This is a genomic window from Microbispora sp. H13382 (assembly GCF_014161445.1).
Taxonomy (GTDB): Bacteria; Actinomycetota; Actinomycetes; order Streptosporangiales; family Streptosporangiaceae; genus Microbispora.
On record NZ_JABBXA010000025.1, the window covers coordinates 1 to 57,138 of the forward strand.

The following is a 57,138-nucleotide window of genomic DNA, read 5'->3' on the forward strand; positions in this document are numbered from 1 at the left end:
GGTGGCGGCGCTGCAGTGAGCAGTCGCGGGTGGAGACGACCACGACGTTGCCGTGGGTGTCGGCCAGGCACTGGGTTTCCACGTGCCGGGGCCGGTCCAGGTAGCGCTCGACGAAGCATTCGCCGCGGCCGAAGGCGGTGACGGCCTCGCGGACGGCGGACTCGTACAGGTCGGGGATCTCTTCCAGGGTGCGGGCCACTTTCAGGCCGCGGCCGCCGCCGCCGAAGGCGGCTTTGATCGCGATGGGCAGGCCGTGCTGCTGCGCGAAGGCGACGACCTCCTGCACGCCGGAGACGGGGTCGGGGGTGCCGGCGACCAGGGGGGCGCCCACGCGCTGGGCGATGTGGCGGGCCTGAACCTTGTCGCCCAGGGCGGTGATGGCCGCGGGTGGCGGGCCGATCCAGATCAGCCCGGCGTCCAGCACCGCTTGGGCGAAGCCGGCGTTCTCGGCGAGGAAGCCGTAGCCGGGGTGGACGGCGTCCGCGCCGGTGCGCTTCGCCACCGCGAGGATCTTGTCGATGTCGAGGTAGGTCTCGGCCGGGCTCTGCCCGCCGAGCGCGTGGGCCTCGTCGGCCACCCGCACGTGCAGCGCGTCCAGGTCCTGGTCGGCGTAGACCGCCACACTGGCGAGGCCGGCGTCCCCGCACGCCCGGGCGATCCGTACGGCGATCTCACCGCGGTTGGCGATCAGGACCTTCCGGATGGTTGTGCTCACAGACGTCCTCCACGACTCCATCTCGACTCCCGCCACCCCTGCGGGCCTGTCGCGAGCGGGCGGCGCATCGCGTGCCGCCGCGCCAGAACGCACCAGCCGGAGGATGCCGACGGTGCGGCCGGGCCGGTCTGCCGCGCCGCGAGCAGCGCCACGGCCAGCGCGGCCAGTTCCTCGGGCGACGGGGCGCCCTGTATCACTTGAAACCCTGGTATGACCTGGAACCCGTTCACAGCGGGATGTTCCCGTGCTTCTTGGGCGGCAGGGCGGCCCGTTTGCCGCGCAGCATCCGCAACGCGCGCACGACCTCACGCCGGGTCTCGCGGGGCGCGATCACCGCGTCGACGTAGCCGCGTTCGGCCGCCAGGTATGGCGTGGCGAGGGTGTCCTCGTACTCACGCACCAGCTCGGCCCGCAGTGCGTCGGGGTCGTCGGCCTCGGCCAGCGTCCTGCGGTGCAGGATGTTCACCGCGCCCTGGGCGCCCATGACGGCGATCTGCGCGGTGGGCCAGGCGAGGTTGACGTCCGCGCCGAGGTGCTTGGATCCCATGACGTCGTAGGCCCCGCCGTACGCCTTGCGGGTGATGACCGTGACCAGCGGCACGGTCGCCTCGGCGTAGGCGTACAGCAGCTTGGCGCCGCGCCGGATGATGCCGTTCCACTCCTGGTCGGTGCCGGGCAGGAAGCCCGGCACGTCCACCAGCGTCAGCACCGGGATGCCGAACGCGTCGCAGGTGCGCACGAACCGGGCGGCCTTCTCGGAGGCGGCGATGTCGAGCGTGCCGGCGAAGCTCATCGGCTGGTTGGCGACGACGCCCACGGAACGCCCCTCGATGCGGCCGAAGCCGACCAGGATGTTCGGCGCGAACAGCGCCTGCACCTCCAGGAACTCGCCGTCGTCCAGCAGGGCGGCGATGACCTCGTGCATGTCGTACGGCTGGTTCGGCGAATCGGGGATCAGCGTGTCGAGGGCCCGGTCCCCCTCGTCGATCTCCAGATCCGCCTCGAACCCGGTGAACGGCGGGTCGTCGAGGTTGTTGCCCGGCAGGTACGACAGCAGCGCGCGGACGTAGTCCAGCGCGTCGTCCTCGTCCTCGGCGAGGTAGTGGGCGTTGCCGCTGCGGCTGTTGTGCACGCGGGCGCCGCCCAGCTCCTCGAAGGTCACGTCCTCACCGGTCACCGTCTTGATGACGTCCGGCCCGGTGACGAACATGTGGGACGTCTCGTCCACCATGATCGTGAAGTCGGTCAGGGCCGGCGAGTAGACGTGCCCGCCCGCGCAGGCCCCCATGATCAGGGAGATCTGCGGGATGACGCCCGAGGCGTGCACGTTGCGGCGGAAGATCTCGCCGTACAGGCCGAGCGAGACGACGCCCTCCTGGATGCGCGCGCCCGCGCCCTCGTTGATGCCGACGATCGGTGCCCCGATCTTCACCGCCAGGTCCATGACCTTGCAGATCTTCTCGCCGTATACCTCACCCAGGCTCCCGCCGAACACGGAGAAGTCCTGTGAGAAGACGCAGACCGGGCGGCCGCCGACCGTCCCATGGCCGGTGACCACGCCGTCGCCGGGCACGCGGGTGCGTTCCATGCCGAACGACGTGCTGCGATGCACGGCCAGGGCATCCAGCTCGACGAACGACCCGGGGTCGAGCAGCCGCTCGATCCGCTCGCGGGCCGTGAGTCTGCCCTTGGCGTGCTGCTTGGCGGCCGCCCGTTTCTCGGCGGCGCGGACCGCCTCGTCCAGACGCTCTTCGAGCCGGCTGAGGCTGGCCGCGGTGCCATGCGGTTCCATCGATCACCACATTCGGCGATAGGACTGAGTTTCACCATGACGATACTCAGTCTCGCGACCGTGGGCAAGCCCGGGGTCCGCGACAATGGCCCCATGGCCACACCGCCCATCAGCCACCGCCTCGCCGAGGCGGCGGTGGCCCTGTTCGACGAGAACGGGTACGACGAGACCACCGTCGACGACATCGCGGCCCGCGCGGGGGTGAGCCGCAGCACCTTCTTCCGCTACTACCGGTCGAAGGAGGACGCCATCTTCCCCGACCACGACACGCTGCTCGCCCAGGTGGACGCCCGCCTGCGCGCCTCGACCGCAGACACGGCGATCGTCGCGGTGTCCGACGCGGTCCGCATCGTGCTCGCGCATTACGTGGCGGACGCCGAGGTGTCGCTGCGCCGCTACCGCCTCGTCGGCCGCGTCCCCGCCCTCCGCGACCGGGAGAACGCCAGCGTCGCCCGCTACCAGCGGCTGTTCCGCGAGTTCATCGGCAAATGGCTGGCCGGGACCCCCGACGCCGACCTGCGCGCCGAGCTCATGGCCGCCTCGGTCGTCGCGGCGCACAACCAGGTCCTGCGCGGCTGGCTGCGCGCCGGCGGCACCTACGACCCCTCAGGGCTCCTCGACCACGCCCTCGGGTACGTCATCGCGACCTTCCGCCACCTCGAACGGCCGCAGGACGAGCGCGACGAGGTCGTCGTCGCCACCTTCAGCCGCTCGTCCTCCCCCCAGGCCGTCATGGAAGCCATCCAGGCCCACCTGCGGTCCCGCCCCTCCGACGAGGATCCGAGATGACGAGGAAGCGCATCTGAACACGATGTCGCGCAGGGCCCTCGTCCGCCGGTCGCCCATCCCCTCCTCCGGCCCGGGAGAATGAAGGCATGGCTGAACAGAGCATCTGGATGCAGAAGGTCGCCGCCGACCCCGATCACTCCACCTGGTTCATCGAGCGCTTCCGTTCCATGGCTCGCGCCGGTGACGATCTCGCCGGGGAAGCCCGCCTCGTGGACGCCCTGGTGCCGCGCCGCGCCCGCATCCTCGACGCCGGCTGCGGGTCCGGCCGGGTCGGTGGCGCGTTGGCCGAGGCCGGCCACGATGTCGTGGGCGTCGACGTCGACCCGGCTCTGATCGAGGCCGCCGAGCAGGATCACCCCGGGCCGCGCTGGCTCGTCGGCGACCTGGCCGAACTCGACCTTCCCGCGCGGGGCATCAGCACACCGTTCGACGCCGTCGTCTGCGCCGGGAACGTGATGACGTTCCTCGCGCCGAGCACCCGTCGTGAGGTGCTGAGACGGTTCCGTGCGCACCTCGCGCCGGACGGCCGGGCCGCGATCGGCTTCGGCGCCGGCCGCGACTACGAGTTCGGCGAGTTCCTCGCGGACGCGGCCGCCGCGGCGCTCGAACCCGACCTGCTGCTGTCCACCTGGGACCTGCGTCCGTTCAGGGACGACTCGAGCTTCCTGGTCGCCCTCCTCCGCCCCGCCTGACACGGGCCCCGTTCACGTGCGGGAGACGCCGTCGGCTAAGGCGCGAGTGTCTCCAACGCGAGAAGGTCGCGCATCGACACCATGCCGATCAGGCGCCCGTCCTGGTCCACCGGGATGTGACGGATGCCGTAATCGAGCATGCGACGGGCCACCTCGCGCGTGTCCTCGTCCAGGGTCGCGGTCTTGATGTCCGACGACGCGCACATCCCCGCGCTCAGCGCGGCAGGGTCGGCGGATGTGGCGAGCGCCCCCACGAGGTCCCGTTCCGTGATCACTCCCGTGACCCGGTCCGCCTCGAGCACGGCGAGCGCGCCGATGTTCTTCTCCGTCATCTGGCGCGCCACCTCGGGCAGCTTCGCGCTCACCGGGCAGCCGAACACCATTGGACGGTAAACGTTGGCGATACGCATGCGGCCTCCCCTCCTCACCAGCACATCCAGCCAACCACACCGCCCGGGCACGCCCGTCAGCCGCCGGTCGGCTGTTCGCCGTACTTCGTCGCGCCATGCGCGGAGGCTGCGGCCATCGTCACCTGGCGCCGAAGATGGCGGCGTAGACGCCGTTCTCCATGTCGATCCAGGCCGGGTACAGCCCCTTGGCCGTCATCTCGTCGAACCGCGCCTGATACTGGGCGGCGCTCATCCCGTGGAAGGCATACCAGCGGCCGATCTTGTCATTTCGCCAGATTGTGGTGTAGGACATTCCGCCAGGTTCGACCGCGATCACGGACGGCCGATATCCGGCGCTGACCCGTGCGTCGAAGACCCGCTGGTATTCGGATGCAGGCACAGAGGTTGTCACAGTCCAGGAGACACGCGAGGGGTTTTCCGCCCAAACTGCGACCATCCGCGGGCTTGACGACGTTCCGTACACGTTGACCGAGACGGGGATGTAACCGTCGCGTCGCGCATTGAGATTGGCCGCACTGAACTGCCCGGTGTCGATGCCGTGGCGTGCGGTTCCCCTGCCCGCCTTCTTCTCCCAGATGGCGGTGAACGTGGCGTCGGGTCCGCTGCCTGTCGCGGTCACCATGGTCGGCTGGTAGCCCATCGCCGTGAACTTGTCGAACGCTCCCTGGTAGGCGGCCTCCCCCCTGGCCGTCACGGTCAGGTGCCAGTCCGGCCCGGGCCTGTTGTCCGAGAACATGGCCCATCTCTCCTGTACGCTCTGCCGTCCGACCGTGAGAACCACCGGACGTAACCCCGAGGCCTTCGTGGGGACCCTGTCCCACACCCGTTGGACGCTCACGTCGTGATGGGCGCGGTACTTGTATGCGGCGGCGGTCTCGGCACGGGCATCCGCCGACGCCGAGGGCGAGGCCACCGAGACAGCGGCCAGGACCATCGTGACGGCCGCCGTGATCTTCCGCGACGTACGCATCGTCTCCTCCTTCGCGGGCCAGGCACTCAAGTTAGGCTCGCCGGCGGCTGGAATTGATCCGTGTCAGCACGGAGACCGATCTCAGTGCCACCGCGAGCCGGGGCGATACCAGAAGACCAGCGCGACGAGCAGGGCGATCACCAGGGCGCCGCAGGCCCAGAGGAACACCGCCGAAATGGTCTCGGCGAGACCACCCGTGCCCCGCGTGAGCGGGATGAGCATCACGGCCAGGCCGAACGAGCCGCCGATCGTGAGCGCCGTCTGCAGCACACCCGCGGTGACCCCGGCGCACTCCTTCGGCGCGGTGGTCAGCACGATCATGTTGAACGGGATGATCGCCACGCCGACGCCGAGCCCCATGACGACGAGGCCCGGGAGCACGCCGCCGGCGTAGGTGCCGCCGCCGTCGAGGCGGGTCAGCCAGGCGACCCCGGCCAGCACCACGAGCAGGCCGGCCACGGCACGCGTCTTGAGACCGATCCCGGCGATGCGCTTGGTGAGGATCTGGGTGCTGACGAGCAGCGCCAGGCCGAAGGGCAGGATGGCCAGGCCGCTCTGCAACGCGGTGAGGCGCAGCACATCCTGGAGGTACTGGACCAGGTAGATCAGGAAGCTCGTGAGCACGGCCGCGAGCAGCAGCAGGGCGAGGAAGGCGCCGGCCCGCTCGCGACCGGCGAAGACGGCCAGGGGCAGCAGCGGCTCGGCGGCCCGCCGGTCCACCAGCAGGAAAACCACCGCCAGCACGACCGCGGCGCCGAGGGCGGCCAGCGTCCAGCGGTCGCCCCAGCCCTTCTCCGCCGCGTGCACGAGGCCGTACACGGCGGCGGCGAGGGTGGCGGTGCTGAGCAGCGCGCTGCACATACCGGAAACACTGGCCAGGCCGCGCGGGCGGGACCGGGTCGCCTCGTCCCGCAGGCCGAGGGCCCGGGCGGCGACCGCGATGACGACCAGGCCGATGGGCACGTTCACCAGCAGGCTCCAGCGCCAGTCCCCCGCCCATGTGAGCACGCCGCCGAGCACCATGCCGGCGGAGGCGCCGAGCCCGGTCACCGTGGAGTAGAGACCGAAGGCCCGCTGCTGCCGCTCCCCCTGGAAGACGATCGCCAGCAGCGCCAGCCCGGTGGGACCGGCGATCGCCGCGCCCGCGCCCTGCAGGACGCGGCCGGCGAGCAGCACCTCCAGGTTAGGTGCGAGCCCGGCGACCAGGGAGGCCACCACGACCAGCCCGATCCCGGAGAGGAAGACCCTGCGGTGCCCGAGCACGTCGCCGAGGCGGCCGGCGAACAGCAGGAGGCCGCCGAAGGCGAGGAAGAAGCCGTTCGGCACCCACGATCCCCCGGCCACCGACAGGTGAAGGTCGGACTGGAGGGCCGGGAGCGCGACGTTCACGATCGTGCCGTCGAGCTGGAGCATGAACTCCGCCCCCACGATCGCCGCGAGCACGAGGGCCCGGGCGCGGCCGGCCCGTGACACGTCCGCCGAGACGTCGCCGGAGACACGTTCGGTGGTCATGGAACCTCCACGGTTCGCCGAAAGAGCCGAGAGTGAGGCGCCCTCAGGTTAGCGGGCGCATTTATACTGAGGTCATCTCAGGTTGCGTAAGGGGATTCAAGCTGAGGCATCCTCAGGATGTCAAGCGGGAGGTACCGGTGGACGGCAAGCCCTACATCGCCCAGCGCCCCAAGCGGGCCGACGGCCGGCGCAACTACGACGCGATCCTGGCCGCGGCCCGCAAGGCGTTCGAGGGCGCCGGCGCCGACGCCTCCCTGGAGGACATCGCGAGCCAGGCCGGGGTGGCGATCGGCACGCTCTACCGGCACTTCCCCACGCGGGCCTCGCTCGTGGAGGCCGCGACCCGGGACGGCCTGGAGAACCTCGTCGCCCACGCCGAACGGCTGGCCGCCGGGCCGGACCCGCTCGACGCGCTGATCACCTGGATGCGTGAGGCGGTGGTTCACTTCAGCACCTTCCGCGGCCTGGTGGGCATCCTCGCGCAGAGCATGTACGACGAGGGCACGCCCTCCCACACCATGTGCAGCGCCATGCACCGCGGCGGCGCGGACCTGCTGCGCGCCGCCCAGGCGGCCGGCAGGGTGCGGCCCGACCTGACCCCCGACGAGCTGTTCGACCTCCTCAGCGGCGCCGCCTGGGTGCGCGAACAGGCGACCCCGGACCGGGACGGCAGCGCCCGCTTCCTCGAACTGGTGCTGGAGGGCATCACCACACGGGACTGACCTTCCGCACACCCGCACCCGGCCCGCCCCGGTCGACGTCTTCGCGCCGGCTTGACGCTCTGCCGGGGGGGACGGACGTGCCATTCAGTCAGCCATGCCCCTCGCGGTGGCGCGGTCGTATCCAGGTCACCGCGCGTCCAACGCGTACACGTTGCCGTCCCAGCCGCCGACGTACACCATGCCACCGGACACCACCGGAGGGGCGCCGACCGCACCGCCGGTGCGGTAACTCCACCGCACCTTGCCGGAGGCTGCGTTCAGCGCGTACACCGAGTCGTCCCAGCTGGAGACGTACACCACACCGCCGGAGACCACCGGAGCGCTGGCCCAGCCATCGGTCCAGTAACTCCACCGCTCCTTCCCGGTGGCGGCGTCCAACGCGTACACCGAGTTGTCCCTGCTGCCGACATACACCACACCATCGGACACCACCGGAGCGCTGACCCAGCCACCGATCCAGTAACTCCACCGCACCTCCCCGGTGACGGCGTCCAACGCGTACAGCGAGTTGTCCCTGCTGCCGACGTACACCATGCCGCCGGACACCACCGGAGGGGCCTCGACCGCATCGTTGGTGCGGTAACTCCACCGCACCTTTCCAGAGGCGGCGTCGAACGCGTACACCGAGTTGTCGAAGCTGCCGGCGTATACCGTGCCGCCCGACACCACCAGAGAAGCGACCCAGCCGCCCACCCGGCGACTCCACCGCACCTCGCCGGAGGCGGCGTCCAGCGCGTACACCCGGCCGTCCTCACAGCCGACGTACACCACACCGCCCGACACCACGGGGTCGGAGAAGACGGGCGCGTCGATCCGGTGACTCCAGCGCACCTTCCCGGTGACGGCGTCCAGCGCGTACACGGAGTAGTCCCTGCTGGCGGCGGGGTTGTTCTTACTGCCGACGTACACCATGCCACCGGACACCACCGGGACAGAGAGGACGGACTCGTCGATCCGGGGGCTCCAGCGCTCCTTCCCGGTGACGGCGTCCAGCGCGTACACCCGGCCGTCGAAGCCGGCGACATACACGACGCCGCCGGACACCAGCATGGTGTCGTCGGCGGCGGGGTGGCTCCAGAGGGCCTTTCCCGTGACGGCGTCCAGCGCGTACACCCGGCCGCCACTGGCGACGTAGACGACACCGGCGGACACCACCGCGCTGGAGTGGATGCCGTTGTCCGTCGGATAACTCCAGCGGACTCTCGATGCGGGGGCTGCCACCGAGGCACCGGCCCGCTGCGGGTAGCGGGCCAGCAGGTTGTCCCGCAGCAGCGGAGCGAGGAGTCGCACCGCCAGTCGCGAGGTGGCCGTGAGCTTGACGATGACCGGACCCACGTTGACGAGCGCCGCACCGAGACCGCCCGCCGGCGAGCCTTCGGTGTACTGGAAAATCTGAGAGCTCTCGCTGGTGGGATCGAAGGTGTCCCGCTGCTTCGCCAGGGCCACCTCGTCGGCGAACAGCTTCTGCGCGTCGCCGTTCGAGGAGGCCACCCACATGATGGAAGCCGACACGGTGACGCCCTCGTCAACGGACGGAATCCAGTCGCATGCCGCGGGATTCGGGAGCGCCACATCCCCCAGAACCCGGGCATGCGGACTGGCGAAGTAGCCGTCCGCGATGACTTTCAGGTCGCCGTCGGTCAGAAGAGCGCAGGCATCCGGCCAGGCGCCCGGTTCGATGCCGCCGAGCGAAGCAGGCCCGGCGGAAGCGCCGTACGCCATCCGGTAAGCGGTGACGCGGCCGCTGCCATCGTGGTCACCGGCCGGAACATAGACGAGGGCCAGGTCGTCGGTCGTGCCCAGAAGGGCGGGCTGGGACCTGTGGGGGATGTCGAGGGGGAATCCGTTGAGGTCGCCGGTGCCTGCGTCCAGAGAGATCAGGAATACGGGACTCGGCCACCCGTCGGATAAATAGACGGACCGTCCCCTGGCTACGACGGTGGACGACTCGAAATACGAGGGCCGGGTCCAGCGGACGCGGCCGGTGACCGGATCGACGCCCCTCGCCTGCTGACGGGAGCCGGGAGTCCGTGGAACCAGAAAGGCCTTGTTGGCGGTGGTGAGGAGCCGGCCGTCCGGCGTGTAGATGGACGCGGTGCCCTCGATCCTGACGTGGACGAACCCCTCCGCGTCGATCGTCACACGATGCAGCAGGTCGGTGAGCCGTGACTCGTTCACCGGGGACGGCAGTTCGCGCGTCCACCGAGGCCGCAGGGTGGCAGGGTCCATCGACGCGAGGCGCAGCCCGCCGCCCTCGCAGTAATCGAGGAGGACCACCGACCGCTCAGCGACTGTGGCGTCCAGATCGCAGCGCCGCGGATAGGTCATGCGCGCCCTGGTCGTCCCGGTCCTGGGATCGAGAACCTGCATTTCGATGGGCTCGGACGACCGCTGGAAGACCACGATGTCCCGCCGGTTCACCAGAACGTCCGGCCCTGTGTAGGTGCCGACGTGTCCGGTCTTCGTTGGATCGTCCCCCGATATGGCGACCGTACGCTGCCACAGCGCGGCGCCGGTGGCCAGGTTGTAGCCGGACAGGACGCGGTCATCCCGGTCGGGCACCGCTCTGGACACGACGAGCGTCCCGGTGGCGATCCACATGCCGGCGATCCGGGGAAGCGTGGGATCCGGGGCGATCGTGTACCGGAGATCACCGGTCTGCGGGTTGTGGACCGCTATGGCACCCCGACGGGTCGCCACCACCAGGGCGTGATCGGACACCTTGGGGTGTGCGTGCCCCACGACGTCTTCAGGGTCCAGGTCGGCGGCCACCGACCAAACGGCCCGCCAGCCTACGGGGACCTGAAGGAGGCGCGGCGTGTCGGCCACCACGGCCAGGTACGCCAGCAGGGCCATCACCGACAGGCCCCCCAAAGCGCGCAGGGCCCGCCGGGTCAGCACCGCCTGGCCTTGGGAAACTCGGCGCAGACCGCGTCACGGGAGGCTTGCATCCAACCGCCGTTCGGGGAGGCGATATAGAAGGAGCGGTAGTCGGCGGCGCGACCGGTCAGCCGGAACGGGGCCCCGCCCGGCGTCTTGATCACCATCTGCTCGGCGCGCCCTTCCGTCACCACGGTGGCGACGAGGTCGAACTCGTAGTAGGCCTTCCGGCCGGTGATCGAGAGGCTCAATGTGACCCGCTCGTCCTGCTTCAGGTCGATCTGCTTGGTCGAGAAGTACGACGTGCGCTGCTTGTCACCCGTGGTGAAGTGGGGGTCGGGCCTGTCGAGATCGGCCGCGATCTCGATGGTGTCGGCCTCGCCGGCAGTGACGGCGATCAGATAGGCACCGTCCGATACCGGTTTCCGGGTGAGGACACGCGGCTTGATGTCGGCGACGCGGAGGCTGCTGCGGTTGCCCTCCAGGACCACGGTGACATCCATCTGTCCGACCGGGGCGGCATGATGGCGTTCCAGCAACGCGTCATGCCCCAGGTCGGCGCTCCCCAGCAGGACGGCCCGGTCCCTGGGGTCGGTCACCGTCTCCCGCAGGGCTAGGTCCTTGCTGCCGTAGTGGACTTCCACGTGGGCAACCTTCATAGCGGGAGCGCCGCCGATCCGGTCGATCGCGTCCGATCCGTGCTCATTGAACCAGGTGGTGAACATCACGCCCACCGCGGCCACGATCACGGCTCCGGCGATCCCGGCCACCCATGCCAGCACCGCCTTCCAAACTCCCCGCCCGGCCGATTCCGCCTCCGTGCCCGGCCGCGACGTGTCCGCGGCGTCCCGCGCGGTGTCCGAATTCGCGGCGGTGCGCAGCGTCTTGTCACGCTTTGCGCGGCGGCTCCTGGCCACGGGCGCCCCCACCTTGACTGAAGACCCCACTAGGGATCAACACCGTATGCCGAAACTCTTGTACAGAGACAGCGGATTCATCGAAACGAATCCGAGGATTGAAAAGCCGCCGGTTTTCGCCGTGGGCACCACCACGTATGCTCGCGAAGCCGTCGACCTCCTGGCCACTGGTTCTCCCCTGAGCGCTTCCCCGGCCTGGCGGATCCCTACTGCTTCACCTACGTCCACGGCCTGACGCCCGAGGAACTGCTGACCCGGCTCGGCGCGCGGGTCGAAGACCGCTCTCGCGTGACGCGTGACGAGCTGATCCGGTGGCAAACCCAAACTGCTGGAGGAGTCCACCTACCTGTGCGGAGTCGTTCCCGGATCGAGGTGAGCAGAACCCACCGTCCACGGCCCCCGTGGGTTGGCCGCGGACGGTGGATCACTTTCGATCACTTCTGCGTCCACGGCCTCATCGAGATCACCGTCATCGACACGGCCGAGACGTTCACCTGGGGAGGATGGACCTCACTGAGCCGGTTCAGAATCCGTCGCGCTGGTTGCGCTTGTCCCAGAATTCCCTGAAACCCAACTCCAGCAGTTTCATCGTCTGGGGAGAGCCGAGAAGCTCCTCGAGATGTTCGCTGTTCTCGACTGCCGTCTCGCACAGCGCCATCCAGGAACGCCCGAGCGCCCAGGTCACCGAGCTCGCGGTCGCCGCGTTGACGGCGCCGCCGATGATCGATCCGGCACCGGGGACGAGCTTCAGCAGGTTGCCCGCGACGGAGGCGCCCACCTGGGAGAGGATGCCGTTGAGAAACGCCGCGACCGCCCCGCTGACCGTGCTGAGCTGCGCGCCCAGGCCGTACGCCGCGGTGATCCGCGCGATCATCTGGATCTCGTTGGGCACGAGCAGAACCGAGTCGGAGAACGGGATCGGGCTGGCGCCGATCGTGGCCGCGGCGGCCACCGAGCTGCGGACTACCCGGAGGGCCTTCTCCCTCTTCCGGGACAGGTCGATCCGCTGAGCGGCGACGAGGGCCGACCGGGCGGCCTCCGGCACGACGTGAAAGGTCGCGGTCAGCAACTCGTCGAGGCCGTGCACGTACGGCAGAAGCTGGTCGGCCTGCGCGTTGGTGAGGAAGACCTGCCCGGGGGGCGAGAGCGGCAGGTGGCGGTCCTGGATGCTTCTCGCGAGCTCCAGCGTCTTGGAGTCGGGCCGGCCGCCGTTCACTAGAGGAGTCTGGGTCAGCACCAGCAGCACCGGAAGCCCGAGGCCCGCCAGATGGCGAATGATCTCCTCCTGGCCCTCCTCCAGCCGCCGGTCGGCGGCTCGGACCGCGTACCAGACGGCGTGAATGTAATCGTCCACGTTGCCCACGCGGGTTTTGGCGACCTGCTTCGCCACCTCGTCCAGGATCTGCTCCCGCGACTCGCCCGTCTCGAAGCCCCGTGAGTCGTAGACGCGGAGGATGCCGTCCGGCCTGCTGTACAGCGTCAGCTGCTTGGTCACGGCGGCGCCCACGCCCGTCTCGGCGAGATCCTCCCCGAAGATGGCGTTGACCAAGGTCGACTTGCCCACGCCCGTCTTGCCGAAGATCGCGAGATTGAATCTGCCCAACCCGGCGAGGGCGTTTTCGAACTCTTCGCTCACCCGCTCGGCGATGCTCTCGCCGGTCACCTTCGCCGGCCCGTCGAGGCCCGCGATGACCGGAGCCGGCCGCGTCCCCCGCACCGCGAAGGCGAACACGAAGCCGTCTCCCGATGCCGCGGCCGTCGCCCTGCGGAGCTCGCCGGTCACTTCCCTCACTCCGTGGATCGTGATCACCACGGGGGCCTGCGGTCCGGGCGCGGCCAGTAACCCGATGATGGGGACGGACAGGTCCTCGTCGGCGCTGGGATCGTGTTCGACGCGGATGTCCACGTGCAGCTCCGCCGTGGACACCGTCAGCGCCGGATCCGCGAACGTGCGTGTGGTGAGCAGGAAGCGCAGCAGCGGGAGGACGGCTGTGAACCTCGCGCGTGCCAGGCGAGCGCCCGGGTGACCGTAGGCGAGGAGGATCTCCTCGGTGAATTTGGCGAGGCGAGCACAGGTCTGCTCCACCGAGCGCGTCGGACCGGCCGACACCGATCGCGTCACGTTCACTTCGCCGCCCCCTTCTCCTGGTAGCTCTCGACGTACATTCCTCGGCTGCGCACCAGCCCGGCCTCGGCCAGGGTCACCTGCTCGACCGCCCCGCGGAGGTGGCCGGCCCGCAGCACGCGCTCCCCCGCGGCCGACGTCGCCGCGATCACCAGCAGGTGGCGCAGCGCCCGCCCGGACAGCCCTTCGGTGGCGTCGAGCACCCGCGACCAGCCCTCGGAGTCGCGGTCCTCCGCCTCGGCGAGCAGGTCACCGACGTCGAAGGCGACCGCCATCGCCCGGATCGCGTCGGCGAGGATGAGGGACCGGTGCTCCCTGCTCGGGAGCGGGATCTCCAGGACGAAGTCGGCGCGCTCCCGCACGGCCCGGTCGATCGCCCTGGGAATGTTCGTGGTGAACACGAGGGTGACGTTCGGGCGCTCCCGCGCGCAGCGATCCAGGGATTCCAGAAACGCGGTCACCTGGTAGAGCGCGTCCAGCGGATTGGCCTCCATGCTGATGCTGGAACGATCCGACGCGAGGGTCTCCACCTCGTCGACCAGAACGAACAGCGGCCGTCCGTGCGAGGCCAGGTCGGAGATCTTGTCGAAGGTCGCCAGCACGTTCTTCTGTCCCTCGCCCCGGACACCGCTGAACAGCGCGTGCGTGTTGATGTGGACGAAGCCGGTGGTCTCTCTCTCGATCGCGCCCCACACCGCGGGCAACCCCCTGGCGAGGCTCGTCTTCCCGCAACCGGGAGGGCCGTAGAGGAGCACGGCCCTGCGCAGGGCCAGAGCGGTGGGCGGCGCCTTCTCCAGACGCCGCAGCGTGGTCGCGTAGGAGAGCAGCGTCGTCTTGATCTCCCCGGGGACGATCACCGCGGACCAGTCGGCGATGAACTCGCCGGCCGCGTCGGGGAACCGATAGACGTCGAAGAATCTGTCACGTGCAACGGGAGGCATCGGCTACGTCTTTCTCACGGAGATACGGGTCGGGTCCCCGGCCGAGCGGAATCCGCGGCCAGGTCGCCAAGGTCGATTTCGGTCGCGTTCGCGGCGAGGCTGTTGAGCAGTCCGTCCGCGATCCGCTCGGTCAGGAACCCCCGCTGTGCCAGCTCCGGGTGATCCTGCTTGATCCGCTCCTCCGCCTGTGCGCAGAGAACGGCGAGGTCGTCGGAATCGGGAAGTTCGACAGCGTGAGCGGACTCCGAGATTCTGTACTTCACGAGCATTACCGGCTCCGAGGGGTCTTCTGCTTTCGTCCGGCGAAGGCCCGGCGCCACCGCATCGGGGCGGGGCCGCGGGATCGGCGGTCAGTACCAGACGGACATGCCGGCCGAGTTGGCCGCCGTCTCGATGACCTTTCCGACGTCGTGCTGCTTGAGGTGGTCCACGCTCTGGAGATCGGTGGGTTCCCACCCCTTCACCGGGGCCGCACCCGGACTGGTCGTGACCACCACCCGGTATCGGCATCCGGCGAGCTTCCCCGCCTGGCTGATCGCGGCCCTGACCTCCTCGATCGCCGTGTGGTAGGCCTCCTCTCCGGTCCCGGAATACGCGATGTTCAGATCGATCCGCGTCGCCACCCGCCCGGTGGCGGGGTCGAAGATCTCGAGATAGGCCGTCTCGAGATGACGCGTGGTCAGCCAGGTACGCAGGCCGGCTTCGACGGTCTCCTGATTGTTCGCGTACTCGCTGGGATCGAGTCCGCCGGCTTGGATCGCCTCGTAGAAGATCCGGTTGATTTCATTCACCAGGTAAGTACACGAACGAGCCTTCACATCCACCGATGTGCGAAGGCGAACGCCTGCCACGGACACCTGTGCGCCCCTCCGTTTCAAGGAAATGCGACACCCGGGTTTCCGGCGCCGTCGTGGGTGAGCCACGCCGGCGATCCGGGGTCTGTGCTTTTCAGCATGAATGGCAGGGCGATACGCCGCATGACCCCCGTTCGGTCATCAGCCGAACGGGGGTCATGAATGGGTCGTGGTCACGGAGCCGATTCGGGATCGGCGGCGAAGGAGCGGTACTCCTGAATCTCATGCGCCTGGATCAGGCCGTCCTCGATCGCGCGCGCCAGCAGCGCCGCCTTGCTCGGCGCCGGACGGCCGATCTTGGCGTACTTCACGCGTACCCGGTCGATGTACTGGCGCACCGTCGCCTCGGTCAGCCCCATGCGCCGGGCCACCGACGCCTTGGACATGGACTGGAACCACAGCAGCAGAGCCTCTCGCTCGCGCTCCGATAGCCGTGGCCGCTGCGGGCGGGCGTCGGACAGGAACGCCCCCGCCATCATGGGCGGGACATAGGGCCGGTCGGTCGCGACGGTCACGATCGTGTCCACGCAGTGCTGTTCGTTCTCACTCTTGGCGATGAAGGTCGAGGCTCCGGCGTCCAGCACGGCCAGGATCGTCTCCGGGTCCTCGTGCCCTGAATAGACGACGACGCGCCGGCCTTCGGCGCACAGTTCGGCGATGCGGTCGATCACCATCACACCGTGCAGTTCGAGGTCCAGCAGCAGGACGTCCGCCGTCGCGCCCGGCCCCCGCAGGACGGATTCGATGGTCGCGCCGCTGGCTATCAACTCCGCCCGGCCCAGAGGATCGCGCGACAGCCAGGTGCGGATGCCGTCCCTGGCGATCGGGTGGTCGTCCACCACCGCGACCGTCACCGGTCGGGCCAGCGGCTCTCGATCCACAGCACTTCTCCTTCCCGATGCTCGGTGACCCTGATGCCCTCGATCCGGCGTATGGGGAAGTCGTCGGCGTCGGCGACCACGCTGACCACCACTTCGCCGGCACCCCCGAACACCGTGACGCGAGCCTCGCTGCGCGCCCTGCTCAACGCCTCCAGCGGGGCCTCGGTGAGAGCGCGACGCGTATCCAGGGGGAGTTCCGGCACGGTGCCGCGGGGCAGCAGCGACACCACGACACCGCGCCGTTCGGCGTCATAGGCGCAGGCGCGCAGCGCGTGCACGAGCGGGTCGGGTACGTCGTCCGTCTCGGCGATGAGCCGGCGCAGCCACGCCGCTCCGGTCGCGCACTCGCGGCGCAGGACCGGGTCGGCGGGGTCGGCCCCGTCCGCCAGAGCGGCGAGCAACTCGGCGGCGGCCTTGCGCACCTGCGCGTACCTGCCCAGCCGGTCGGCGTGCACCTGCTCGGCGGCCTGGCGCGCCGCGTCGGCTTCCGCGCGGGCGGCGGACAACTGCGCCGCGCGCTGGGCGGCCGAGGTCAGGGCGTGCGTCGCCACGCTGTAGCCGAGCTGCAGCGTGACGCTTCCGACGAGCACCATCAGGAACCTGGCGAGCGAGATGCGGTCGAGGACCCCGTTCAGCGCCATGCCGGTCAACATGACGACTCCGTTGAGCACCAGGAAGACGATCAGCTCGTGCGGGCCGCGGCGCCACCAGAACAGCAGGACGCCGAGCCAGCCGATGGAACCCCAGGACCAGTCGCCCGGCCCGAGCACCTCGCCGGCGGGGCAGGCGGCGAGCACTATCACGTCGATGCCCAGCGCGGCACCCGCGAAGCCCCACACGGCGCCCGGCGTCCGCCTGGTGCGAAGCAGCGCGTGGGCGGCCACCACGCCTATGACGACGTAGGCGAGCCAGGAACCCGCCACGGCGGCGGGCCAGCGGTAGACGGACCAGTTGACGACCAGGGCGGTCAGGTCGTACCCGACGTGCCAGCAGGCGGCGATCACCAGCGCGGCGACGACGCTGCCCCGCTCGTACCGCCCGGCGACGTAGGCCGCCGGGTCTCCGGTCACGGCCGCCACCCGAGGGCCACACGGGTGCCGCCCGGGCCGGAGGTGATCTCCGTGCTCCCGTCCACCCCCCGCATTCGGCCTTCGATCGATTCACGCAGGCCGTACCTGTGCGGCGGCACGCGGCCGGGGTCGAAGCCGCGTCCTTCGTCGACGACCTCGACGAGAACCTCGTCCGGGGCGACGGTCATCCGCAGCAACGCCGTGTCCACCCCGGCGTGGCGGGCCACGTTGCCCAGCGCCTCGGCCGCGGCCCCGGCGAACGCCTCGCCGACCTCCCACGGCACCGTACACCGCGTCAGCTCGGCCTTGATCCGCAGGCCGCTGCGCGCGATCAGCGCACGCAGCCGCTCGTCGAGCAGGACCGGCCCGGCCGGTGGCTGGGCGGTGGCCGCCATGTGCTCCAGGTCCGCGAGATCGGCCGCCGCCCGGTCGCGCAGCACCAGGGAGGTCTTCTCGATCCCGCCGGTGCCGATGACGGTGAGCGTGGCCAGGGCGGTGTCGTGCACGCGGCGGTTCTGCGCGCGTTCGTCGGCGCGGCGCTCCCGTCGTACGATCTCGGCCCGCTGGACGTTCCGGAGCCTGCCCAGCTCGTCGTCGGCCACGGCGGACTGTGTGCGCAGCAGCGTCATCAGCGTGGCGGTCGCGGTGATCTGAACCAGGTGGATGCCCGCGGTCACGATGCCGTCGGTGGCACCGGCGAGCCCCACGCCGGCCAGATAGGCCAACGCCACGACGCCGCCGGCCGGCACGCCGAGGTGCGGCCGCCAGGTGAAGTTGGCGCAGACGATGGTCATGGTGGTCACCGCGGCGACCCAGCTCGCCCCGCCCGGCAACGCGTCGTTCGATACCAGGTGAGCCTGGGTGAGGCACAGCGCGATGGTGACGGCGATGTCGCAGGCCATCGGCCAGGAGGCCAGCCGACGGCGGCGCAGTGCCGCCCAGACGAACACCGCGGTCCAGGCCAGCTCGATCGCGATCGCCGGGCCCAGCCAGGCGAAGGACACCGGCGGCGCGGCGCCCAGAAGTCCGGCGGCCGCGGCGACCACTCCGACGACACCGCGCATCGCCCCGCCGCAGTACGCGGTGATCCGGTCCAGCTCCGAACCCGCGGGATTGCGGTGGCTTGTCCGGAAAATACGCCAATCGAAAGCCATGCGGCGACCATCCGCGTACGAGGCATATGCACAGCGTGCGACCTCATCTTACGGCCGGCGACATGGAATATTCCAGCAATGGTGGTGCGAATCCCGACCGGAATATCACTCGGTAGATTCGTATGAATTATCACCTATACCACCATCTTCGCGATTGATGCAGTTGTATGCCTTTCTAGCATGCGTAATCCCGCCGGTTCGCCGCATGACCCCCGTTCGGCTGTCAGTCGAAAAACCGACTTCCGTCACACCGTTCCCCACCCGTTTACTCGCCTTACTCCTCGCCGAGAAGGGAAGGCGCATGAGACATCGGATTCGGGCCTTCGTGGTGGCCGTGGTGACCGCCACGGCCACACTGATGCCGGCCGCCGCCGGGAACGCCGCGGTGACGACGGCCACCGCCACGCTGTACCGCGTGGGCGCCATCGGCTGTGACGGCAAACCACAGAACGAGGCCGCCGGCACGGTGACCCTCGAGCGTTCCGACACCGCGCTCAAGGTCACCGTGCAGGTCGACGACACCCAGTACCCCTCGCACGCCTTCTCCGTGGAAGCGTGGGAGGAGGCGCCCGGCTGCTACTCGGACAACGCCCTGCGCGTGAGCGGCGCGGGCCTCACCACGGACTCCTCCGGGTCGGGCACCGCGACCTTCACCCTGCCGATGCCCTACACCCAGAGCTTCCCCGACGGCAGCACGGTCGTGCTCGGCGACGGCAGGGGCACCGAGCGCCTGGTCGTGGTCCTGGACAACTCCGGGTCCACGGGCGCCGGTGACTCCTACTCCGCCGGCCCGATCCCGCTCCCCGGCCCGGTCCCGTCCCCCAGCCCCGATCCGGACCTCGACGCGGACGGCGACGGAGTGCCCGACAGCGACGATCGCTGCCCGGACTCCTACCCCGGGTATCCGGTCGACGGCGCCGGCTGCGCCAAGCCGCTGGAGCTGGACTGGACGGTGCCCGACCGGTTCACCGGCGAGCCCGCGACGACGATCGGGCAGGTCACCCCCCACGCCTACCCGGCCACGGTGAAGGTGGCCTTCCCCGGCGGAGCGGTGTGCGATCCGTCGCTCACCTACACCCTGCGGTACGGCGATGTCACCCGGTCCGGCACCGGCACCTGCGAGTTGCCGGCGGATTTCCCCTCGGAGGGGCCGCAGGCCGTCGAGGTCACCGCCGCCGTGGCCGGCCGCACGGTCTCGTCCGGCGCCCGGACCATCGAGATAGACGACAGGCTCATCGTGTCGCTGGGCGACTCGGTGGCCGCGGGCGAGGGCAACCCGCCCTGGATCGACCGCCGCTGTCACCGCTCGGCCGCCGCGGGCGGGTTCCAGGCCGCGCTCGAGATGGAGAAGTCCGATCCGCGCAGCTCGGTGACCTTCGTCGACCTCGCCTGCTCAGGCGCGACGATCGAGGATGGGCTGATCGGCGGGTGGACCGGGATCGACCCGCGCGGCGCGGAGAAGCGGGATCCGCTCCCCGCGCAGGTCGGCAAGGCACACGAACTGGTGGGGACGAGGACTCCCGACGCCGTACTGCTGTCGGTGGGCGCCAACGACATCGGCTTCCAGGATGTGGCGGAAGCGTGCTTCCTGCCGACGCACTGCGCCGGGAGCAAGGCCGCACGCAAGCTGCCGAACGCCCTGACGAAGCTTTCCAATAGCTACAACAGGCTCGCCGGCGAGCTGAAGGAGAAGCTCACCCCGAACGGGCCGGTCTATCTCACCGAATACTTCAACCCCTTGCACGATGAGCAGGGCCGCTACTGCACGATCCTCCCGTTCTGGTCCGCAGACGAGTCCAGGTGGGCGGAGGCCGAGGTCGTCACGAAACTGAACGACGTGGTGCGGGCCGCCGCGGCCCGCAACGGTTGGACCTACGTCGGCGGGCCCGCGTCCGATTTCCTGCCGCACGGATACTGCGCCTCCCACGCCGCGAAATGGGTGGTCACCCTCTCGGAGTCCGGGCTCGGGCAGAGGGGTGTGAGCGGGACGTTCCATCCCAACGGCGCCGGACAGGACGACTACCGGCGCCGCATCTCCGAGGCGCTCACGGCCCTGGACGAATGAGCGGGTCTCCCGGCCTCGACCGCGCCGCCACTCCCCCGCGCGGGTCCCGGCGGCGTCGCGGAGCCACGTGATCCTCATCCCGCACAACGGGCGGGGGCGACCACGTCCCCGCCCGCCGGCACGCGAGCAGGCGGGGTGCCGTAGGGGCGGGGATGGTCGCGGACAACCAGCGTTTTCCGGAAGCGGAGGCGTGCGAATGCGGGTCATCGGTGTTCACGGTGTAAACCAGCACCGTCGCGAGGCGTCCGACGTGGCGGCGACCTGGCGCGGGACCATCGAGCGGGGTCTCGCCGAATCAGGTGCGGTCACTTCGCGATTCTCCTTCGAGCTGGTCTACTACGCCGACCTGCTCGAGGAGCGGCGCGACGACTGGAAGTGCGCCGACGATTCCACGGAGATCGACCCGGGCGACGAGCCCGGCCCGGCGGCGCTGCTGGCGGAGTGGCAGCGCGCTCTCGCCGATCAGGGCGTTCCTGACGGGCTCAAGGGAGAGGTGAGCATCCCCGCCACACCGTTGTGGACGCAGCGAGCGGTGCACCGGCTGGCCGCCTCTCCGGGGCTGCAGGGTCTGGGCGAGACCGGCATCCGGCGGCTCGCCAGGCACATGCACGCGTACCTCGCCCATGACGAGGCCCGCCGTCTCATCCTGGAGCGACTCGACGCCGTCGCGGGAAGCGATCCCGTGACGGTGCTCATCGGGCACTCGATGGGGTCGGTCGTCGCCTACGAGTGGTCGCACACACCCGCATCCGCTCACGTCGGGGCGGGCTGCCTGTTCCTGACACTCGGTTCCCCGCTGGGGTCGTACCCGATCGCCCGGCGGCTCCGTCCCTCCCCCGCCTCCGCCGGCACGTGCGAGCTTCTATGCCCACACCGTCGGCTCGCACCGCAACCGGCCCTCGACGGCGCTCACCATGGCCGACCTGCTGCGGCAGCTCGCCGATCTGGACGCCAGGAACGGTTCCGCAACCTGTTTCTCGTGTTGGACATGTGCGGGGCCGGAGCCCGGCTGAAAACGGCGGTCGAAGAGGTACGGTCCCACCTGCCGGCTTACTTTCTGGAGGCGGAGAGCGCCGCGCAGCGACCGCGAAAGCGCGCGCCCGTTGCTCCTGGTCGGCGAGACGTCCAGGCGACCGAGCCGGACCGTCGAGGCGGCGCCGTCAGCTGACAGAACATTCCGGATCTGCGCATCGACCGGACTAGGGTGGCGAACCTCAGCCGCTCACGCCGGCCATCGCGATGCCGTCCGCTTAGCAATCGTGCGACTACGGACTCGATGGCCGCGATGTCTAGTCCTGATGTTCGGCTTCGGGTTCGGAGCGGACGGCAGCCTCATGGGCGAGACGGCGGGGGCGACGGCGGAGCACTGCCCATGCGATGCCGAGGATGACGAACCACACCGGGGTCACCAGCAGTGCCTGCAGCGTGTCGGGCTTCTGGGTCAGCGCCCAGATGAGGAACACGAAGAACGCGAGCACGACGTAGCACACGGCGATGCCGCCGGGCATCTTGAACGCCGACGCCTCGTGCAGGCGAGGACGGCGCTTGCGGTACACGATGTAGCTGATCAGGATGATCGACCAGACGAACATGAACAGCACGGCGGAGACGGTGGTCACCAAGGTGAATGCCTCGATGATCGAGTTGCCCATGGCGAGCATGACCACACCGGCGAGCAGGAACACCCCGGACAGGAACAGGGCGTTGGCCGGGACCTTCCTGGAGGTGAGCCGGCCGAATCGCGCCGGGGCATCGCCCTCCTGGGCCAGCCCGTAGACCATCCGCGAGGTGGAGTAGATGCCCGAGTTCGCTGACGAGGCGGCCGAGGTCAGCACGACGAAGTTGATCACCGAGGCGGCGGCGCCGAGACCGGCGAGGGTGAACATCACGACGAACGGGCTGCGGTCCGCGCTGATCTCGCGCCAGGGCGTGACCGAGATGATCACGACCAGGGCGACCACGTAGAACAGCATCACACGCACCGGGATCGAGTTGATCGCCTTGGGCAGGTTCCGTTCCGGGTTCTTCGCCTCGGCCGCGGTGGTGCCGACCAGTTCGATGCCGACGAAGGCGAAGGTCGCGATCTGGAAACCCGCGACGAATCCCATGGGGCCGGTCGGGAAGAAGCCTCCGTCGTTCCAGAGATTGGAGAAGCTCGCGGCGGCGCCCCCGGGCGCCTGGAAGTGGCTGAACACCATGCCGAGCCCGACGACGATCAGCGCCACGATCGCGACGATCTTGATCAGCGCGAACCAGAACTCGGTTTCACCGAACGCCTTCACGGTGGGCAGGTTCAAGGCGATCAGCACGACGACCGCGGCCAGCGCCGGTATCCACAGCGTGATGTCGTGCCACCAGTACGACACGTACCCGGAGATCGCGATGACGTCGGCGACGCCTGTGACGATCCAGCAGAACCAGTAGGTCCAGCCGGTGAAGAAGCCCGCCCACGGGCCGAGCAGGTCGGCCGCGAAGTCGGCGAAGGACTTGTAGCGCAGGTTGGACAGCAGCAGCTCGCCCATCGCCCGCATCACGAAAAACAGCATCACGCCGATGATCATGTAAACGAAGATCACCGAGGGCCCGGCCAGCGAGATCGTCTTACCTGACCCCATGAACAGGCCGGTTCCGATCGCACCGCCGATCGCGATGAGCTGGATGTGCCGGTTGGACAGTTGCCGGGAGAGATGCCGCTCGCCCTCGGGCGGGGGCGTCGATCCTGACACAATGGTCACGCCGGTGTCACCACTTTCAGTCATGGGCAACTTTACGGGCCATGGGCGCGTGCGTGTGCCACACGCAAGCACCGGGCTGCCGCAGGCCGAGCAATCCGAAGACCTCGATCAGTGCGGTGGCACGACCGTCAGGACCGGCTGTCATGAGATGAGCGATCTCACCGGCGAGCCCGCGGAGGCCGCGCATGATCCGTCCATCGCTCACGATCGCGCAGGCTAGACCCTCGCCCAGGTGGAGATAGGCGAAGGTGTCGCTGCCGGGGCGGGCGGCGAGCTCGGCGCGTGCGGCGAGGTGACGATCCGCCTGTCGGGCACGGTGGAACAGGCGACCCAGCGGACATCGTCGGCCTCGGCCTGCCGCTCCGCTGGGCAACGTGAGGAGATCGGCGTCGACGTCCTGCGGTCCTGGCCCTCGATGCGCTCGGCCGCTGATCACTCGTCGCGCTTCCGTTCAGGGAGGGGGAAGTTACGGCTGTCGCCACGCCGAAGCCGGGCGTGATGGCCGTGCACCACGAAATCCAGGGCGGTAGGGCCGTCATCGGCCCGGGTGATCCGCACGCGGGTGGGATCGGCCTCGACGGCGAGTTCCGCGCCCCGGTAGCGGAGGCACAGCGAGAGCGTGGTGAGCTGTTCGGGGAGCACCGGGTTCAGGTGCAGGCCGTCGGGCCGGGCCTCGAGGTCGAGGTAACAGCGCTGGACCAGGTCCAGCGTGCCGGCCATGGCGCCCAGGTGGACCCCCTCGGCGGTGGTTCCTCCCTGTACGTCGGTGATGTCGCCGGTCAGCGTCTCGGTGAAGAACCGCCATGAGCCGGTGCGGTCCGATCGTGCCAGCACCCAGGCGTGCACCACGGCGCTCAGGGTCGAACCATGGCAGGTGCGGGAGAGGTAGTAGCGGATGGTGCGGCGGGTCAGGCCCGGCGCCGCCGGATAGCCGAGCCGGTCGAGGATCTGCCTCACCTCGCGGGCCGTGAGCAGGTAGAACAGCATGAGCACGTCGGCCTGCTTCGACGCCCGGTATCGGTTGGGACTGTCGTTGCCGGCCTCCAGCGCCCGGTCCAGCCGCCGCACGCCGCGATAGCGATCCCAGTCCAGCTCCGCGAGGTGCTCGTACCCGGTGAACTGACTGATGACGCCATTGTGAAAGTCCACGCGCATCCGCCGGGTGATCTCCTCCCAGCGCTCGGTCTCCACGTCCGTCAGGCCGAGGCGGCGGCGCAGGTCCTCCCGCGCGCGTCGCGGCATCAGGTCGAGCGCCTGACGGGCGCGCAGCAGCAGCCACACCGTCATGATGTTGGTGTACGCGTTGTTGTCCAGGCCCGGGGACGCGGCGCCGGGATAGCCGTCGTGGTATTCGTCCGGCCCCATCACGCCCTGGATCTCGTAGCGGCCCGACACGGGGTTGAGCCGCGCCAGCGAGGCGAAGAAGCGGGCGATCTCGACCAGGAGGCGGGCGCCCGTCCCGGCGAGGAACTCCATGTCGCCGGTGATCGCGTAGTGCTGCCAGGCGTTGTAGGCGATGGCCAGCCCGACGTGCCGCTGCAGGTGAGTGTGGTCGGGTGTCCACCGGCCTGAGCGGGGGTTGAGGTGGAGCCGTGGGGTCTCGTCGCCGCCGTCGCTGCCGCTCTGCCAGGGGAACATCGCGCCGCGCAGACCCGCGGCGCGGGCGGCCGCCCGCGCCTCCGGCAGCCGCCGCAGGCGATAGCGAAGCACCCCGCGGGCGATCTCGGGGAACCGCAGGCTCAGCCAGGGCAGCACGAACAGCTCGTCCCAGAACACATGTCCCCGGTACGCCTCGCCGTGCAGGCCACGTGCGGGCACACCCACATCGCGGTCGGCGGTGTGCGGTGAGAGGGTCTGCAGCAGGTGGAAGGTGTTCAGGCGGATGTCCCGCTGGACGCGCGGGCCCGTCACCTCCAGCCGGGCCCGTTCCCACAGGTCACGCCAGGCGATCTCATGCTGTTCCAGCAGTTCGCCGAACCCGGGCGCGAGCTCGGCCCGCCGCAGCGCGGCCGAGGTCACATCGGCGATCGCGAGATCGCGCGATGTGGTGAGCGCCACCGTCTTGACGACCGTGACGGGGCGACCCCGTTCCAGCCGCAGCACGCGTGTCTCCATGACGTGATCGTCGTGTCGCTCGACCTCGGGCTCACCTCCGCTGCTCGGAGAGGTGTCGACCCGCGAGGCCAGGGCGACCTCGATACCGGAGGAGCGGGTCCGCGTGCGCAGCCATGTCAGGGGCTCACGGGTCCCCGTCGCGTGCCGCGTCAGATGGTCGCCGCGTAGTTCGCGGTATCGGGCCACTCCCGTGTTGGCCACGCGCCCGTCCAGGCCGGAGCGTACGCGGACAGGCCCCGACCAGTTCTCGGCCGTGAAGGTCGTCTCCAGCGCGGCCAGGTAGGGGTCGGCCATGGAGACCAGGCGGCGCTGCCGTACGGACGTGATACGGCCCTCGGTGTCCCGGAAGCGGATCAGCCGATGCAGGACGGCGTGGCGCATGTCCAGCTCCTGCCGATACCGGAGCAGGTCCGCCGTACTGGGTGAGAACCACGCGGAGCCGGGTGTCGCGAAGGTCGTCGGCAACCAGTTCGGCAGGTTGACCATGTCCTCGTTGGACAGCTGGTGGCCCGCGACGTCCGAGGTGAGCCGGTCGTAGCATCCGGCGACGTACGTCCCCGGGTAGTGGACGGCGTCGGCCTCGGCTTCGGGTGCCGCACCTCGCGTGGCGAACCGGCCGTTGCCCAGCGTGCACAGCGCCTCGCGCAGTCCCTCGTGACCGGGATCGAACCCCTCGTAAGCCAGTGACCACGGATCCACCGCAGCTCCTCTCGGATCTGCCCCGGTCGATCCGGGTGGGGTCCGGACAGTGCCCGGCCCCCGATGACGGGTTCATCGCGGCGCCTCCCGGGTCGGCGCCGCATTACGTCTCGGCCGTGTCCCCCGCTTCCCCGGTCCGGGAAGGCTCCTCGATCAGGCCGAGAGTGTCCTGCTCGTTACGGTGCAGGATCACTCTGTTGATCGCCTCGATCATCTCCTGCCTGGTGTAGGCGCCCTCCGGGATCTCGTTCAGGTGCGCGAGCATGTCGGCGGTCAGGTACAGACGCGCCGACGCGTTCGCGTAGACATCCCGGACCGCGACCGTTTCACGTTCGCGGTATACCTCGTCGAGCACCTGCCGCATCTCGTCCTGGAAAACGTGACTGGGCATCTCGCGTATCCACCCCCTGATCCTTGGCTCCGTACCCACGGACCGATGTGATTTCACTTCGACTGGACGAGCCTCCGGCAGGGCGGGACGTTCGTCCGCGGGCAGGAGACCAAGTTCCCTACCTCGCCGGCTGCGCGAGGCACAGGGTGGGAGGGACTTCCGTAGTCGACATGTAGCGGGGTGGGCCATGTCGCGGTTGGTCAAGTGGTTCGCCGAGCTGGGCCGGACGGACGTCGGCCTCGTGGGCGGCAAGAACGCGGGCCTGGGAGAACTGACGCGCAACCTGGCCCGAGCGGGGGTTCGCGTGCCGGAGGGCTTCGCCCTCACCGCCGAGGCATACCGCCAGTTCATCCAGGTGAACGGGCTGAACGAAGTGATCGCTGAGCACATCGGCCGCCTGCGCGGGGGGACTGATCTGCCGGAGGTCGGCCATGCGATACGGGACGCCATCCTGGCGGCCGAACTTCCGGCGGCGGTCACGGCAGCCGTCGAGCAGGCGTACGGTGAGCTGGCCGATCGCCTGGGCACCATCGACCCGGATGTCGCGGTGCGGAGCAGCGCGACAGCGGAAGACCTGCCGGAGGCCAGCTTCGCCGGGCAGTTGGAGAGTTTCCTCAACGTCAGCGGTGTGGCGGCGTTGCTCGGCGCCTGTCTTCGCTGTTACGCGTCCCTGTTCACCGACCGGGCGATCAGTTACCGGGAGGACAGCGGGTTCGGTCACCTGGACGTCGCCCTGTCGGTCGGGGTGCAGCGCATGGTCCGCTCCGACCTGGGCGCCGCCGGAGTGATGTTCTCGATCGACACCGAGACCGGTTTCCCCCGCTCGGTCCTGATCGACGCCTCCTGGGGGCTGGGCGAGACGGTGGTCGGCGGCAGGGTGGATCCCGACGAGTACGTGGTGTTCAAGCCGCTCCTTGGCGACCCGGGCCTGTTCCCCATCGTGTCGAAGACCCGGGGGCGGAAGGAGCGCAAGGTGGTCTACGACTCCGCGGGAGGAACGCGCCAGCTCGACACCACGGAGGATGAGGCGGTCCGGTACGCGCTGGACGAGGAGGAGATCCTGCTGCTGGCCCGGTGGGCCACCACGGTGGAGGGCCACTACGGCACCCCGATGGACATGGAATGGGCCAAGGACGGCAGGACCGGCGAGATCTTCCTCGTCCAGGCCCGCCCGGAGACCGTCCAGAGGCGCCGGGAGGCGTCCCTGCTGCGCACCTACCGCATCCGCGACGCCGGTGAGCCGATGGTCGAGCCGCTGGTGAAGGGGCTGGCCATCGGAGACGCGATAGCGGCAGGGCCGGTGTGCAACCTGACCAGCGCGGCGGAGATCGACCGGTTCGTGGACGGATCGGTGCTCGTCACCAAGATCACCGACCCCGACTGGGAACCGATCATGAAGAGGGCCGCGGCGATCGTCACCGACCACGGCGGCCGCACGTCCCACGCGGCCATCGTCAGTCGCGAGCTCGGCGTCCCCGCGATCATCGGCACCGGCGACGCGACCACCCTGCTCGGTGACGGCATGACGGTGACCGTCTCCTGCGCGGAGGGCGACGAGGGCTTCGTCTACGAGGGCCTGCGCGACTACGAGGACGAGGAGATCAGCCTGGAGGACATCCCGGCCACCAGGACCAGGGTCATGCTCAACCTGGCCAACCCCGCCGCGGCCTTCCGCTGGTGGCGGCTGCCCGCCGACGGCGTCGGCCTGGCCCGGATGGAGTTCATCGTCAACAACCACGTCAAGATCCACCCCATGGCCCTCGTGCACCCCGGCCGCGTCGACGAGGACGCCCGCCGCAGGATCACCGAGCTCACCCGGGGCTACGACGACCTGACCGAGTACTTCGTCGAGCGGCTGGCCCACGGCATCGCCCGCATCGCCGCCTCCCGCTGGCCCGACCCGGTGATCGTACGAATGAGCGACTTCAAGACCAACGAGTACGCCCGGCTCGTCGGCGGGCGGCGGTTCGAACCCCACGAGGAGAACCCGATGCTCGGGTGGCGCGGGGCCAGCCGCTACTACACGGAGGGCTACCGGGAGGGCTTCGCCCTCGAATGCCGTGCCATCCGCCGGGTGCGGGAGCGCATCGGACTCACCAACGTCATCGTGATGATCCCGTTCTGCCGTACGGTCGAGGAGGCCGACCGGGTCCTGCGGGTCATGGCCGAGGAGAACCTGGGGCGGGGCCGAGACGGCCTGGAGGTCTACGCCATGGCCGAGATCCCGGCCAACATCATCCTGGCCGAGGAGTTCGCCGACCGCTTCGACGGGTTCTCCATCGGCAGCAACGACCTCACCCAGCTCACCCTCGGGGTCGACCGGGACTCCGCCGAGCTGGCGCACCTGTTCGACGAACGCAATCCCGCCCTCACCCGCAGCATCGAGCACCTCATCTCGGCCGCGCACGCGAAGAGGCGCAAGGTCGGGCTCTGCGGGCAACGGCCCAGCGACGACCCGGACTTCGCCCGGTTCCTGGTCGAGGCGGGCATCGACTCGATCTCCGTCGCACCCGACAGCTTCTTCTCGGTGAAGGAGAACGTCGCCGCGGCCGAGCGCGGACGGGAGCGCCGGGAACCTGCCCCGGCCGTCCGCGGAGCGCAGTCGCGGCCGCCGGCCTGACGAGTGCCGGCGTCCCGTGCCGTCGCCCGGCGGCCCGCGTGCAGGACGCCGGTCAGACGCTGGGCGTGATGAGCCCGTAGTGGCCGTCGTAGCGGTGGTAGACGACGTTGCCCCGGCCCGTCCGCCTGTCGGCGAAGAACACGAAGGGCAGACCGCTCGTCTCCAGCCGCGCCGTGGCCTCCTCCACCGTGTGAACCGGTGCGGGCGTGGTGCTGACGGTGAGCGGTACGGACACCGGGCCCAGACCATCGGGACGGGGTGACACCTGCGCCAGCCGGTATCCCTCTCCGCTGCGGTAGATGACGCTGTCCTGACGGGTGTCCACCTCCCGGAACAGGTGGAAGTCGTAGTCGAGCTGCTCCATGTCGAAGGCGGCCTCGTCCGGGGTCGCCCAGGCGAGTTCGTACGCCTTGTGCCGTACGACCTGCCGCTCGCCGGATGGCCGGGGGAAGTAGGGCAGCGGGTGGCGAGGCGGGCTCGACCGCCGCCACTCCTGGTCGACGTCCAGGGGATATCGCCCGCGCAGGTCCTCCCAGTCCCGGGACGTACGGCGCAGCCGGGTCCGGAGCCTGTCCTCCAGGAGGCGGATGGCCTGGTGCATGTGCTCCCCGACCGCCTGGGCCCGGACGAGCCGGCCGTTCACGTCGAGGTTGGCCTGGGCGACGCAGGGACGGGGGACGGCCGGGTCGGCCGAGACGCCGAGCTTCACCCGGGCGTAGAGCACCGGTTCGTGCGCGAGCGCGGTGAGGCCCGCGACCGTCTCGCGGGCCTCGTCGGCCGAACCGGCCGGGACCGATCCCCGGGTCTCCACCTGTACCTCGGAAGGATCGAGCGCGCTCCCCGGAGAACGGCGGTCCATACCGGATCACCTCCGCCATCGGCCGCGTCGTCGGCCTGGTTCCAGTCCTGCACTGCGTCGCCCAGCTCAACTCCGGTCAGCGGGGGTGCGGCCGCCGGCGGTCAGTCGAGCGCGTAGACGCGGTGGACGAACTCCGCGAGCTTGCTGTCCGGCAGCTCCTTGGCCAGATCCGCCTCGCTGATGATGCCGACCAGACGATGACGCTCGATCACAGGCAGGCGCTTGATGTGGTGCTCCTCCATCGCGAACAGCGCCTCCTCCACGCTGGCGTCGGCATCGACCCACACCAGGCCACGGGCCAGTTCGCCGGCGGTCGTCCGGTCGATGTCCATGCCGTGCGCGCAGCACATGACCACGATGTCGCGGTCGGTGATGATCCCCTTGAGCCGGTCGTCGTCCCCGCAGATGGGCAACGCACCGACTCCCAGGTCGGCCATCATCTGCGTGGCGGTACGCAGCGTTTCGTGTTCACCGATGCACTGAACGCCTTCGTGCATCACGTCCCGTGCCTTCTTGCCCATATCCGTTACGCTCATCGGTGCCCCCGACACACTCGATGACTCGCGTCCCGGCTCTTATACCCACCCTGGCCATGAGCAGTAGCCGACGCCGTCTCGGCATTGCCATCGTGCGGCAGTACGAGCGAGGTGTGGTGTTCCGGCTCGGCAGGGTCCGCGACGTCCGCGATCCCGGTGTGCGGTTCATGATCCCCATGGTCGACCGCGGAAGGTGGGCCTCCGCACGGAATCGCGGCGGAGGGCGAGGCGCTGTCCGCCGGATCCGCGGCTGAGGGACTTTCGTCCCGTCCATCAGGGTCGATGGCTGGCGGACCGCTCCACCTGAACAGGCGGAGGATCGAAACAGAGGCCCGCAGCAGACAAGCGGTCATCAAGGGCTCCACGTCCGATACGCATCAGGCGCCCCGTTGGTTGTGCAGGTGTGCATGTCCGCACCAGCCCGAAATCCGGGCCGGATTCGCACAGGCCGCGGGACGTCGCAACCGCGTGAGATCAGGTAATGAAGCTTGTACAGGAGACGCCCTTCCGATTCCGGATCGAGCGGCAGGCGCCGATGCGGGTGCCGGGAGTCGTGTTCGTCTCCCGGGACCTGATGCCCGAGGAGCAGGCCCTTCAGCAGGTCGTCAATGTGGCTACCCTGCCCGGCATCGTCGGCGCCTCCTACGGCATGCCCGACCTGCACTGGGGGTACGGCTTCGCCATCGGAGGCGTGGCCGCCACGGACGTGTCGGCGGGCGGAGTGGTCTCCCCCGGGGGCGTGGGGTTCGACATCTCCTGCGGGGTGCGTCTGCTGGCCGCCGACCTGCACCGTGAAGCACTCGTGCCCGTCATGGAGCGGCTGATGGACGCCCTGGACGCGGCCACACCCCGCGGACCGGGCCCGGGCGGAGTATGGCGTCTGCCGGGCCCCGCCCAGCTCGACCAGGTGCTGCGCGAAGGAGCGCGCTTCGCCGTACGCGCGGGGCACGGCGAGGCTCACGATCTGGACCGCTGTGAGGATCAGGGAGCCGTGGCCGACGCCGACCCCGGCCAGGTCGGCACGCGAGCGGTGGAACGAGGTCTGGTCCAGGTCGGCAGCCTCGGCTCCGGCAACCACTTCCTGGAGGTCCAGGCGGTCGAGGAGATTTACGACGAGGCGGTGGCGACCGCGTTCGGTCTGCGGCCAGGCCAGGTGTGCGTGATGATCCACTGCGGGTCGCGCGGTCTGGGACATCAAATCTGCACCGACCACGTCCGCGCGATGGACAAGGCCATGATCAGCTATGGCATCCGCGTGCCGGACCGGCAGCTGGCCTGCGTCCCGGTGGACTCGCCGGAAGGCCGCGGCTACCTGGGCGCGATGGCCGCGGCGGCCAACTACGGCCGGGCCAACCGGCAACTGCTGACCGAGGCGGCCCGGCGGGCGTTCCGTCAGGTCGCCGGTGCCACCTTGGCCCTGGTCTACGACGTGTCACACAACCTGGCCAAGGTGGAAGAACACGACGGGAAGCGCCTGTGCGTGCACCGCAAGGGCGCCACCCGCGCGCTCCCGCCCCACCATCCCGACCTGCCCGCCGATCTGGCGCCGTTCGGTCAGCCCGTGTTCATCCCCGGCACCATGGGCACCGCCTCCTACGTGCTCACCGGCGTGCCCGGCGGGCAGGCCTTCCACTCCACCTGTCACGGTGCCGGCCGCGTCCAGAGCCGCCACCAGGCCGCGCGCTCCACCAGAGGACGGGAACTGCGGACGTGGCTGGAGGGCAGGGGCATCGCCGTGCGCGGATCCTCGTGGCGCGGCCTGTCCGAGGAGAAGCCGGACGCATACAAGGACGTGGACGCAGTGGTCACCGCAAGCGTCGGAGCCGGGCTCTGCCGCAGGGTCGCGCGGCTCGTCCCACTCGGCGTGGTGAAGGGCTGACCCGGTGGCCCGGCCCGACGGCGGTAAAGACCCGATCAGCGGGCGCGGCCACCGCTCGCTCCCCCACACCGCCGACGTCCGCCTCGAGGCATGGGCGCCCACCGTCGCGGAATGTGTCGCCGAGGCCGTCCGCGCCGTGATCGGCGGCTTCGCCGACCTCAGCCGGGCCGAGCGTCACAGCACGCGTACGCTCCACGTCGGCCCGGCCCCACCCGAGGAGCAGCTCCTGACAGTGCTCGACGAGGTGATCTATCAGATGGACACGGCAGCCCGCGTCCCCTGCGAGATCGAAGCGCACGAGGACGAGGCAGGACTGTGGCTGACCCTGGGCATGACCGACGTGGCGGCCGTCCCCCAGATCGGCGCGGTGCCCAAGGCCGTCGCACTCCACGGCCTGCGTTTCGATCACGGACCGCACGGATGGGTCTGCACCGTGACCTTGGACGTGTAGACAACCGACACTCACCGTCGTCCAGCACTTCCTGTCCGATCCGCACATTGCGCCTATCTGTGGGTAAGGACGCCAGGGTTAGAGGGTGAACAGCGAGATGCCTGATCAATTATTCCCGGACGAGGTGCGGCAGGTCCCGGACGAGGTGTACCGCGATCGCGAGACAGCGAGGGTTCGGGAGGCCTACGCCTATGCCTCCAGTGCACGTGGCCGCTGGCATGCCCGCACACCTGAACAAGATGCCGGAGGGCGCCTAGACCCGGAACCAGACGGTCGAGGCGAGTGGAGCGAACCGCGCATGAGGACGGACCTATGGCTGGAAAGAAGAGCGCGCGGGCCGAGTCGCATCGGGACCTGTTGCGCCAGATGCTGCGCGTCAGGCGGTTCGAGGAACGCTGTGTCGAGCTGTACAGCGGCGAGAAGATCCGCGGATTCATGCACCTCTACATCGGGGAGGAGGCGGTGGCCGCGGGCGTCTGCCACGCGCTGGCCACGGACGACGTGGTCGTCTCCACCTACCGGGAACACGGGCACGCGCTCATCCGCGGAGTGCCCGCTACAACGATCATGGCCGAGATGTACGGCAAGGCCACGGGGTGCAGCCGGGGGCGCGGCGGCTCGATGCACATCTTCGACGTCGCCCGCCGCTTCTACGGCGGCAATGCGATCGTCGGCGGCGGACTTCCCCTGGCGGTCGGGCTCGCCCTCGCCGACAAACTGCAGGACCGCAACCGGGTGACCGTGTGTTTCTTCGGCGACGGCGCCATGGCCGAGGGCGGGTTCCACGAATGCGTCAATCTCGCGGCGCTCTGGCGGCTGCCGGTGCTGTTCGCCTGCGAGAACAACCTGTACGCGATGGGCACCGCGCTGGCCAAGTCCCACGCCCAGACCGATCTGGCCCTTCGCGCGGCGGGATACGGCGTCGCGGCGTGGCAGGTAGACGGGATGAACGTGCTTGCGGTCGCCGACGCGGCGACCCGGGCGGCCGAAGCGATCCGTGCCGGGGCCGGACCGCATTTCGTGGAGTTGCGCACCTACCGCTTCCGCGCCCACTCGATGTACGACCCAGACCGTTACCGGAGCAAGGAGGAGATCGAGCAGTGGAAGAAGCGCGACCCCATCGATGCCCTCGTCGCCTCGATGAAGGCGGAACGCGAGATCACGAACGACGATCTCGCCGTGCTGGAGAAGGAGATATCAGCGGAGATCGACCAGGCCGTCGCCTTCGCTGAGCAGGCGCCGGTCGAGCCGGTGGAAGATCTCTCCCGTTTCGTCTACAGCGAGACGCCCCTGGCGAGCGGCGGCGCGCGCGGGGGGTCGGTGGAGGCCGCGTCGTGAGCGCGGCGACGACCACCTATCGCGAGGCCATGCGGGAGGCGATCCGCGAGGCCCTGCGCCGCGATGACCGCGTGTTCCTGATGGGCGAGGACGTGGGCGCGTACGGGGGCTGCTTCGCGGTGAGTCTGGGCCTGCTGGAGGAATTCGGCCCCGAGCGTATCCGGGACACCCCGCTGTCGGAGGCCGCCTTCGTCGGCGCGGGCATCGGTGCGGCGCTGGGCGGGATGCGTCCCATCGTCGAGATCATGACGGTGAACTTCAGCCTGCTGGCCCTCGACCAGATCCTCAACAACGCGGCGACGCTCCTGCACATGTCGGGCGGGCAGTTGAACGTCCCGCTGGTGATCCGGATGACCACCGGAGCCGGACGGCAACTCGCCGCGCAGCATTCGCACAGCCTCGAAGGCTGGTACGCCCACATTCCGGGCCTGCGGATCCTCGCACCCGCGACGATCGAGGACGCCCGCAACATGCTCTGGCCGGCCCTGGAGGACCCCGACCCCGTACTGATCTTCGAACACGGCTCGCTGTACGGCATGTCGGGGCAGCCGCGCCCCGGCCCGGTGGACATCACCTCCGCCGCGCTCCGGCGTTCCGGCAAGGACATCACACTGATCGCCTACGGCGGCACGACCGGGAAGGCACTGGCGGCCGCCGACGCGCTCTCCGCCGAAGGCATCGAGGCGGACGTGATCGACCTACGCGTCCTGCGCCCGCTCGACGACGCCACGATCGTGGAGTCGGTCGGCAACACGCACCGGGCCGTCATCGTGGACGAGGGGTGGCGGTCGGGCAGCCTGTCGGCCGAGATCGGCACCCGCATCGTGGAGCAGGCCTTCTACCAGCTGGACGCGCCGATCCAGCGGGTCTGCACAGCGGAGGTCCCCGTTCCCTACGCCCGCCACCTGGAGGAGGCCGCCCTCCCCCAGGTGCCGTCGATCGTCGCCGCCGCGCGAGAGGCGGTCGCCTCATGAACGAGCGCGCGGAGTTCGTGATGCCTTCGCTCGGTGCGGACATGGAGTCGGGCGCGGTCGCCGAGTGGCTGGTCAAGCCAGGGGATCGGGTGCGCAAGGGTGACGTCATCGCGGTGATAGACACCGACAAGGCCACGATCGAGGTCGAGTCGTTCCACACGGGGACGGTCGAGAGCCTCCTGGTGGGGACCGGTCGGCGGGTGCCCGTCGGTACGGCCCTCGCCGTCATCGTCGGCATCCCGCCCGCTGCCGAACCGGTGTCTCCCGAGCCGGCGCCGGCTCAGCCCCTGAGGAAGCGGGCGCGCCCACGACGGCCAACGCCGGCGCGCCTGCCGGCGCCAGGCGCGCCGCACGTTCCGTCACCGGTCGCCTCACCCCTGGTACGGCATCTGGCCGAGCAACGCGGAGTGGACATCGCCCGTGTACGGGGGACGGGTCCGCAGGGACGGGTGACCCGCGCGGACGTCGAGCATGTGGAGCCCTCACCGCAGGCCAAGGTCTCGCCGCAGGCCAAGGTCTCACCGCTGGCGCGCAGGCTCGCCGCGCAGTTCGGCGTCGACCTCGCCGACGTCCACGGCACGGGGCGCGCCGGAGCGATCCGCGCCCAGGATGTGCGGGAGGCGGCCGAACGGGGTGCCGGGCCACGGCCGCCCGAGGCGGTGGAGGAGGCCACCCGTCCGCCTGCCGAGCAGGCGGAGGCGCGAGCCGTACCGGAGGCTGACCTGGAACGCCGGCGGGAGGCGATGCGCCAGGCGATCGCGAGGGCGATGGCCAGGTCGAAACGGGAGATTCCGCACTACTACCTGAGCGCGACCGTGGACCTCACCGGCGCGCTCGCATGGTTGCGCGAGCGCAACCGCGATCTGCCGGTCTCACGTCGGCTGCTCCCCGCGGCCCTGCTCCTCAAGGCGGCCGCCCGCGCCGCCGCCGAGGTGCCGAGGTTGAACGGCTTCTGGATCGACGATGCCTTCGTACCCGGGAAGGCCGTGCATCTGGGGGTGGCGATCTCACTCAAAGGCGGCGGCCTGATCGCCCCGGCCCTGCACGACGCGGCCCGCCTCGCGATCGAGGATCTCATGGCCGCTCTGAAAGACCTGGTCTCCCGGGCGCGTACAGGGCGGCTGCGCGGTGCCGAGATGACCGAGGCCACCATCACCGTCACCAACCTCGGTGACCAGGGAGTCGAAGCGGTGCACGGCGTCATCTACCCACCGCAGGTGGCCCTGGTGGGTTTCGGGAAGATCCTCGATCGCCCGTGGGCCGTCGACGGGCTGCTGGGCGTCCGGCCGCTGGTGACCGTCACCCTGGCCGCCGATCACCGGGCGACCGACGGCTACACCGGCGGGCGGTTCCTCGGCATCGTGGACCGGCTACTCAACCAGCCGGAAACGCTATGACGCCGCAACAAGCTCGGGAACTCGTCACGAGCGCGTTGAGCCAGGTGGCACCGGACACGGACCCGGCGGCGCTGCCGCAGGACGCCGACATCCGCGACGCCCTGGAGCTGGACTCGCTCGATTTTCTCACCTACGTGCAGACGCTGAGCGAATCCAGCGGATGCCGGATCGAGGAGGACGACTACCCGGCCTTCGCCACCATCGCCGGCGGAGCGGACTTCCTCGCCGTCCACGCGACGTGAGCAGGCGGTCCTTCATGGCTGTCACGGTGCGCTACCTTCGTGGCGTTCGAGGGTCGAGATATCCCCTGTGGGGAGTCCGAGCTCCCGAGCCTTGAGCAGTCGGCGCATGACCTTGCCGCTGCGTGTGTGCGGCAGGCTCTGGTCGAAACACAGCTCCTTCGGAGCGACCGCGCCGAGGCGGCGCCGGCCGAAGGCGATCAGCTCCAGCCGAAGCCTCTCGGTCGGCTCGAAGCCGGTGTTGAGCGTGACGAAGGCCTTCACCAGTTCACCGGCCACCGGGTCGGGCTTGCCGATCACACCCGCCTCGGCCACGGCGGGATGCTCCATCAGCACGCTCTCCACCTCGAACGGTCCGACGAGATGCCCCGCCGACTTGATCACATCGTCCGACCTGCCGACGAACCAGAAGTAACCGTCCCGGTCCCTTCGCACGATGTCGCCGCTCAGATACCAGCCCCCGGCGAACGCCTGACGATACCTTTCCGGGTCACCGAGATAGGCGCGGAACATCGAGGGCCAGCCGGGGCGGAGTGCGAGTTCTCCCTCGATGTCGGGCTCTTCTATCACCCGCACCTCGCCGTCGACGACGCGGGCTCGCCCGTCCGGGCCTCTTTCCAGCACGGTCGCCTCGATGCCGGGGAGTGGACGGCCCATGGACCCCGGCTTGATGTCCATCGCGGCGAAATTGCTGATCATGATGGCGCCGGTCTCGGTCTGCCACCAGTTGTCATGGATCGGCAGGCCGAGCGCGCGCGGCCCCCACACCACCACCTCGGCGTTGAGCGGCTCCCCCACGCTGGCGACGAAGCGCAGCCTGGACAGGTCGTACTCGCCCGGAAGGGTGTCGCCGTGCCGCATGAGCATGCGCAGCGCGGTCGGGGCGGTGTACCAGACGGTGACCTGCTGATCCTGGAGGACGCGGCACCAGCGCCGCGCGTCGAACTCGCCCGCGTCCGTGACGAGAGTGGCTCCCAGGCTGAGCGGCGCGATGACTCCGTACGACATTCCTGTGACCCAGCCGGGGTCGGCGGTGCACCAGAAGACGTCGGAGGGGCGAAGGTCGAGGGCGTAGGTGGCGGTGACGCGGTGTGCGACCACTGCCTCGTGTACGTGGACGGCGCCTTTGGGTGTGCCGGTCGTCCCACTGGTGAAGTGGAGCAGCGCCATGTCTTCCGGGTCGGTGGAGGGAATCTCGAACTCCGCTGACGCCTCGGCCATCGATCCCCGCAGGGACACGGTGCCCTGAGGCGGGGGAGCATCGCCGGTGACCAGCACGTGCCTCAGACCGGGCAGCGACTCGCGGATCACGGCGACCTTCCGGGCGTAGAGCTCCGGGGTGGTCACCAGGACACGCCCGTCGCCGAGGCGTAACCGCTCGCGGACCGGTTCGGGGCCGAAGGCGGAGAACAACGGGCACAGCACGCTCAGGTTCTTCAGCGTCCCCAGGACTGCGATATAAAGATCAGGCACCCGGCCGAGCAGCGTGAACACCCGTTCGCCCTTGCCCACCCCCATGCCGCGGAGCACGTTGGCGAAGCGGTTGGTGGCGAAGCGGAGATCCTCGTAGGTCATCTCGGTGACGGTGTCGTCCCTGCCGACGCACCGAAGCGCCACGTGATCGCGTCGCGGCGTGCCCACGTGGCGGTCCACGGCCTCGTAGGCGATGTTCAGCCCCCGGCCCTCGGGCAGGCCGGACACGGATCGCCGCGCCGTCTGCCAGGAGAAGCCACGGCACTCACGTTCGTAGTCCGTCAGATTGGACCGCGCCGCCTCCTGTCCTGTTTTCCGAATCGGCTCCCAGGTCATAGCGGCCTCCTCCTCAGCTGCGTTCCGGACGGAAAACCCGCCATCCCTGTCGGCGAAACGTCTGGGCGACGGGCGGAAGGTCAGGGCCGGGCACACAGCCTGGATTCCAGCGAAGGCCATGGCGGCCTTGCCACCTTCGCGGCTGCCGGGTCTTCGCAGCCGAGGCCGGCGGCCTCATGCGGCATGGAGCGTGAAGTGGTCGGTGAACCACTCGCAGGCGAGGTGGGCGACCGTCTCGAGCGCTCCCGGCTCCTCGAACAGGTGCGTTGCGCCGGGAATGACCTGAAGCGAGCTTTCGCAGCGCAACCGCTCCTGGGCCGCCCGGTTGAGACCGAGCACCACGGTGTCGCGGCCTCCCACGATCAGCAGGGTGGGGGCGTGCACCTCACCGAGACGGGGCTCGGCGAGGTCAGGCCGGCCGCCGCGGGACACGATGGCCGCGATCTCCCTGCCAGGTTCGGCTGCCGCCCACAGCGCTGCCGCCGCGCCGGTGCTCGCACCGAAGTAGCCGATCGGAAGCCCCGCCAACCTGCGCTGACAACCTACCCAGCCGGTCACCTGGACGAGCCTTCCCGCCAGCAGCCCGATATCGAACACGTTGCCGCGGTCGATCTCCTCCTGCGCGGTGAGCAGATCGAACAGCAGTGTTCCCAGACCCGCATGGTTGAGTGCGGTCGCGACGTACCGGTTTCGGGGGCTGTGCCGGCTGCTGCCGCTGCCGTGCACGAAAACCACGACACCTGGCGCATTCGGAGGGACGACCAGCCGGCCGGGGAGCCGGACCGGCCCGGCGTCCACCTCCACATCCTCGGCGAGACCCTGCAGATCAGACCCTACGGTGGCCTCATGTCGGGACGCGGCCCGCCGCAGCAACTCGACGACCTGCTCGTCGGTGGTCTGGGAGAAATCGTGATACCAGAAGCCGATCGCGTAGAGGTGGTCGGGGACATCAAGGCAAATCACCTCGTCGGCGTCCTCGCGCAGACTCTCGACCGTCTCCCGCGCCCCCACCGGCACCGCAAGCACCAGCCGTGAAGCGCCACGCGCGCGTGCGACCTGGCAGGCGGCACGAGCCGTTCCCCCGGTCGCGATCCCGTCATCGACCACGATCACCGTACGGCCCGCGAGGTCCACGGGCGGGCGGTGACCGCGGAAACGCCGGGCCCGGCGCTCGACTTCGGCCCGCTCGCGCTCCTCCACAGCGGACATCTCCGCCTGGCTGAGATGTGCAAGCCGTACGACATCGCGGTTGACGACGCCTACCCCACCCTCGCCGACGGCGCCGAATCCCAGCTCCGGCTGGTATGGCACCCCGAGCTTGCGCACCACGATCACGTCCAGCGGCGCGCCGAGCGTCTGGGCCACCTCGTACGCCACCGGCACCCCACCCCTGGGCAGCCCCAGGACGACCACATCCTCAGCCCCGGCACGCCGGCGCATCTCCTCGGCGAGCCGTACCCCCGCATCATGGCGATCAAGAAACATACGCCCACCCCCGGAACCACCGCTCAAGCGGCCATTCCCCGTGACCGCACAGGGCCTGGTCCTTGCGCCCATCCGTACCCACATTCCGCCCGTGTACGGGGGCGTGCGTCCATCACCGGGGAGCGGACATCGGCCCCATGCCGTCGTGGGGTCACAGCGTTCCCGGCGATCGCGCACGCCGGCCGGTTGGTGGCGCTGCCGCGACGACGGCGACAGGACGGCCCGCAACTTCTCAACCGGCATACTCTCCGTCCGCGGGGTACGGCCCCACAACATGGTGCAGGTTGTCACTCGAGAAGCTGTGCAGGATCTTCTCTCAGCCGGGCGGGCTCAGCTGGTCGAAGTGCTCCCCAGGGAGCAGTACGACTGGGCGCACCTCCCGTCTGCCGTCAACCACCCGATGCGGGATCTCAACGACATGTCCGCCGCCACGCTGGACAGGTCTCGACCGATCATCGTCTACTGCCACGACTGGCTCTGCGATCTGAGTCCCCGAGCGGCCCACCGCTTGGAGAGGCTGGGATTCGACTCCGTTCACGACTACTCGCCGGGCAAGATGGACTGGATCTCCGCCGATCTTCCCTATGAAGGGCACGCTGCCCTTGTGAGAGAACAGGTGCGTCGTGACCCGGTGATCGCTTACCTGGAGGATCCGCTCGTGGAAGTAGCGGACAGAGTCATCGCGGATCCGGCAGGGCTGGCAGTGGTGATCGACAGGGATGACGTCGTTCACGGGGTGATCGGCTCGCTTGAGCTGATCGGCGCGGATCCCACGGCTACGGCCGAGCGTGTCATGCGCGTCGGCGTCACGACCACCCGTCCGAGCACAGAGGTCGCGCGGCTGGCCGAACACATGGATCACGCCAAGATCCGGCATGTCGTCGTGACCCGGGCAGATGGCACGCTCGTGGGTCTGTTCGGAGTCGGCGACCTCCGGGCGCCGGAATCGGAGCCCGATCTCGGATAGCGGGAAACTCCGGCTGGTACTACGCAGGCAAGGCCGCGACATGGACATCCCGCCCCCTGACGGTGCGCGAGCCGGGGCACGGAGGCGGGCACAACTGCTGTAAGAGCCTTACCTGCCGATCGTCGATCGGGAACGCGTGAGGGGTGACGGCATGGCAGAGCCGATCGTCGTGGGTGTCGACGGATCGACGCCCTCGCTTCAGGCAGCCGACTGGGCAGGCCAGGAAGCCGCGCTCCGCGGTGCGCCGCTGCGGATCGTGTACGCGGCGCTGCGCTGGCCGTATTTCGTGCCACTCGTCCCGCAGCCGGCGAGCTGGGGACCCGATGCCGAGGCGGCTGCGCGGACCGTGCTCGATCGGGCGACGGTCTACGCCAGAGCGGGCAGGCCACATCTGTCGGTCTCGGCTGAGATCGTCGACGGCGCAGCGGAGGAGGCGCTCGTCGCAGCCGCGGAGGGCGCTCAGCTGATCGTCGTGGGAAACCGCGGCCGTGGCGGGTTCGCCGAGCTGCTGCTGGGTTCGGTGAGCCGCTACGTCACGGCCAGGGCTCCCTGCCCCGTAGCCGTCGTCCGGCAGACGAACGAAGGCGGCCGCGGTGAGATCGCCGTTGGCGTCACCGGGCACCCCGATCAGGAACCCGTCCTGGAATTCGCGTTCCGCGAAGCCGCACTGCGGCATGCCGACCTGCGTGCCGTGCACGCCTGGACGCATCCGGCCGCGGCGGAACTGGGCGACCTTCAACCGCTCGTCTACGACGTGGACAGCGTCGGGGCGGAGGAGACGCGCCTGCTCGCGGAGAGTATCGCCGGCCGGCGCGAGAACTTCCCCGACGTGACGCTCACCGAGCGCGTCGTGGAGGAACATCCGGCCAAAGCCCTGATCGAGGCCTCCGCGGAGACGGACCTGGTCATCATCGGGGCCCATACGGGAATGGCCGCCCGGCTGGGCCTGGGCGCCACCGCTCACGCTGTGCTTCATCACGCACGCGCACCCGTGATCGTGGTCCGCCACTGACCGCTTGCAGCCGGAGATCACGACCGAGGGGGTGCTCACGCTGTGGCGCCTCCAGGCCGGGGAGATCATCCTGGTCCACCGCCCGGGCCTGAGACGCAAGCCGAGGGGGTCGGCACACGAGATCGAGGAGGAGGCCATGGCCAGCGGGCTGCTCACCGATCTGTACGAGATCAACATGGCGGCGAGCTACCTTCGCCGTGGCATGACCGGCAGGGCCACCTTCAGCCTGTTCGTCCGTAGGCTGCCCGCGAAGCGCGGCTTCCTCGTCACCGCCGGGCTGGACGACTGCCTGGAATTTCTCGAAGGCTTCCACTTCACCGGCGCCGAACTCGACTACCTCGAACACATCGGACAGTACGGCCACGACGTGCTGCGGGGCCTTGAGCGCATGCGCTTCACCGGGGACGTCTGGGCGGTTCCGGAGGGATCGATACTTTTCGCCGACGAGCCGATCCTGGAGGTGAGCGGTCCGATCGCCGAGGCCCAACTGGCCGAGACCGTGCTGCTCAACCACGTCACCTTCCAGACGACCGTGGCGACCAAGGCCGCCAGGTGCGTGCTCGCCGCCGGCCGGGCACGGCTGATCGACTTCGCCTTCCGGCGCACCCAGGGAATCGGTGCCGCCATGTCGGTGGCGCGGGCCTCCGCGATCGCCGGGTTCTCCGCGACCAGCAACGTCGAGGCGGCCCGGCGGTACGGCCTGACCGCCGCCGGCACGATGGCGCATTCCTACATCCAGGCGTTCGGCGACGACGAAGCCGCCTTCGCGGCGTTCGCGGCCGACCTGCCCGGTGCGAACACCTTCCTCGTCGACACCTACGACACCCTGACCGGCCTCCAGGCGGCCATCGCCGTGTCCCGGCGGATGCGCCTGCCCGGGCCCCTGGTCGTACGGCTCGACTCCGGAGACCTGGCGGACCTGTCGCGGCAGGCCCGCCGGATGCTCGACGAAGCGGGGCTGCCCGACGCGAAGATCCTGGCCAGCGGCGGGCTGGACGAGTACGCCATCGACGACCTGGTGCGGCAGGGCGCCCCGATCGACATCTACGCGGTCGGCACGAAGGTGGGCGTCTCGGCCGACGCGCCCTCGCTGAACAGCGCGTACAAGCTGGTCGAGTACGGCGGGCGTCCGGTGATGAAGCTGTCCGCGGGGAAGGTCACCCTCCCCGGCGCCAAGCAGATCTTCCGCGGGGAGACCGGCGACATCGTCGGCCTGCGCGACGAGCCCGTACCGCCCGGCCACCGCCCCCTGCTCGCCCCCGTGATGGCGGCGGGACGGCGGCTCGCCCCGAGCGAGGCGATCGGGACGGCGCGCGACCGCTGCGCCGCGGAACTCGCGCGCCTTCCGGCGCCCGCGCTCGCGCTGCGCGACCCGCGGGCGCCCCAGGTCCGCTACAGCGAACGCCTCACCCTGCTCTCCCAGCGTGTCCGCGACGAGATACATGCGAGAACGACAGCGATCCGGAGTGATCGTGGTCCATGACCGGCAGGGGCATCGCCGGGCCACAACCGAGGGGTGGAGCCGGTGCGCGGGGAATGTCTCCGGGAAGCAGACGTGGAGACGCCGTCTGGCACCGGCCGGGGACGGGGGCACCTCGATGAGGCCATGGGCGCAGGTCAAGGAGACGCACGCCGGGGTGGTCATCCTCCTCGGCGATCACGCTTTCAAGCTGAAGAAGCCCGTTGATCTGGGCTTCCTGGACTTCACCACGCTGGAGGCCCGGCGGGCGATGTGCCACAAGGAGGTCGAACTCAACCGCCGGCTGGCGCCGGACGTCTACGAAGGAGTGGCCGATGTGGCCGGCCCGGACGGACGGGTCTGGGAGCACCTCGTGGTGATGCGGCGTATGCCGGACGAACGCCGCCTGTCGGCGCTCGTCCGCGCGGGAGAACCGGTGGAGGACGCCGTGTGCCAGGTCGCGCGAATGATCGCGGGCATGCACGCCCGATCCCCGCACAGCCCCCGGATCGACGAACAAGGGAGCGGGCAGGCGCTGCGATCCCGCTGGACCGCCAGCTTCCGCGAGGTGCGGGCGCTGCCCGAGGCGGTGATCGACACCGAGGTCCTCGGCGAGATCGAACGGCTCACGCTGCGCTTCCTCGGCGGCCGGGAACCGCTCTTCGCCCGCCGGGTCGCGGAAGGCCGGATCGTGGACGGCCATGGCGATCTGCTCACCGACGACATCTTCTGCCTGGACGACGGGCCTCGGATCCTCGACTGCCTGGAATTCGACGACCTGCTCCGTTTCGTCGACGGCCTGGACGACGCCGCCTTCCTGGCCATGGACCTGGAGCGACTGGGCGCGCCTCGCCTGGCGGAGCTGTTCCTGCGCTGGTACGCCGAGTTTTCCGGCGACCCTTCGCCGCCCTCTCTGTGGCATCACTACGTCGCCTACCGGGCCTTCGTCCGCGCCAAGGTCGCCTGCCTGCGCCATGGCCAGGGAGACACCGCAGCGGCGTGGGAGGCCCGGCGTCTGGCCGAGCTCACGCTGGGCCATCTCCAGGCGGGCGCGGTCACCATGGTCCTCGTCGGCGGGCTCCCGGGGACCGGCAAATCGACCCTGGCCGCGGCCGTCGCCGACCGGCTCGGCTGCACGCTGCTGACCAGCGACCGTCTTCGCAAGGAACTCGCCGGTATATCGCCGCACCAGCCCGCGGCCGCCCCCTTCGGCGAAGGTATCTACCGCGCGGAGTCCACCCGACGGACCTATACCGAGCTGTTGTCCAGGGCCGAGAGGCTGCTCGGTCTCGGCGAGCCGGTCGTCGTCGACGCCTCCTGGACCGACGCCGCGCACCGCACCGCCGCGGTGTGCCTGGCTCGGCGTACTTCCGCCGATCTCCTGGCATTGTGCTGCACCGCCCCTCCGCGCGTGACCGCCGAGCGGCTCGCGCGCCGCACCGGCGGGATATCGGACGCGGACCAGGCGATCGCCGCGGCGATGACGGCGACGATGGCGCCCTGGCCGGACGCGACCGAGATCGACACTGATGCGCCCCCGGAACAGACACTGGAGCGGGCGATGACGGCGATCCACGCCCGGTGGGCCGGCGTGCCACGGCGGTTCCGGCGCCCCCGGATGGAACCGGGCTGAACCACGACCGCGGCACCCACGGCGGCAGCCCCGGTCGGGTGTCCGAGGGCCTTGCGTACCCCCTCCGTCGGCCACGATCGCGCCGATGCCCTTGAGAATTTCGAGGGTGTTCTCTTCTGGCGGGCGGAGCGGACAGGGCCAGTGCCAGGCGTGGCAGACAGTGAGGGAAGGCCGCGGAGCCGAGCCTCCTCCACCCCGTAGCGCTGCACCTGTTCGCCGGCCGGAGATCCGTCATACGCCCGTGGCGTCCAGAATCCGCAGGAACGGTACGACGGCGGTGTTGATCTCCTCTACCAGCGTTTCCAGAGCCGCCTGGGCGTCGCCGAGATTGGGCAATCCCTCGGCTTCCGGCCTCGTGGGCGTCGGCAACCGGGCGGGCTGAATGGGAACCCGAAGCTCAAGAGTGAACAGCGCGGCCCTTCTGTCGAACGGCGGGGCCACGCAGGGGACGCCCGATTCGCCCTGCTGCCAGCCGAACCAACCGTGGGGCAACTGTTCCGGCGATGGAGCAGCCAGCCGGACCACTGCCAAGATGATGTAAGTCCCTTCCGGTCGATGACAGGTGGCATGCAGCACCCGTGGATGGAACCGGACATACGGCGGTCCGTCCGTCGGGCGGGTGGCCAGATCCCAGGAGGTCATCGCGTAGTGCACCGGATCCAGCGTGATGTCGCCCGCCTGAGGCTCGCTGTCCGCGGCGGCGAAGGCGTGGCTCCATGCGCGGAGCCGTTCGCCGTACCGCTCCTGAGGATTGTCGCCCGTGGCGTCGATCCAGACTCCCACCATCACTGCGGTGACTCCTCGATGGCGAGCCTTCATGCAGCGTCCATAGGCTCCTTACCCGAATACGCATGCGATCCACGTCCAGCCACCGGCTCAGTCGGCCCCGCGTTACCGTCGCGCCCCTGCCCGCCCGGGATGAGGGCCGCGCACGACGGCCACCGGTCCTTTCGCATGGTGGAGGACAGAGTGGCTGACCGAGCCGAGGCGGAGCGTGGGAAAGCCGCCACGTCCTCTGGCTCCGACGACGAGAAGTTCCGCGTCGTTCGACGCGTCGGCCAGAACCGACGCGGGGGCGCCTTCGATCACCTCTTCGTCCACGGGAACGTCCGGGTACTTGGCCTTCCAACCCGCGAGCGACTCCGACAGGAGCCTGGCGCCTTCTCGTTCGACCGCCGCCATGTCGTAACGGACCGGGCGCATCTCCCGAGGGCATGCCGGATGGACCCAGGCGTGCACGGCTCGCAGGCCGACCGAGCGCAGGGACGCCTCCTCGAACGCGAAGCCCACGGCGTCTACGGAGGCTTCCGAGCCGTCGACACCGACGACGATCCCGGATGGCCCGGAGCCGGTTCCAGTCCCGGGCACGATGACGACAGGGCACGCGGCGTGTTCCGCCATCTGGCGGCTCACCGAGCCGAGCAGCAGCCGGGTGAAGCCCCCGGTGCCGCGCGAGCCCAGCACCAGCAGGGCGGCGTCGGCCGCCTCCTGAAGGAGCGTGACGGGGATGGGGCCGATCCCGAGCCTGCAGCCGACGTCGACGGACGCGAAGGTGCGGGCGCGGTCCTCGGCGATCCTGAGGACCTCGAGTCCTGCGGCCTCCGGCCGTGGCGCCTCCAGGCCGGGTTCGCGGATCGCGACGTTGTACTCCCAGCGGACCGCGATGTGCACGATGCGCAACGGCAGATGCCTGCGCCCGGCTTCGGCGGCGGCCCAGTCCACAGCGCCCAGGGCCTGCGCCGATCCGTCCACCCCGACCACGATGAGTTTGCTCATGGCGTGTCCTTCCGTCGCGAGCGTTGGTGGCCGATCCGGAGCAGAGGGCCTTATTCAGGCAGCTCCCAGGGCAGGTTCAGTTCGACCACTTCCTGGAGCGCGTGCTGCTGGGGGGCTATCTTCCTGACCGCGATCTGGTTGAGACAGTGGCTCAGCCTGGTCAGGGCTCTGGCCGTGGCGATCTCGTCGCCCACTTCGGGGATCGACCGGTCGTCCGGGCTGCGGTGAGCGTGACCGGCGCCCGTGACGTTGACTCCGTCCGCGGTGGTCAGCGTGGCGCAGGCGTACGTCTCGTCGTCCTGCTCGGTGATGTCGATGCCGATGTTCCAGCGCTTGGTCGTCATCCTGCCTCCCCACGACTGTTAGGGGCCACGCCGGATCTGCCCCATGTCACCGGCCACGGACGCCGCGCGGGGGCGACGTCGACGCGCCTCTCCCGGCAATCACACGGCGGAGGCGGCAGGCCCCCGCATCCGGCGCTTCCACGGTGAAACACCCGGAGGCGTCTTGTCACCTACCGCGCTCTCCGTATTCGCGACGGTGCTCCACGTGGGCACCCGGGCCCGGGAAAATGAGAGTCTCGTGCTTCTCGTCCAACCACCTGACCACATAGGGCGGGGACCCGTCGCTGTGCTGGAGGCCCGTGATGATGCCGGTGCGGCGAGGCCCGTCGAGGTGACGGCTCTCGATGATCAATCGGTCGCCGACTGCCGCTTTCATGGCTGCCTCATCTCTCCCCAATGGGCTTGTTCGGTCCCGCAGCCGACCGGGGTCTGCGGATCACGTGACGCGCCGGGGCGCTCTCAACGGCCTCGGCCGGCAGCCGGGGATGCACGCCGCAGTGACCGGCGAACCCCCTGTGCCGGCCTTTATGACGCTCAACGTGAGCATATGGCTCACCCCCATCGCCGCTATTCAGCCTGGCCGGGTTCGCCCCTTCCTGCTTAGGGCAGGAGGTCCCGCAACCGAGGGACCTCCGTACCGAGGGCCGCCGGTGATGCGGGGCCCACGTCGGCGATGCGGCCGGAGGACCGCCTCCCGGTCGGTCGTCACTGCTGCCGCGGCTCTCGGGAGGCGATCGCGCGGCGGACCCGGGCGCCGTCGGCTCGCTCCATCTCGTCCAAGGACAGTTCGACCTCGGTCAGCGCCGTCTCGACGCCGGGAAGGATGTGGTCGCGGAGCGCGCGGATCAGGCGGCTGGTCGCCTCCTCCTGCGCGGACACGATCCGCTCGGCCTCCTTGGCGGCGGCATGCTCGACGGCGGCGCGAAGCGCGGTGCCGTACGCGTCCCGGGTCGGTACGAGCGCAGCGGTGAGCGGCAGCGGGGTGGACGGGCCGGGTTCCTCTGGCGCCTGGAAGGAGGTGCGGCCGGGATAGCTCGTTCCCATCGCGTCCACCCAGTCCACCCGCACCTCGGCGAGCCGCCCGTCGTCGGCGAGCCGGATCACCCTCCGGCCGCCGAGCAGTGCCGCGCGCAGCGACCAGGCGTCCGCGGCCCGGCAGGCCGCTTCCCACTCCCGGCCGGTGCGTGTCGCGTCGAGGGCGAGGCGGTCCCGCTCCTGCCGCAGGATTCGCAGTTTGCGGTCCAGTACGGCCAGTCCGTGCCGGAGGACGGCCAGGCGACGCCGGAGCCACAGCCGCCCGGCTCTGCCGGGCGGAACGCTCAGTCTCATCTCTCCTCCCGGTAGCCCGCGTCCAGCGCTTCGGACGACAGCATGGTCAGTTCCCGGCGAGGCAGCATGGAGACGACGTCCCAGGCACGGTCGAAGGTCTCCCCCAGTGAGCGGAGCTCGTCTCCCCGTTGCGCGAGCAGCCGGTGTTCGAATGCCTCCGCCAAGGCGAGGTGACGGCGGTCGACGGCGCTGAGGGCGCTTTCTCCGACGAGTTCGGCCAGTTCCCGTGCCTGCCGCGCACGGGACAGAGCGGCGATGATCTGTGCGGCGAGATCGACGTGCTCGGGCCGCGTGCGACCTGGCCCTGCTCCCGCCCGCATCATCCGCGACAGAGACGAGAGCGGGTCGATGTGCGGGTAGGCGGAGACGTTCCGGGTCAGGAGGATCTGGCCCTCGGTGATGTAGCCGGTGAGGTCGGGAACCGGATGGGTGATGTCCCCCGCCGGCATGCTCAGCACCGGCAGCACGGTGAGAGACCCGGGGCGCCCCCGCACCCGTCCGCATCGTTCGTACAGAGAGGCGAGGTCGCTGTAGAGATAGCCCGGGTAGGCCCGCCGGGCGGGAATCTCCCCGCGCGCGGCGGAGACCTCTCGCAACGCCTCGCAGTAGCTGGTCATGTCGGCGAGCACCGCCAGGACGTGGCGTCCCACGGTGAAGGCGAGATGTTCGGCGATGGTCAGGGCGAGCCGCGGGGTGAGAATCCGTTCGATCACGGGGTCGTCGGCGAGGTTCAGTAGCAGTGTCAGCTCCCCGGCGGCGGACCGTTCCTCCAATCTGTCCCGTACGGTCGCCGCGTCGGCGTGCGTCAGGCCGATGGCGGCGAACACGACGGTGAACGGTTCGCCGCCGGCACCGGCCTGAGCGGCGATCTGGGCGGCGAGTTTCAGGTGGGGCAGCCCGGCGGCGGAGAAGACAGCGATCTTCTGACCGCGCACCAGCGTGGTCAGCAGGTCGATGGCGGAGATTCCGGTCAGCACCGGCTCCGACGGGGGCTCGCGCAGGGTGGGATTGAGGGGAAAGCCGTTCACGGCGGCGTCGGCCGCCCCGGCGACCGGGGGCCCTCCGTCCAGCGGCCGGCCGCCTCCGTCGCAGACCCGTCCCAGCCAGCCCGGGCCGACGGGGATCCGCATCGGGCGCCCGGCGAAGGTCACCCGGGTGCCCTCGGCCCGGATTCCGGCGGTTCCCTCGAAGACCTGGACGACGGCCAGATCGTGATCGGCCTCCAGGACGAGACCGTGCCGGCGCTCTCCGGTCTCCAGCTCGATCGACGCGTACTCATCCCAGCCCACGCCCCTGGTGCCGCGGACCATCACCAGCGGACCGCGCAGCTCCGCCACGTCGGTGTACTCCACGGGCGCCCAGACCGTCATCGCGATCTCTCCAATGCGTCCAGCACCGTGTCCCGCCGGGCCGCGATCTCCTCCTCCGGGGCCTCCTTGGCCCGGAGGATCGGGGAGAAGTCCTGCTGCTCGATCCATGCGACCGGCACCTGGTTCTCCACAAGGGTCTGGCAGCGGTCGACGACCGCGAGAAGCGCGTCGGCGATCAGGGTCGTGCGCTCCGGCCGGCAGAAGGAGTCACGAGGGCTGAGCGCGCTCTGCTGCAGGAAGCCTTCCCGGATGAGGCGTCCGGCGAGCAGGACGATGCGTTCGTGGGCCGGGAGCGTTCCGGCTCCGAGCAGCTCGGCCAGTGCGGTCAGGCGGTCGGCCTCGGCGAGGAGGCCGCTCACCCGGCCACGCCGCTGGGCGGCGCCGGGGACCGCGGCCGTCATCGCGCCCGCGTCGCGGGCGAAGGAGCCTGCCCAGGACACCGCCGGGTAGTGGCGCGCGTAGGCGAGGTCGCGGTCGAGCGTCCACAGGGAGCGGACGAACCGCTGGGTGTGCGCGGTGACCGGTTCCGTCATGTCCCCTCCGGGCGGGGAGACCGCGCCGATGATGGTGACCGACCCCGTGGCGCCGCCGAGCGTGGTCACCCGTCCCGCCCGTTCGTAGAAGGCCGCGAGCGCGGACGCGAGATCGGCGGGGTAGCCCTCCTCGGCGGGGAGCGCGCCGCTGCGGGAGCCGAGTTCCCGCAGGGCCTCCGCCCATCGGGAGGTCGAGTCCGCGATGACCACGGTGTCGTAGCCCATGTCGCGGAAGTGTTCGGCCACCGTGACGCCGGTGTAGATACTGGCCTCGCGGGCCATCATCGGCATGTTCGAGGTGTTCGCGATCACGACGGTCCGGTCCGCCAGCCGGCCGCCGGTCCGCGGGTCGGTGAGCCGGCCCAGTTCGGCGACGACGTCGGCCATCTCGTTTCCGCGCTCCCCGCAGCCGACGTAGACGACCACGTCGGCGTCGCACCACTTCGCGATCTGCTGCAGCAGTACGGTCTTGCCGGTGCCGAAGCCGCCGGGAACGGCGACCGTGCCACCCCGGGACACCGGCAGCAGCAGGTCGATGACCCGCTGCCCGGTGGTCAAGGGGACCGGCTCCTCATGGCGGACGTCGTACGGCAGGGCCCGCCGCACCGGCTGTTCGCGTCCGAGGGTCACCTGAACGCCGCCGACGACCGCGACCGGGTCCCCGGAGGGGCAGGGGCCCGGCTCCCGGATCCGCGACACCGCACCACCGGGCGAGAGCACCAGGTAGGGCGGCGACGATCCGCTGTCGACGCTTCCGATCGGTGTCCCGCGCGCCACCGTCCGGCCCTCCTCGACCAGCGGCCTGAACGGCCAGGAGCGCCCAGCGCGGGCGGCGCGGGCGGGCGGCGGGGCGGCGGGGTCCAGCCACATGCCCGCCCCGCCGAGCGGGCGGAGCAGTCCGTCGAACACCCCGCCGAGCAGGTGCGGGCCCAGTCGCGCCGACAGGGGCGAGCCCCCGCGGCGGGCGGGGTCGCCGGGGGCCAGCCCGCCCGTGTACTCGTACGCCTGGATTGTGGCGCGGTCCCCGCGCAGGGCGATGATCTCGCCGGGCAGGCGGTGGGGTCCGAGGGCGACCAGTTCGAACATCGCCGCTCCGGTCAGGCCCTCGACCTCGACAAGCGGGCCGTTGACCCGCGTCACGGTGCCCACAAGCGTTCCACCTCCGCTCCGAGGGCATCGACGGCCCGGTTGGCCAGCGCCTCCAGCGAGCAGTCGACGCGACGGCCCCGCCCCTCCGCCACGACGCCGCCGTCGGGGTGCTCGCGCACCACCAGGTCGTCGCCGCCCGCCTCGCGGGCCAGTTCGCCCAGGCGTTTGACGAGCCGCGGGTAGCAGGGGTCGTCGCGGAGCGCCTGTACGGCCACGCCCGCCCGCCTGCGCAGTTCCTCCAGTGCCTCCCGCCGGGCGGCCAGCTCCATGCCGCGGGCCTGTCGCGCGCTTCGTGCGCGCACGGCGGCCGAGTACGCCTCCGCTTCCGCCTCCCCCTGCTCCCGGGCGGCGGCGACGATCTCGCGAGCCTGCCGTCGCGCGTCCTCGATCGTCTGGGCGGCGTCGCGCTCGGCCGCACGGATGACGGCGTCCGCGTCCAGCCGTGCCTGCCGCAGGAGGGCTTCGGCCACCGGCGCCAGCACGTCCCGCATCGCGATCAATCCGGCATCACCACCGTCAGCGGCCCGCCGGTCGCCGCACCGGCGACCGCGTCACCGAGGGCCTCGGCCGCCCGAGGGGTGAGGATCACCACGGCCACGTGGGTTTCCAGGGTTCGCCATGCCTCACGCACCGCCTCGGCGTCCTCGGCGGGGCGGACCAGGGCGCCCGCGAGGCCGAAAGCGGCCACGCGGACGGTCTCCCCGATGACTGCCACGGTCCCCATGCCCGGTCACGCCCGTTCGATGAGGATGACGCCGATGACGAGACCGTAGATCGCGATGCCCTCGGCGAGCCCGACGATGACGATGGCCCGGCCGAACAGTTCGGGCCGCTCACTCATCGCAGCGAGGGCTGCCGCGCCTGTGTAGGCGACGGCGATGCCCGCGCCGATCGCCGCGCCGGCGACCGCGATCGCCGCGCCGAGCAGCGCCGTCCCGTTCACGGCCCGAGCGGCGGCCGGGGCGCCCGCGTCCGCCCGTGGGGCGCCGGCGGCGGTGAGCGCCGAAACGAGGAGAACGAGGGCGGCGAGCACGATGACGGCGTTCACGGCCTGCAGGCCTCGTCTGATCCAGACGGACATGGCCTCGCCTCCCTGGATGTCGGTGGAAGATGCCAGGGGCGGAACGGGCGCCCCTCGGCCTGGAAGAGCCGGGAGAACAGCTCGTAGTACTCCAGGCGCAGGGCCTGGATGCCGACCACGAGCCCCTCGATCGTGAGTGCGAGCGCGTTGCCCACAACGAAGATCGTCGCGGCGGCGACCGGGCGGCCCGCCCACAACCTGGAAGTGCCCGTCCACACGATGGAGCCGATGGCCGCATGGGTGAGGCCGAACGCGGCCAGCCGGGTGAACGAGACGAGGTTCGCGCCCAGCCGGACGACCAGGTCGAACAGCCGTATCGCGGCCTGGGCGATCCCGCTCGCACCGCCGCCGGCCTCGGCGAGGAAACCGGCGAAGGCCAGCGCGAGACCTGCGGCGGCGATCAGGCCACCGGCCACGGCGAGGAGATCCAGCTTGCCGTACCATCCGGCGGCGGCCAGGCCGAGTCCGGTGAACACCGCCCCACCGGCGATCCCGGCCGAGGAGTAGAGCGCGACCGGCCATCCCCCCTCACGCCACCGGTTCACGACTGCGAGCGCGTAGGCGCCGCCGAGCAGCAGCGCGCCCACGCCGAGGGCGGCGAGCAGAAGCTGGACGGGATGAGTGAGCGGCTCCAGCCACAGCACCGGCACGACGCCGGTCGGGCCGAAGCACTCGCCGTACAGCAGGCCGAAGAGCACGCTCGTCAGACCCGCTCCGAGGACGAACGGCCACGCTCGGCGGAACCTGGCCAGCCATCTGGGACGGCGGTAGTACAGGCAGGCCGCCGCGACAAGGAGCAGCGTCCCGTGGCCGACGTCGCCGAACATCATGCCGAACATGACCATGTAGGCGGCGGCCGCCAGTGGAGTGGGGTCGATGTCGCGGTAGGGCACCGTTCCGTACGTGGCGACGACCGGGGACAGGAAGCCGCGCAGACCGTTCGACCGCAGCAGGGACGGCGCCTCGACGCCCGCCGGCCGGGAGATCTGGACGACCGCGCCGCCGTGGGGCGCCAGGCGGCTCGACAACTCGGTCACCAGCGTGGCGGGCATCCAGCCGGCGAGCGCGGCGACGTCATCGCGAACGACGGCCTCCTTCGACACGGTCTCCAGCGGCGCATCGGCAGGCGTGGACAGCTCGACCACCCCCGCGCCCCCCACCTGCCTGAGTACGTCCGGCATAGCCGGGCAGGGAGCCACGATCGCGACCCGTTCCATCCGGACGGGCCACAGAGCTTCACGCCAGGTCACGTGGGGCCGGTCAGATGAGGACATCGGCGGCGCCTCCCCTGGCGGCCAGCTCCAGCGCGGCCCGCGCCCTGCGGGCGTCCGCGGCCAGCACGGCGACGGCCCCCACAACGGGGCCCGCCGAGAAACCGGATCCCGTCAGCAGAGCACGGCCGTCTTCCTCCACGCGCTTCCACCAGCGCCGTTCGGCCTCCCACAACCGGCTGGGGTCCTCGATGTCGAGCAGCGCCCACCGGGCGGCCGAGGGAAGGCGTCCGGTCATCTCCGTGATGGACATCGCCGCCACGGCGTCCGGGCCGAGGAGGGCCCGGCAGCGATCGCGTGCTCCGGCAGAAGGCTCACGACGCTCCGCATGCCGTTCACGGGCGACCAGCAACGCCGCCGCGCCCATGACCCAGCCTCGCGTGGCGGGAGGAAGGACGTCGGCGAGCCGCTCCGCCCAGGCCAGGCGCATGCCCAACTGGATCTCGTGACGGGTGGAACCGCCGGGATCGCCCCACGGGGAGGTGGCCAGCGTCGCCCGGATGTCGGTGAGTGACCCGCACCGCCGCAACCGAGGCCACGCCGTGCCCAGCGAACCGAGGACGAACTCGGGCTCGGCGGGCCGTCCGGTCAGGCGGCACATCAGCTCGTCCACGTTGGCGATCTCGAACCACCGGGCCAGGACGCGCGTCATCTGCCCGCCCTCCCGCGGCAGCCAGCCGGCGAGGACGCGCAGATGCCACGCGAGTGTGGCGAGGACGGCCCGCTGGGCGTCGGGCAGGCTCTGATCGGGCCGCACATCGTGCCCGTAGGAGGTGCGTGCGAGCATGGCCACCGCCTCGGCGGCGGAGCCGCAGGCGGCGAGCCGACGGGCCCGCCGGAGCCCGAGGCCGCGACGCACCAGCGCTCTCGCCCGGGTGGAGCCGGAGACCCAGGAAGCGGTCATGGCACATCACGGGCCAGGGACCGCACCTCCGCGACAACCCGGGCGACCATCTCCGGCATGCGGGCGGCGGCACGCCGGCGGATCACGCCGGCAGAGCCCGTGGCGTCTCGCAGGAGAGCATCGCTCTCCTGCTCCGATGTCCGACGAGCGGCCGAGGCGGCCTCCGCCCGCGCCGCCTCCGCCTCCAGCCGCGCCGCTGACAGGACGGCGGCAGCCTGGGCACGTGCGCGAGTTCGCGTCTCCTCCGCGCTGGACCGTGCACGGAGCCGCTCATGAGCGCACCTCGCCCATGTCTCCTCGAGGGCGGAGAAGACCGCCTCGAGTTCGGCGGCCTGGTCGACCGCGTAGTCGGCCGGAACGCCGGCGGGCGCCGCGGCACCGGGTACACCCGCTGGGCGGAACCGCTGGAGGAAGTCACGCAACCGAGCCATTGTTCACCTCCACCTGCTTGGGGTGATGCCCCCGCAGGGGTCGCACCTTGCAGATCGGCGGACGCGAACTCGGTGACAGCGCTCGGCCTGCCGACGCCGCAGCGTGAGACGGCCGTCGTACCGGGAGGGGTGCTGACCGGCCAGGGCGAGGTGCCGCTTCCGGGCCACGGTGCCCACGCCGGCCGGCATCCGCGCGTAAACGATGGCGGGGGGCGGCATCCGGCTCGGGACCAGGGTCCCTGCCGAGAGGGGGAGGAGGCCCCTGGAGGTGTGCCCGGCGGTGGCCGACGCTGGGAGCATGGCTCGAACCGTTGCCGAGGCATGTGACGTCCTCCTGCGTGACGGCGGGGTGGCGCACATCCGCCCGTTGTGCCCATCTGACCGGGAAGCCCTGCACGCACTGATCACCAGATCCTCCCCGCACTCGGCGTACCTGAGGTTCTTCACCGGTGGCACCACCTCGGCCCACGTGTACATGGACCGGATCACCGGCCCGCGATACCCCGGCCACGCCCTGGTCGCCCTGATCCGCGGCCTGATGGTCGGCGTGGCCGAATACATCCCCCGCCCGGACAGGCCGGAGGCCGAGGTGGGGATCTTGCTGGACGACCTGGTGCACGGCCAAGGGCTCGGCACGCTGCTGCTCGAGCACATCGCGCTGGACGCGGCGGACGCGGGTATCGAGGACCTGGTCGCCACCGTCCTGCCCGAGAACCGGGCGATGCTGCGCGTCCTGAACGATCTCGGTCTGCCGGTGAAGAAGCAGTACGAGCAGGGGCAGGTGGAGATCCGCATCGCCACCCGGCCCACCGACAGCCTGGTGGCCGAGATCGAGGCCCGGGCGCACGAGGCGGAGCGCAGCTCCCTCGCGCACGTGTTCACCCCATGCTCGGTGGCCGTGATCGGGGCCAGCCGTGATCCGGCGCGCGTGGGGCACCGCGTGCTGCGCAACCTGGTCGACGGAGGCTTCCTCGGGCCGATCTACCCCGTCAATCCCCGGGCCGTCGAGGTGTGCGGCCTGGCCGCCTATCCCGGCCTCGCCTCGCTGCCCGGGCCGGCGGAACTGGCCGTGGTCGCCGTCCCGGCCTCCGCCGTGCTCGGCGTCGCCCGCGAGTGCGCCCGCCACCAGGTGCGCGCCCTGGTCGTCCTCACCGCCGGCTTCGCCGAGGCCGGGGGCCGCGAGGCGGAACGCGAACTGCTGCGCGTCTGCCGCGAGGCGGGCATGCGGCTGATCGGCCCCAACTGCCTCGGCGTCGTGAACACGGCGGCCCGCCTGCACGCCGGTTTCCTGCCCGGACGTCCTCCCGCGGGGCCACTGGGACTGATGTCGCAGTCGGGCGCGGTCGCGGCCGCTTTGATCGAACGCGCCGGGCTACTCGGCCTCGGCGTCTCCTCCTTCGCCTCCGTCGGGAACAAGGCGGATGTCAGCGGCAACGACCTGCTCGAATACTGGGAAGACGATCCGGCCACCCGCGTCATCGCCCTGTATCTCGAATCCTTCGGCAACCCGCGCAGGTTCGGCCGGATCGCCCGCAGGATCAGCGCCCGTAAACCGATCGTCGTCGTGAAGAGCGGACGCAGCGCCTCGGGGAGCCGGGCAGTCCGCTCGCACACCGCCGCCGCGGCGACCCCCGACGTCGCCGTGGACACGCTGCTACGCGCATGCGGCGCGATCAGGGAGGACAGCGTCCAGGACCTGCTCGACACCGCCCGGCTGCTGGCCTTCCAGCCGCTGCCGGACGGCCCCCGGGTGGCGATCGTGGGCAACTCCGGCGGCCCGCAGGCGCTGACCGCGGATGCCTGCGAGCGGCTCGGCCTGGTCGTGCCGGACCTGCGCCCCGCCACCGCCGAGGCGCTTCGCGC

At 70.4% G+C, this 57,138-nt stretch carries 53 protein-coding genes and 1 pseudogene (1 of these 54 only partly in view); 19 read left to right on the plus strand and 35 right to left on the minus strand.

Annotation, left to right across the window (positions count from 1 at the left end; all coding sequences use genetic code 11):
* The 3 genes from HHX41_RS34485 to HHX41_RS34495 form a co-directional block, all read right to left on the minus strand.
* On the minus strand, positions 1-703 hold a 703-nt coding region (locus tag HHX41_RS34485), incomplete at its 3' end, for a biotin carboxylase N-terminal domain-containing protein (RefSeq protein WP_310742314.1).
* 8 nt (positions 704-711) lie between these two features.
* Complete coding sequence (locus HHX41_RS34490; RefSeq protein ID WP_310742310.1) at positions 712-912, minus strand: acyl-CoA carboxylase epsilon subunit; 201 nt, start codon at positions 910-912, stop codon at positions 712-714.
* A 29-nt stretch (positions 913-941) separates the two neighbouring features.
* Positions 942-2,507 carry an acyl-CoA carboxylase subunit beta gene (locus HHX41_RS34495; protein WP_182909296.1) on the minus strand — a complete coding sequence of 522 codons (1,566 nt, stop codon included), beginning with the start codon at positions 2,505-2,507 and terminating at the stop codon, positions 942-944.
* A gap of 36 nt (positions 2,508-2,543) precedes the next feature.
* On the opposite strand from HHX41_RS34495, the gene HHX41_RS34500 reads away from it, so the two are divergent.
* On the plus strand, positions 2,544-3,296 hold the full coding sequence (locus tag HHX41_RS34500) for a TetR family transcriptional regulator (RefSeq protein ID WP_259401532.1): 753 nt from the start codon (positions 2,544-2,546) through the stop codon (positions 3,294-3,296).
* Between the two features lie 86 nt (positions 3,297-3,382).
* Positions 3,383-3,988 (plus strand): bifunctional 2-polyprenyl-6-hydroxyphenol methylase/3-demethylubiquinol 3-O-methyltransferase UbiG, encoded by a 606-nt coding sequence (locus HHX41_RS34505; RefSeq protein WP_169987916.1) that lies wholly within the window; start codon positions 3,383-3,385, stop codon positions 3,986-3,988.
* A gap of 35 nt (positions 3,989-4,023) precedes the next feature.
* Here HHX41_RS34505 and HHX41_RS34510 read toward each other — a convergent pair whose 3' ends face one another.
* The 3 genes from HHX41_RS34510 to HHX41_RS34520 form a co-directional block, all read right to left on the minus strand.
* Complete coding sequence (locus HHX41_RS34510) at positions 4,024-4,398, minus strand: cyclic nucleotide-binding/CBS domain-containing protein (protein WP_169987918.1); 375 nt, start codon at positions 4,396-4,398, stop codon at positions 4,024-4,026.
* 118 nt (positions 4,399-4,516) lie between these two features.
* Complete coding sequence (locus HHX41_RS34515; RefSeq protein WP_182909297.1) at positions 4,517-5,134, minus strand: hypothetical protein; 618 nt, start codon at positions 5,132-5,134, stop codon at positions 4,517-4,519.
* A 315-nt stretch (positions 5,135-5,449) separates the two neighbouring features.
* Positions 5,450-6,880, minus strand: a complete 1,431-nt coding sequence (locus HHX41_RS34520; protein WP_182909298.1) for an MFS transporter — start codon at positions 6,878-6,880, stop codon at positions 5,450-5,452.
* A 137-nt stretch (positions 6,881-7,017) separates the two neighbouring features.
* On the opposite strand from HHX41_RS34520, the gene HHX41_RS34525 reads away from it, so the two are divergent.
* Positions 7,018-7,602 carry a TetR/AcrR family transcriptional regulator gene (locus HHX41_RS34525; protein ID WP_182909299.1) on the plus strand — a complete coding sequence of 195 codons (585 nt, stop codon included), beginning with the start codon at positions 7,018-7,020 and terminating at the stop codon, positions 7,600-7,602.
* Between the two features lie 126 nt (positions 7,603-7,728).
* Here the strand turns inward: HHX41_RS34525 and HHX41_RS42080 are convergent, their stop codons facing one another.
* Together HHX41_RS42080 and HHX41_RS34535 are read right to left on the minus strand one after the other, a co-directional pair.
* Entirely contained in the window at positions 7,729-10,503 is a 2,775-nt protein-coding gene (locus HHX41_RS42080) for a PQQ-binding-like beta-propeller repeat protein (protein WP_182909300.1), read from the minus strand.
* Positions 10,497-11,399, minus strand: a complete 903-nt coding sequence (locus HHX41_RS34535) for a hypothetical protein (protein WP_182909301.1) — start codon at positions 11,397-11,399, stop codon at positions 10,497-10,499. Before HHX41_RS34535 ends, HHX41_RS42080 begins: the two co-directional genes overlap by 7 nt.
* A gap of 180 nt (positions 11,400-11,579) precedes the next feature.
* Between HHX41_RS34535 and HHX41_RS41335 the strand changes: the two are divergent.
* Positions 11,580-11,966, plus strand: a pseudogene (locus tag HHX41_RS41335) (DUF6461 domain-containing protein); the annotation flags it as partial.
* On the opposite strand, the gene HHX41_RS34540 reads toward HHX41_RS41335, so the two are convergent.
* The 7 genes from HHX41_RS34540 to HHX41_RS34570 all read right to left on the minus strand — a co-directional run bounded on the left by HHX41_RS34540 (position 11,923) and on the right by HHX41_RS34570 (position 18,424).
* Positions 11,923-13,527, minus strand: coding sequence for a GTPase (locus HHX41_RS34540; protein ID WP_182909302.1), 1,605 nt, complete (start codon positions 13,525-13,527; stop codon positions 11,923-11,925). The pseudogene HHX41_RS41335 and the gene HHX41_RS34540 overlap by 44 nt on opposite strands.
* Positions 13,524-14,465, minus strand: coding sequence for an AAA family ATPase (locus HHX41_RS34545; protein WP_169987932.1), 942 nt, complete (start codon positions 14,463-14,465; stop codon positions 13,524-13,526). Before HHX41_RS34545 ends, HHX41_RS34540 begins: the two co-directional genes overlap by 4 nt.
* 14 nt (positions 14,466-14,479) lie before the next feature.
* A complete protein-coding gene (locus HHX41_RS34550) occupies positions 14,480-14,734 on the minus strand; it encodes a hypothetical protein (protein ID WP_182909303.1) in 255 nt (84 codons plus the stop codon).
* Between the two features lie 81 nt (positions 14,735-14,815).
* Positions 14,816-15,388, minus strand: a complete 573-nt coding sequence (locus tag HHX41_RS34555; RefSeq protein WP_310742311.1) for a hypothetical protein — start codon at positions 15,386-15,388, stop codon at positions 14,816-14,818.
* A 104-nt stretch (positions 15,389-15,492) separates the two neighbouring features.
* A complete protein-coding gene (locus HHX41_RS34560; protein ID WP_310742312.1) occupies positions 15,493-16,200 on the minus strand; it encodes a response regulator transcription factor in 708 nt (235 codons plus the stop codon).
* Positions 16,170-17,270 carry a hypothetical protein gene (locus HHX41_RS34565; protein WP_169987940.1) on the minus strand — a complete coding sequence of 367 codons (1,101 nt, stop codon included), beginning with the start codon at positions 17,268-17,270 and terminating at the stop codon, positions 16,170-16,172. The genes HHX41_RS34560 and HHX41_RS34565 overlap by 31 nt, the downstream gene beginning before the upstream one ends.
* On the minus strand, positions 17,267-18,424 hold the full coding sequence (locus HHX41_RS34570; protein ID WP_182909304.1) for a sensor histidine kinase: 1,158 nt from the start codon (positions 18,422-18,424) through the stop codon (positions 17,267-17,269). The genes HHX41_RS34565 and HHX41_RS34570 overlap by 4 nt, the downstream gene beginning before the upstream one ends.
* Before the next feature lie 301 nt (positions 18,425-18,725).
* Here HHX41_RS34570 and HHX41_RS42085 point away from each other — a divergent pair, with 301 nt between their 5' ends.
* Together HHX41_RS42085 and HHX41_RS34580 are read left to right on the plus strand one after the other, a co-directional pair.
* The gene (locus HHX41_RS42085; protein WP_182909305.1) at positions 18,726-20,489 is read left to right on the plus strand and encodes an SGNH/GDSL hydrolase family protein; all 1,764 of its coding nucleotides are present in this window, start codon (positions 18,726-18,728) and stop codon (positions 20,487-20,489) included.
* 250 nt (positions 20,490-20,739) lie between these two features.
* Positions 20,740-21,657: a hypothetical protein gene (locus tag HHX41_RS34580; protein ID WP_182909306.1), complete on the plus strand. Its 918-nt coding sequence runs from the start codon at positions 20,740-20,742 to the stop codon at positions 21,655-21,657.
* Between the two features lie 121 nt (positions 21,658-21,778).
* Here HHX41_RS34580 and cycA read toward each other — a convergent pair whose 3' ends face one another.
* The 4 genes from cycA to HHX41_RS34600 all read right to left on the minus strand — a co-directional run bounded on the left by cycA (position 21,779) and on the right by HHX41_RS34600 (position 26,429).
* Positions 21,779-23,224, minus strand: coding sequence for a D-serine/D-alanine/glycine transporter (gene cycA / locus HHX41_RS34585; RefSeq protein ID WP_220504680.1), 1,446 nt, complete (start codon positions 23,222-23,224; stop codon positions 21,779-21,781).
* Positions 23,225-23,240: 16 nt separating this feature from the next.
* On the minus strand, positions 23,241-23,660 hold the full coding sequence (locus HHX41_RS34590; RefSeq protein WP_182909308.1) for an ROK family protein: 420 nt from the start codon (positions 23,658-23,660) through the stop codon (positions 23,241-23,243).
* Entirely contained in the window at positions 23,657-26,038 is a 2,382-nt protein-coding gene (locus HHX41_RS34595; RefSeq protein ID WP_182909309.1) for a glycoside hydrolase family 65 protein, read from the minus strand. The genes HHX41_RS34590 and HHX41_RS34595 overlap by 4 nt, the downstream gene beginning before the upstream one ends.
* Positions 26,039-26,141: 103 nt before the next feature.
* A complete protein-coding gene (locus HHX41_RS34600; protein ID WP_182909310.1) occupies positions 26,142-26,429 on the minus strand; it encodes a hypothetical protein in 288 nt (95 codons plus the stop codon).
* A gap of 187 nt (positions 26,430-26,616) precedes the next feature.
* On the opposite strand from HHX41_RS34600, the gene ppsA reads away from it, so the two are divergent.
* The gene (gene ppsA / locus HHX41_RS34605) at positions 26,617-29,049 is read left to right on the plus strand and encodes a phosphoenolpyruvate synthase (RefSeq protein ID WP_182909311.1); all 2,433 of its coding nucleotides are present in this window, start codon (positions 26,617-26,619) and stop codon (positions 29,047-29,049) included.
* A gap of 52 nt (positions 29,050-29,101) precedes the next feature.
* On the opposite strand, the gene HHX41_RS34610 is transcribed toward ppsA, so the two are convergent.
* Together HHX41_RS34610 and HHX41_RS34615 are read right to left on the minus strand one after the other, a co-directional pair.
* Positions 29,102-29,908, minus strand: a complete 807-nt coding sequence (locus tag HHX41_RS34610) for a sigma 54 modulation/S30EA ribosomal C-terminal domain-containing protein (protein WP_169987961.1) — start codon at positions 29,906-29,908, stop codon at positions 29,102-29,104.
* A gap of 101 nt (positions 29,909-30,009) precedes the next feature.
* Positions 30,010-30,429, minus strand: coding sequence for a CBS domain-containing protein (locus HHX41_RS34615; protein WP_169987963.1), 420 nt, complete (start codon positions 30,427-30,429; stop codon positions 30,010-30,012).
* Between the two features lie 71 nt (positions 30,430-30,500).
* On the opposite strand from HHX41_RS34615, the gene HHX41_RS42470 reads away from it, so the two are divergent.
* The 7 genes from HHX41_RS42470 (at position 30,501) to HHX41_RS34650 (ending at position 36,725) form a co-directional block, all read left to right on the plus strand.
* Positions 30,501-30,698, plus strand: a complete 198-nt coding sequence (locus tag HHX41_RS42470; protein ID WP_220504681.1) for an SPFH domain-containing protein — start codon at positions 30,501-30,503, stop codon at positions 30,696-30,698.
* A 227-nt stretch (positions 30,699-30,925) separates the two neighbouring features.
* Positions 30,926-32,323, plus strand: a complete 1,398-nt coding sequence (locus tag HHX41_RS34625) for an RtcB family protein (RefSeq protein WP_182909313.1) — start codon at positions 30,926-30,928, stop codon at positions 32,321-32,323.
* A 4-nt stretch (positions 32,324-32,327) separates the two neighbouring features.
* On the plus strand, positions 32,328-32,774 hold the full coding sequence (locus HHX41_RS34630) for an archease (RefSeq protein WP_220504682.1): 447 nt from the start codon (positions 32,328-32,330) through the stop codon (positions 32,772-32,774).
* Positions 32,775-33,086: 312 nt separating this feature from the next.
* Positions 33,087-34,112 (plus strand): pyruvate dehydrogenase (acetyl-transferring) E1 component subunit alpha, encoded by a 1,026-nt coding sequence (gene pdhA, locus HHX41_RS34635; protein WP_182909314.1) that lies wholly within the window; start codon positions 33,087-33,089, stop codon positions 34,110-34,112.
* Entirely contained in the window at positions 34,109-35,086 is a 978-nt protein-coding gene (locus HHX41_RS34640) for an alpha-ketoacid dehydrogenase subunit beta (RefSeq protein WP_220504683.1), read from the plus strand. Before pdhA ends, HHX41_RS34640 begins: the two co-directional genes overlap by 4 nt.
* Positions 35,083-36,483, plus strand: a complete 1,401-nt coding sequence (locus tag HHX41_RS34645) for a 2-oxo acid dehydrogenase subunit E2 (RefSeq protein WP_220504684.1) — start codon at positions 35,083-35,085, stop codon at positions 36,481-36,483. The genes HHX41_RS34640 and HHX41_RS34645 overlap by 4 nt, the downstream gene beginning before the upstream one ends.
* A gap of 44 nt (positions 36,484-36,527) precedes the next feature.
* Complete coding sequence (locus HHX41_RS34650) at positions 36,528-36,725, plus strand: acyl carrier protein (RefSeq protein ID WP_220504685.1); 198 nt, start codon at positions 36,528-36,530, stop codon at positions 36,723-36,725.
* A 21-nt stretch (positions 36,726-36,746) separates the two neighbouring features.
* Here the strand turns inward: HHX41_RS34650 and acsA are convergent, their stop codons facing one another.
* Together acsA and HHX41_RS34660 are read right to left on the minus strand one after the other, a co-directional pair.
* Entirely contained in the window at positions 36,747-38,531 is a 1,785-nt protein-coding gene (acsA, locus tag HHX41_RS34655) for an acetate--CoA ligase (protein ID WP_182909316.1), read from the minus strand.
* 174 nt (positions 38,532-38,705) lie between these two features.
* The gene (locus HHX41_RS34660; protein WP_182909317.1) at positions 38,706-40,016 is read right to left on the minus strand and encodes a phosphoribosyltransferase family protein; all 1,311 of its coding nucleotides are present in this window, start codon (positions 40,014-40,016) and stop codon (positions 38,706-38,708) included.
* Between the two features lie 274 nt (positions 40,017-40,290).
* Here HHX41_RS34660 and HHX41_RS34665 point away from each other — a divergent pair, with 274 nt between their 5' ends.
* The 4 genes from HHX41_RS34665 (at position 40,291) to HHX41_RS34680 (ending at position 45,087) form a co-directional block, all read left to right on the plus strand.
* Complete coding sequence (locus HHX41_RS34665; RefSeq protein ID WP_182909318.1) at positions 40,291-40,983, plus strand: rhodanese-like domain-containing protein; 693 nt, start codon at positions 40,291-40,293, stop codon at positions 40,981-40,983.
* 151 nt (positions 40,984-41,134) lie between these two features.
* Positions 41,135-41,995 carry a universal stress protein gene (locus HHX41_RS34670; RefSeq protein WP_182909319.1) on the plus strand — a complete coding sequence of 287 codons (861 nt, stop codon included), beginning with the start codon at positions 41,135-41,137 and terminating at the stop codon, positions 41,993-41,995.
* 4 nt (positions 41,996-41,999) lie between these two features.
* Entirely contained in the window at positions 42,000-43,478 is a 1,479-nt protein-coding gene (locus HHX41_RS34675) for a nicotinate phosphoribosyltransferase (protein ID WP_220504686.1), read from the plus strand.
* Between the two features lie 115 nt (positions 43,479-43,593).
* Positions 43,594-45,087 (plus strand): AAA family ATPase, encoded by a 1,494-nt coding sequence (locus HHX41_RS34680; protein WP_182909320.1) that lies wholly within the window; start codon positions 43,594-43,596, stop codon positions 45,085-45,087.
* A 231-nt stretch (positions 45,088-45,318) separates the two neighbouring features.
* Here the strand turns inward: HHX41_RS34680 and HHX41_RS34685 are convergent, their stop codons facing one another.
* The 12 genes from HHX41_RS34685 to HHX41_RS34740 form a co-directional block, all read right to left on the minus strand.
* A complete protein-coding gene (locus HHX41_RS34685; RefSeq protein WP_182909321.1) occupies positions 45,319-45,906 on the minus strand; it encodes a hypothetical protein in 588 nt (195 codons plus the stop codon).
* A 72-nt stretch (positions 45,907-45,978) separates the two neighbouring features.
* Positions 45,979-46,863 (minus strand): universal stress protein, encoded by an 885-nt coding sequence (locus HHX41_RS34690; RefSeq protein WP_182909322.1) that lies wholly within the window; start codon positions 46,861-46,863, stop codon positions 45,979-45,981.
* Between the two features lie 50 nt (positions 46,864-46,913).
* On the minus strand, positions 46,914-47,207 hold the full coding sequence (locus HHX41_RS34695; protein WP_182909323.1) for a dsRBD fold-containing protein: 294 nt from the start codon (positions 47,205-47,207) through the stop codon (positions 46,914-46,916).
* Between the two features lie 166 nt (positions 47,208-47,373).
* Positions 47,374-47,583 (minus strand): DUF1918 domain-containing protein, encoded by a 210-nt coding sequence (locus HHX41_RS34700; RefSeq protein ID WP_169987975.1) that lies wholly within the window; start codon positions 47,581-47,583, stop codon positions 47,374-47,376.
* Positions 47,584-47,912: 329 nt separating this feature from the next.
* A complete protein-coding gene (locus HHX41_RS34705; protein ID WP_182909324.1) occupies positions 47,913-48,536 on the minus strand; it encodes a V-type ATP synthase subunit D in 624 nt (207 codons plus the stop codon).
* Entirely contained in the window at positions 48,533-49,906 is a 1,374-nt protein-coding gene (locus HHX41_RS34710; RefSeq protein ID WP_182909325.1) for a V-type ATP synthase subunit B, read from the minus strand. Before HHX41_RS34710 ends, HHX41_RS34705 begins: the two co-directional genes overlap by 4 nt.
* Positions 49,903-51,588, minus strand: a complete 1,686-nt coding sequence (locus HHX41_RS34715) for a V-type ATP synthase subunit A (protein ID WP_182909326.1) — start codon at positions 51,586-51,588, stop codon at positions 49,903-49,905. Before HHX41_RS34715 ends, HHX41_RS34710 begins: the two co-directional genes overlap by 4 nt.
* On the minus strand, positions 51,576-52,079 hold the full coding sequence (locus HHX41_RS34720; RefSeq protein WP_396795651.1) for a V-type ATP synthase subunit E family protein: 504 nt from the start codon (positions 52,077-52,079) through the stop codon (positions 51,576-51,578). The genes HHX41_RS34715 and HHX41_RS34720 overlap by 13 nt, the downstream gene beginning before the upstream one ends.
* Positions 52,080-52,084: 5 nt before the next feature.
* Positions 52,085-52,312 (minus strand): V-type ATP synthase subunit F, encoded by a 228-nt coding sequence (locus tag HHX41_RS34725; RefSeq protein WP_169987983.1) that lies wholly within the window; start codon positions 52,310-52,312, stop codon positions 52,085-52,087.
* 6 nt (positions 52,313-52,318) lie between these two features.
* A complete protein-coding gene (locus HHX41_RS34730) occupies positions 52,319-52,669 on the minus strand; it encodes an ATP synthase subunit C (protein ID WP_169987985.1) in 351 nt (116 codons plus the stop codon).
* Positions 52,633-53,850, minus strand: a complete 1,218-nt coding sequence (locus HHX41_RS34735; RefSeq protein ID WP_220504687.1) for a V-type ATPase 116kDa subunit family protein — start codon at positions 53,848-53,850, stop codon at positions 52,633-52,635. The genes HHX41_RS34730 and HHX41_RS34735 overlap by 37 nt, the downstream gene beginning before the upstream one ends.
* 79 nt (positions 53,851-53,929) lie before the next feature.
* The gene (locus tag HHX41_RS34740) at positions 53,930-54,844 is read right to left on the minus strand and encodes a hypothetical protein (protein WP_182909327.1); all 915 of its coding nucleotides are present in this window, start codon (positions 54,842-54,844) and stop codon (positions 53,930-53,932) included.
* Positions 54,845-55,573: 729 nt separating this feature from the next.
* Here HHX41_RS34740 and HHX41_RS34745 point away from each other — a divergent pair.
* On the plus strand, positions 55,574-57,138 hold the 5' portion of the coding sequence (locus HHX41_RS34745) for a GNAT family N-acetyltransferase (RefSeq protein WP_182909328.1). It continues 1,093 nt past the right edge of the window; only the first 1,565 of its 2,658 coding nucleotides appear in the window; it begins with the start codon at positions 55,574-55,576; its stop codon lies off the right edge, out of view.

What these genes read in the sequence shown, in the direction of transcription:
- HHX41_RS34740 (WP_182909327.1), bottom strand. Translation starts at nt 54,844, where the DNA reads ATGACCGCTTCCTGGGTCTCCGGCTCCACCCGGGCGAGAGCGCTGGTG.
- pdhA (WP_182909314.1), top strand. Translation starts at nt 33,087, where the DNA reads ATGGCTGGAAAGAAGAGCGCGCGGGCCGAGTCGCATCGGGACCTGTTG.
- HHX41_RS34500 (WP_259401532.1), top strand. Translation starts at nt 2,544, where the DNA reads ATGACGATACTCAGTCTCGCGACCGTGGGCAAGCCCGGGGTCCGCGAC.
- HHX41_RS34520 (WP_182909298.1), bottom strand. Translation starts at nt 6,880, where the DNA reads ATGACCACCGAACGTGTCTCCGGCGACGTCTCGGCGGACGTGTCACGG.
- HHX41_RS34710 (WP_182909325.1), bottom strand. Translation starts at nt 49,906, where the DNA reads ATGACGGTCTGGGCGCCCGTGGAGTACACCGACGTGGCGGAGCTGCGC.
- HHX41_RS34700 (WP_169987975.1), bottom strand. Translation starts at nt 47,583, where the DNA reads ATGAAAGCGGCAGTCGGCGACCGATTGATCATCGAGAGCCGTCACCTC.
- HHX41_RS34510 (WP_169987918.1), bottom strand. Translation starts at nt 4,398, where the DNA reads ATGCGTATCGCCAACGTTTACCGTCCAATGGTGTTCGGCTGCCCGGTG.
- HHX41_RS34515 (WP_182909297.1), bottom strand. Translation starts at nt 5,134, where the DNA reads ATGTTCTCGGACAACAGGCCCGGGCCGGACTGGCACCTGACCGTGACG.
- HHX41_RS34665 (WP_182909318.1), top strand. Translation starts at nt 40,291, where the DNA reads ATGGTGCAGGTTGTCACTCGAGAAGCTGTGCAGGATCTTCTCTCAGCC.
- HHX41_RS34670 (WP_182909319.1), top strand. Translation starts at nt 41,135, where the DNA reads ATGGCAGAGCCGATCGTCGTGGGTGTCGACGGATCGACGCCCTCGCTT.
- HHX41_RS34625 (WP_182909313.1), top strand. Translation starts at nt 30,926, where the DNA reads ATGAAGCTTGTACAGGAGACGCCCTTCCGATTCCGGATCGAGCGGCAG.
- HHX41_RS34695 (WP_182909323.1), bottom strand. Translation starts at nt 47,207, where the DNA reads ATGACGACCAAGCGCTGGAACATCGGCATCGACATCACCGAGCAGGAC.
- HHX41_RS34505 (WP_169987916.1), top strand. Translation starts at nt 3,383, where the DNA reads ATGGCTGAACAGAGCATCTGGATGCAGAAGGTCGCCGCCGACCCCGAT.
- HHX41_RS34685 (WP_182909321.1), bottom strand. Translation starts at nt 45,906, where the DNA reads ATGAAGGCTCGCCATCGAGGAGTCACCGCAGTGATGGTGGGAGTCTGG.
- HHX41_RS34495 (WP_182909296.1), bottom strand. Translation starts at nt 2,507, where the DNA reads ATGGAACCGCATGGCACCGCGGCCAGCCTCAGCCGGCTCGAAGAGCGT.
- HHX41_RS34545 (WP_169987932.1), bottom strand. Translation starts at nt 14,465, where the DNA reads ATGCCTCCCGTTGCACGTGACAGATTCTTCGACGTCTATCGGTTCCCC.
- HHX41_RS34705 (WP_182909324.1), bottom strand. Translation starts at nt 48,536, where the DNA reads ATGAGACTGAGCGTTCCGCCCGGCAGAGCCGGGCGGCTGTGGCTCCGG.
- HHX41_RS42085 (WP_182909305.1), top strand. Translation starts at nt 18,726, where the DNA reads ATGAGACATCGGATTCGGGCCTTCGTGGTGGCCGTGGTGACCGCCACG.
- HHX41_RS34690 (WP_182909322.1), bottom strand. Translation starts at nt 46,863, where the DNA reads ATGAGCAAACTCATCGTGGTCGGGGTGGACGGATCGGCGCAGGCCCTG.
- HHX41_RS34600 (WP_182909310.1), bottom strand. Translation starts at nt 26,429, where the DNA reads ATGCCCAGTCACGTTTTCCAGGACGAGATGCGGCAGGTGCTCGACGAG.
- ppsA (WP_182909311.1), top strand. Translation starts at nt 26,617, where the DNA reads ATGTCGCGGTTGGTCAAGTGGTTCGCCGAGCTGGGCCGGACGGACGTC.
- HHX41_RS34680 (WP_182909320.1), top strand. Translation starts at nt 43,594, where the DNA reads ATGAGGCCATGGGCGCAGGTCAAGGAGACGCACGCCGGGGTGGTCATC.
- HHX41_RS34550 (WP_182909303.1), bottom strand. Translation starts at nt 14,734, where the DNA reads ATGCTCGTGAAGTACAGAATCTCGGAGTCCGCTCACGCTGTCGAACTT.
- HHX41_RS34660 (WP_182909317.1), bottom strand. Translation starts at nt 40,016, where the DNA reads ATGTTTCTTGATCGCCATGATGCGGGGGTACGGCTCGCCGAGGAGATG.
- HHX41_RS34570 (WP_182909304.1), bottom strand. Translation starts at nt 18,424, where the DNA reads ATGGCTTTCGATTGGCGTATTTTCCGGACAAGCCACCGCAATCCCGCG.
- HHX41_RS34615 (WP_169987963.1), bottom strand. Translation starts at nt 30,429, where the DNA reads ATGGGCAAGAAGGCACGGGACGTGATGCACGAAGGCGTTCAGTGCATC.
- HHX41_RS34730 (WP_169987985.1), bottom strand. Translation starts at nt 52,669, where the DNA reads ATGTCCGTCTGGATCAGACGAGGCCTGCAGGCCGTGAACGCCGTCATC.
- HHX41_RS42470 (WP_220504681.1), top strand. Translation starts at nt 30,501, where the DNA reads ATGAGCAGTAGCCGACGCCGTCTCGGCATTGCCATCGTGCGGCAGTAC.
- HHX41_RS34720 (WP_396795651.1), bottom strand. Translation starts at nt 52,079, where the DNA reads ATGCGGGACGTGCTGGCGCCGGTGGCCGAAGCCCTCCTGCGGCAGGCA.
- HHX41_RS34725 (WP_169987983.1), bottom strand. Translation starts at nt 52,312, where the DNA reads ATGGGGACCGTGGCAGTCATCGGGGAGACCGTCCGCGTGGCCGCTTTC.
- HHX41_RS34735 (WP_220504687.1), bottom strand. Translation starts at nt 53,850, where the DNA reads ATGCCGGACGTACTCAGGCAGGTGGGGGGCGCGGGGGTGGTCGAGCTG.
- HHX41_RS34610 (WP_169987961.1), bottom strand. Translation starts at nt 29,908, where the DNA reads ATGGACCGCCGTTCTCCGGGGAGCGCGCTCGATCCTTCCGAGGTACAG.
- acsA (WP_182909316.1), bottom strand. Translation starts at nt 38,531, where the DNA reads ATGACCTGGGAGCCGATTCGGAAAACAGGACAGGAGGCGGCGCGGTCC.
- HHX41_RS34645 (WP_220504684.1), top strand. Translation starts at nt 35,083, where the DNA reads ATGAACGAGCGCGCGGAGTTCGTGATGCCTTCGCTCGGTGCGGACATG.